General features: G+C 69.3%; 64 protein-coding genes (2 of these 64 only partly in view). 53 read left to right on the top strand and 11 right to left on the bottom strand.

The window, feature by feature from the left end:
• Window positions 1-2,826, top strand: the 3' portion of a protein-coding gene (locus tag ABZZ17_RS02350; protein ID WP_356871032.1) for a DNA-directed RNA polymerase subunit beta'. The gene continues 1,074 nt to the left of window position 1, outside the view; 2,826 of the gene's 3,900 nt are visible here — the last part of the coding sequence; its start codon lies off the left edge, out of view; its stop codon occupies window positions 2,824-2,826.
• A 58-nt stretch (window positions 2,827-2,884) separates the two neighbouring features.
• On the opposite strand, the gene ABZZ17_RS02345 is transcribed toward ABZZ17_RS02350, so the two are convergent.
• The 7 genes from ABZZ17_RS02345 to ABZZ17_RS02315 form a co-directional block, all read right to left on the bottom strand.
• Entirely contained in the window at window positions 2,885-3,853 is a 969-nt protein-coding gene (locus ABZZ17_RS02345) for a M48 family metalloprotease (protein WP_356871030.1), read from the bottom strand.
• A gap of 23 nt (window positions 3,854-3,876) precedes the next feature.
• Window positions 3,877-4,389, bottom strand: a complete 513-nt coding sequence (locus ABZZ17_RS02340; RefSeq protein ID WP_356871028.1) for a Pycsar system effector family protein — start codon at window positions 4,387-4,389, stop codon at window positions 3,877-3,879.
• On the bottom strand, window positions 4,386-5,504 hold the full coding sequence (locus ABZZ17_RS02335) for a hypothetical protein (protein ID WP_356871026.1): 1,119 nt from the start codon (window positions 5,502-5,504) through the stop codon (window positions 4,386-4,388). The genes ABZZ17_RS02340 and ABZZ17_RS02335 overlap by 4 nt, the downstream gene beginning before the upstream one ends.
• Before the next feature lie 14 nt (window positions 5,505-5,518).
• On the bottom strand, window positions 5,519-7,477 hold the full coding sequence (locus ABZZ17_RS02330) for a hypothetical protein (RefSeq protein WP_356871024.1): 1,959 nt from the start codon (window positions 7,475-7,477) through the stop codon (window positions 5,519-5,521).
• A 140-nt stretch (window positions 7,478-7,617) separates the two neighbouring features.
• Window positions 7,618-8,361, bottom strand: a complete 744-nt coding sequence (locus ABZZ17_RS02325) for a hypothetical protein (RefSeq protein WP_356871022.1) — start codon at window positions 8,359-8,361, stop codon at window positions 7,618-7,620.
• 90 nt (window positions 8,362-8,451) lie between these two features.
• Window positions 8,452-9,168, bottom strand: coding sequence for a Crp/Fnr family transcriptional regulator (locus tag ABZZ17_RS02320; RefSeq protein ID WP_356871020.1), 717 nt, complete (start codon window positions 9,166-9,168; stop codon window positions 8,452-8,454).
• 77 nt (window positions 9,169-9,245) lie between these two features.
• On the bottom strand, window positions 9,246-11,741 hold the full coding sequence (locus ABZZ17_RS02315) for a YfhO family protein (protein ID WP_356871018.1): 2,496 nt from the start codon (window positions 11,739-11,741) through the stop codon (window positions 9,246-9,248).
• Window positions 11,742-12,153: 412 nt separating this feature from the next.
• On the opposite strand from ABZZ17_RS02315, the gene rpsL reads away from it, so the two are divergent.
• The 4 genes from rpsL (at window position 12,154) to tuf (ending at window position 16,514) form a co-directional block, all read left to right on the top strand.
• Entirely contained in the window at window positions 12,154-12,525 is a 372-nt protein-coding gene (gene rpsL / locus ABZZ17_RS02310; RefSeq protein ID WP_007265893.1) for a 30S ribosomal protein S12, read from the top strand.
• Window positions 12,526-12,527: 2 nt separating this feature from the next.
• The gene (rpsG, locus tag ABZZ17_RS02305; protein WP_007265894.1) at window positions 12,528-12,998 is read left to right on the top strand and encodes a 30S ribosomal protein S7; all 471 of its coding nucleotides are present in this window, start codon (window positions 12,528-12,530) and stop codon (window positions 12,996-12,998) included.
• Between the two features lie 39 nt (window positions 12,999-13,037).
• Window positions 13,038-15,170: an elongation factor G gene (fusA, locus tag ABZZ17_RS02300; protein WP_356871016.1), complete on the top strand. Its 2,133-nt coding sequence runs from the start codon at window positions 13,038-13,040 to the stop codon at window positions 15,168-15,170.
• A 150-nt stretch (window positions 15,171-15,320) separates the two neighbouring features.
• Window positions 15,321-16,514: an elongation factor Tu gene (gene tuf, locus ABZZ17_RS02295; protein ID WP_356871014.1), complete on the top strand. Its 1,194-nt coding sequence runs from the start codon at window positions 15,321-15,323 to the stop codon at window positions 16,512-16,514.
• 120 nt (window positions 16,515-16,634) lie between these two features.
• Here the strand turns inward: tuf and ABZZ17_RS02290 are convergent, their stop codons facing one another.
• The gene (locus ABZZ17_RS02290; RefSeq protein WP_356871012.1) at window positions 16,635-17,081 is read right to left on the bottom strand and encodes a hypothetical protein; all 447 of its coding nucleotides are present in this window, start codon (window positions 17,079-17,081) and stop codon (window positions 16,635-16,637) included.
• Window positions 17,082-17,200: 119 nt separating this feature from the next.
• Between ABZZ17_RS02290 and ABZZ17_RS02285 the strand changes: the two genes are divergently transcribed.
• The 37 genes from ABZZ17_RS02285 to glmM all read left to right on the top strand — a co-directional run bounded on the left by ABZZ17_RS02285 (window position 17,201) and on the right by glmM (window position 41,670).
• Window positions 17,201-18,391 (top strand): hypothetical protein, encoded by a 1,191-nt coding sequence (locus ABZZ17_RS02285; protein ID WP_356871010.1) that lies wholly within the window; start codon window positions 17,201-17,203, stop codon window positions 18,389-18,391.
• A 468-nt stretch (window positions 18,392-18,859) separates the two neighbouring features.
• Window positions 18,860-19,168 (top strand): 30S ribosomal protein S10, encoded by a 309-nt coding sequence (rpsJ, locus tag ABZZ17_RS02280; protein WP_003948644.1) that lies wholly within the window; start codon window positions 18,860-18,862, stop codon window positions 19,166-19,168.
• A gap of 14 nt (window positions 19,169-19,182) precedes the next feature.
• The gene (rplC, locus tag ABZZ17_RS02275) at window positions 19,183-19,827 is read left to right on the top strand and encodes a 50S ribosomal protein L3 (protein ID WP_007265899.1); all 645 of its coding nucleotides are present in this window, start codon (window positions 19,183-19,185) and stop codon (window positions 19,825-19,827) included.
• A gap of 4 nt (window positions 19,828-19,831) precedes the next feature.
• Entirely contained in the window at window positions 19,832-20,482 is a 651-nt protein-coding gene (gene rplD, locus ABZZ17_RS02270) for a 50S ribosomal protein L4 (RefSeq protein WP_327254486.1), read from the top strand.
• Entirely contained in the window at window positions 20,482-20,805 is a 324-nt protein-coding gene (gene rplW, locus ABZZ17_RS02265) for a 50S ribosomal protein L23 (protein WP_007265901.1), read from the top strand. Before rplD ends, rplW begins: the two co-directional genes overlap by 1 nt.
• Window positions 20,806-20,844: 39 nt before the next feature.
• Window positions 20,845-21,681 (top strand): 50S ribosomal protein L2, encoded by an 837-nt coding sequence (rplB, locus tag ABZZ17_RS02260; RefSeq protein ID WP_008739715.1) that lies wholly within the window; start codon window positions 20,845-20,847, stop codon window positions 21,679-21,681.
• Window positions 21,682-21,693: 12 nt separating this feature from the next.
• Window positions 21,694-21,975 carry a 30S ribosomal protein S19 gene (rpsS, locus tag ABZZ17_RS02255; RefSeq protein ID WP_008739713.1) on the top strand — a complete coding sequence of 94 codons (282 nt, stop codon included), beginning with the start codon at window positions 21,694-21,696 and terminating at the stop codon, window positions 21,973-21,975.
• 43 nt (window positions 21,976-22,018) lie between these two features.
• Entirely contained in the window at window positions 22,019-22,366 is a 348-nt protein-coding gene (gene rplV / locus ABZZ17_RS02250) for a 50S ribosomal protein L22 (protein ID WP_007265904.1), read from the top strand.
• A complete protein-coding gene (gene rpsC, locus ABZZ17_RS02245) occupies window positions 22,366-23,208 on the top strand; it encodes a 30S ribosomal protein S3 (protein ID WP_008739710.1) in 843 nt (280 codons plus the stop codon). The genes rplV and rpsC overlap by 1 nt, the downstream gene beginning before the upstream one ends.
• Window positions 23,209-23,213: 5 nt before the next feature.
• The gene (rplP, locus tag ABZZ17_RS02240; protein ID WP_030026326.1) at window positions 23,214-23,633 is read left to right on the top strand and encodes a 50S ribosomal protein L16; all 420 of its coding nucleotides are present in this window, start codon (window positions 23,214-23,216) and stop codon (window positions 23,631-23,633) included.
• Complete coding sequence (gene rpmC / locus ABZZ17_RS02235; RefSeq protein WP_008739703.1) at window positions 23,633-23,857, top strand: 50S ribosomal protein L29; 225 nt, start codon at window positions 23,633-23,635, stop codon at window positions 23,855-23,857. Before rplP ends, rpmC begins: the two co-directional genes overlap by 1 nt.
• Window positions 23,857-24,138: a 30S ribosomal protein S17 gene (gene rpsQ, locus ABZZ17_RS02230; protein WP_030008467.1), complete on the top strand. Its 282-nt coding sequence runs from the start codon at window positions 23,857-23,859 to the stop codon at window positions 24,136-24,138. The genes rpmC and rpsQ overlap by 1 nt, the downstream gene beginning before the upstream one ends.
• Window positions 24,139-24,247: 109 nt before the next feature.
• Window positions 24,248-24,616 (top strand): 50S ribosomal protein L14, encoded by a 369-nt coding sequence (gene rplN, locus ABZZ17_RS02225; protein WP_008739701.1) that lies wholly within the window; start codon window positions 24,248-24,250, stop codon window positions 24,614-24,616.
• Between the two features lie 2 nt (window positions 24,617-24,618).
• Complete coding sequence (gene rplX, locus ABZZ17_RS02220; protein WP_150258782.1) at window positions 24,619-24,930, top strand: 50S ribosomal protein L24; 312 nt, start codon at window positions 24,619-24,621, stop codon at window positions 24,928-24,930.
• Window positions 24,930-25,481 carry a 50S ribosomal protein L5 gene (gene rplE / locus ABZZ17_RS02215; protein WP_030388859.1) on the top strand — a complete coding sequence of 184 codons (552 nt, stop codon included), beginning with the start codon at window positions 24,930-24,932 and terminating at the stop codon, window positions 25,479-25,481. The genes rplX and rplE overlap by 1 nt, the downstream gene beginning before the upstream one ends.
• 5 nt (window positions 25,482-25,486) lie before the next feature.
• On the top strand, window positions 25,487-25,672 hold the full coding sequence (locus ABZZ17_RS02210; protein ID WP_003956452.1) for a type Z 30S ribosomal protein S14: 186 nt from the start codon (window positions 25,487-25,489) through the stop codon (window positions 25,670-25,672).
• Window positions 25,673-25,895: 223 nt separating this feature from the next.
• Complete coding sequence (rpsH, locus tag ABZZ17_RS02205; RefSeq protein ID WP_007265911.1) at window positions 25,896-26,294, top strand: 30S ribosomal protein S8; 399 nt, start codon at window positions 25,896-25,898, stop codon at window positions 26,292-26,294.
• Between the two features lie 20 nt (window positions 26,295-26,314).
• Window positions 26,315-26,854, top strand: a complete 540-nt coding sequence (gene rplF / locus ABZZ17_RS02200) for a 50S ribosomal protein L6 (protein WP_356871007.1) — start codon at window positions 26,315-26,317, stop codon at window positions 26,852-26,854.
• Between the two features lie 2 nt (window positions 26,855-26,856).
• Window positions 26,857-27,240 carry a 50S ribosomal protein L18 gene (rplR, locus tag ABZZ17_RS02195; protein WP_030026334.1) on the top strand — a complete coding sequence of 128 codons (384 nt, stop codon included), beginning with the start codon at window positions 26,857-26,859 and terminating at the stop codon, window positions 27,238-27,240.
• A gap of 45 nt (window positions 27,241-27,285) precedes the next feature.
• Window positions 27,286-27,888: a 30S ribosomal protein S5 gene (rpsE, locus tag ABZZ17_RS02190; protein WP_267033226.1), complete on the top strand. Its 603-nt coding sequence runs from the start codon at window positions 27,286-27,288 to the stop codon at window positions 27,886-27,888.
• Complete coding sequence (gene rpmD, locus ABZZ17_RS02185) at window positions 27,888-28,070, top strand: 50S ribosomal protein L30 (RefSeq protein WP_053682614.1); 183 nt, start codon at window positions 27,888-27,890, stop codon at window positions 28,068-28,070. The genes rpsE and rpmD overlap by 1 nt, the downstream gene beginning before the upstream one ends.
• Window position 28,071: 1 nt before the next feature.
• On the top strand, window positions 28,072-28,527 hold the full coding sequence (gene rplO, locus ABZZ17_RS02180) for a 50S ribosomal protein L15 (RefSeq protein ID WP_356871005.1): 456 nt from the start codon (window positions 28,072-28,074) through the stop codon (window positions 28,525-28,527).
• A 187-nt stretch (window positions 28,528-28,714) separates the two neighbouring features.
• Complete coding sequence (gene secY / locus ABZZ17_RS02175) at window positions 28,715-30,031, top strand: preprotein translocase subunit SecY (RefSeq protein ID WP_356871003.1); 1,317 nt, start codon at window positions 28,715-28,717, stop codon at window positions 30,029-30,031.
• On the top strand, window positions 30,031-30,678 hold the full coding sequence (locus ABZZ17_RS02170; RefSeq protein WP_356871001.1) for an adenylate kinase: 648 nt from the start codon (window positions 30,031-30,033) through the stop codon (window positions 30,676-30,678). The genes secY and ABZZ17_RS02170 overlap by 1 nt, the downstream gene beginning before the upstream one ends.
• A 98-nt stretch (window positions 30,679-30,776) precedes the next feature.
• A complete protein-coding gene (gene map, locus ABZZ17_RS02165) occupies window positions 30,777-31,628 on the top strand; it encodes a type I methionyl aminopeptidase (protein WP_356870999.1) in 852 nt (283 codons plus the stop codon).
• Between the two features lie 138 nt (window positions 31,629-31,766).
• On the top strand, window positions 31,767-31,988 hold the full coding sequence (infA, locus tag ABZZ17_RS02160) for a translation initiation factor IF-1 (protein ID WP_003956442.1): 222 nt from the start codon (window positions 31,767-31,769) through the stop codon (window positions 31,986-31,988).
• A gap of 74 nt (window positions 31,989-32,062) precedes the next feature.
• Window positions 32,063-32,176: a 50S ribosomal protein L36 gene (rpmJ, locus tag ABZZ17_RS02155; RefSeq protein WP_003956441.1), complete on the top strand. Its 114-nt coding sequence runs from the start codon at window positions 32,063-32,065 to the stop codon at window positions 32,174-32,176.
• Between the two features lie 200 nt (window positions 32,177-32,376).
• Window positions 32,377-32,757, top strand: coding sequence for a 30S ribosomal protein S13 (gene rpsM, locus ABZZ17_RS02150; protein ID WP_008739674.1), 381 nt, complete (start codon window positions 32,377-32,379; stop codon window positions 32,755-32,757).
• A 54-nt stretch (window positions 32,758-32,811) separates the two neighbouring features.
• Window positions 32,812-33,216 carry a 30S ribosomal protein S11 gene (gene rpsK, locus ABZZ17_RS02145; RefSeq protein ID WP_006376016.1) on the top strand — a complete coding sequence of 135 codons (405 nt, stop codon included), beginning with the start codon at window positions 32,812-32,814 and terminating at the stop codon, window positions 33,214-33,216.
• A 149-nt stretch (window positions 33,217-33,365) separates the two neighbouring features.
• Window positions 33,366-34,388 carry a DNA-directed RNA polymerase subunit alpha gene (locus ABZZ17_RS02140; protein WP_008739666.1) on the top strand — a complete coding sequence of 341 codons (1,023 nt, stop codon included), beginning with the start codon at window positions 33,366-33,368 and terminating at the stop codon, window positions 34,386-34,388.
• Window positions 34,389-34,485: 97 nt separating this feature from the next.
• Entirely contained in the window at window positions 34,486-34,950 is a 465-nt protein-coding gene (gene rplQ / locus ABZZ17_RS02135; RefSeq protein ID WP_250751467.1) for a 50S ribosomal protein L17, read from the top strand.
• Between the two features lie 154 nt (window positions 34,951-35,104).
• Entirely contained in the window at window positions 35,105-35,956 is an 852-nt protein-coding gene (gene truA, locus ABZZ17_RS02130; RefSeq protein WP_356870996.1) for a tRNA pseudouridine(38-40) synthase TruA, read from the top strand.
• Window positions 35,957-36,000: 44 nt separating this feature from the next.
• The gene (locus ABZZ17_RS02125) at window positions 36,001-37,629 is read left to right on the top strand and encodes an ATP-binding cassette domain-containing protein (RefSeq protein WP_356870994.1); all 1,629 of its coding nucleotides are present in this window, start codon (window positions 36,001-36,003) and stop codon (window positions 37,627-37,629) included.
• A 65-nt stretch (window positions 37,630-37,694) separates the two neighbouring features.
• Window positions 37,695-38,945, top strand: a complete 1,251-nt coding sequence (locus ABZZ17_RS02120) for a glycosyltransferase family 87 protein (RefSeq protein WP_356870992.1) — start codon at window positions 37,695-37,697, stop codon at window positions 38,943-38,945.
• A 229-nt stretch (window positions 38,946-39,174) separates the two neighbouring features.
• A complete protein-coding gene (gene rplM / locus ABZZ17_RS02115) occupies window positions 39,175-39,618 on the top strand; it encodes a 50S ribosomal protein L13 (RefSeq protein WP_073912858.1) in 444 nt (147 codons plus the stop codon).
• Window positions 39,619-39,660: 42 nt separating this feature from the next.
• Window positions 39,661-40,176 carry a 30S ribosomal protein S9 gene (rpsI, locus tag ABZZ17_RS02110; RefSeq protein ID WP_356870990.1) on the top strand — a complete coding sequence of 172 codons (516 nt, stop codon included), beginning with the start codon at window positions 39,661-39,663 and terminating at the stop codon, window positions 40,174-40,176.
• Window positions 40,177-40,311: 135 nt separating this feature from the next.
• Window positions 40,312-41,670 carry a phosphoglucosamine mutase gene (gene glmM / locus ABZZ17_RS02105; protein WP_356870988.1) on the top strand — a complete coding sequence of 453 codons (1,359 nt, stop codon included), beginning with the start codon at window positions 40,312-40,314 and terminating at the stop codon, window positions 41,668-41,670.
• Between the two features lie 13 nt (window positions 41,671-41,683).
• Here the strand turns inward: glmM and ABZZ17_RS02100 are convergent, their stop codons facing one another.
• Together ABZZ17_RS02100 and coaA are read right to left on the bottom strand one after the other, a co-directional pair.
• Window positions 41,684-42,646, bottom strand: a complete 963-nt coding sequence (locus tag ABZZ17_RS02100; protein WP_356870986.1) for a DUF389 domain-containing protein — start codon at window positions 42,644-42,646, stop codon at window positions 41,684-41,686.
• 22 nt (window positions 42,647-42,668) lie between these two features.
• Complete coding sequence (gene coaA / locus ABZZ17_RS02095; protein WP_356870984.1) at window positions 42,669-43,688, bottom strand: type I pantothenate kinase; 1,020 nt, start codon at window positions 43,686-43,688, stop codon at window positions 42,669-42,671.
• A 310-nt stretch (window positions 43,689-43,998) separates the two neighbouring features.
• Between coaA and ABZZ17_RS02090 the strand changes: the two genes are divergently transcribed.
• The 8 genes from ABZZ17_RS02090 (at window position 43,999) to ABZZ17_RS02055 (ending at window position 51,877) form a co-directional block, all read left to right on the top strand.
• Complete coding sequence (locus tag ABZZ17_RS02090; RefSeq protein WP_356870982.1) at window positions 43,999-44,775, top strand: hypothetical protein; 777 nt, start codon at window positions 43,999-44,001, stop codon at window positions 44,773-44,775.
• A gap of 130 nt (window positions 44,776-44,905) precedes the next feature.
• Window positions 44,906-46,753 (top strand): glutamine--fructose-6-phosphate transaminase (isomerizing), encoded by a 1,848-nt coding sequence (gene glmS, locus ABZZ17_RS02085; protein ID WP_356870980.1) that lies wholly within the window; start codon window positions 44,906-44,908, stop codon window positions 46,751-46,753.
• A gap of 26 nt (window positions 46,754-46,779) precedes the next feature.
• Window positions 46,780-47,148 carry a holo-ACP synthase gene (locus ABZZ17_RS02080; RefSeq protein WP_356870978.1) on the top strand — a complete coding sequence of 123 codons (369 nt, stop codon included), beginning with the start codon at window positions 46,780-46,782 and terminating at the stop codon, window positions 47,146-47,148.
• A gap of 17 nt (window positions 47,149-47,165) precedes the next feature.
• Window positions 47,166-48,578, top strand: a complete 1,413-nt coding sequence (locus tag ABZZ17_RS02075; protein ID WP_356870976.1) for an NAD(P)H-hydrate dehydratase — start codon at window positions 47,166-47,168, stop codon at window positions 48,576-48,578.
• A 113-nt stretch (window positions 48,579-48,691) separates the two neighbouring features.
• Window positions 48,692-49,840 (top strand): alanine racemase, encoded by a 1,149-nt coding sequence (gene alr, locus ABZZ17_RS02070; RefSeq protein ID WP_356870974.1) that lies wholly within the window; start codon window positions 48,692-48,694, stop codon window positions 49,838-49,840.
• Window positions 49,841-49,857: 17 nt separating this feature from the next.
• Entirely contained in the window at window positions 49,858-51,033 is a 1,176-nt protein-coding gene (locus ABZZ17_RS02065) for an alpha/beta hydrolase (protein ID WP_356870972.1), read from the top strand.
• Window positions 50,990-51,538, top strand: coding sequence for a tRNA (adenosine(37)-N6)-threonylcarbamoyltransferase complex ATPase subunit type 1 TsaE (gene tsaE, locus ABZZ17_RS02060; RefSeq protein ID WP_356871158.1), 549 nt, complete (start codon window positions 50,990-50,992; stop codon window positions 51,536-51,538). The genes ABZZ17_RS02065 and tsaE overlap by 44 nt, the downstream gene beginning before the upstream one ends.
• A 162-nt stretch (window positions 51,539-51,700) precedes the next feature.
• Window positions 51,701-51,877 carry a hypothetical protein gene (locus ABZZ17_RS02055; RefSeq protein WP_356870970.1) on the top strand — a complete coding sequence of 59 codons (177 nt, stop codon included), beginning with the start codon at window positions 51,701-51,703 and terminating at the stop codon, window positions 51,875-51,877.
• Between the two features lie 53 nt (window positions 51,878-51,930).
• On the opposite strand, the gene ABZZ17_RS02050 is transcribed toward ABZZ17_RS02055, so the two are convergent.
• Entirely contained in the window at window positions 51,931-52,491 is a 561-nt protein-coding gene (locus tag ABZZ17_RS02050; protein WP_356870968.1) for a hypothetical protein, read from the bottom strand.
• 135 nt (window positions 52,492-52,626) lie between these two features.
• Between ABZZ17_RS02050 and tsaB the strand changes: the two genes are divergently transcribed.
• The 3 genes in view from tsaB to tsaD are tightly spaced (at most 26 nt apart) and all read left to right on the top strand, a layout consistent with a single transcriptional unit that may run on beyond the window.
• A complete protein-coding gene (tsaB, locus tag ABZZ17_RS02045; RefSeq protein WP_356870966.1) occupies window positions 52,627-53,289 on the top strand; it encodes a tRNA (adenosine(37)-N6)-threonylcarbamoyltransferase complex dimerization subunit type 1 TsaB in 663 nt (220 codons plus the stop codon).
• Between the two features lie 26 nt (window positions 53,290-53,315).
• On the top strand, window positions 53,316-53,798 hold the full coding sequence (gene rimI / locus ABZZ17_RS02040; RefSeq protein WP_356871156.1) for a ribosomal protein S18-alanine N-acetyltransferase: 483 nt from the start codon (window positions 53,316-53,318) through the stop codon (window positions 53,796-53,798).
• Window positions 53,791-54,184 carry the beginning of a tRNA (adenosine(37)-N6)-threonylcarbamoyltransferase complex transferase subunit TsaD gene (gene tsaD, locus ABZZ17_RS02035; protein ID WP_356870964.1) on the top strand. Its footprint extends 734 nt past the window's final position, so 394 of the gene's 1,128 nt are visible here — the first part of the coding sequence; it begins with the start codon at window positions 53,791-53,793; its stop codon lies off the right edge, out of view. The genes rimI and tsaD overlap by 8 nt, the downstream gene beginning before the upstream one ends.

Below are 54,184 nucleotides of genomic sequence, written 5' to 3'. Positions count from 1 at the left end.
GACCTCGGTGCCCCCGAGATCATCGTGAACAACGAGAAGCGCATGCTCCAGGAGGCCGTCGACGCCCTCTTCGACAACGGTCGTCGTGGTCGTCCGGTGACCGGTCCCGGTAACCGTCCGCTGAAGTCCCTGAGCGACATGCTCAAGGGCAAGCAGGGTCGATTCCGTCAGAACCTCCTCGGCAAGCGCGTGGACTACTCCGCGCGTTCCGTGATCGTCGTCGGTCCGCAGCTGAAGCTGCACCAGTGTGGTCTGCCCAAGGCCATGGCGCTGGAGCTCTTCAAGCCGTTCGTGATGAAGCGCCTGGTCGACCTGAACCACGCGCAGAACATCAAGTCGGCGAAGCGCATGGTCGAGCGCGGCCGCACGGTCGTCTACGACGTCCTCGAAGAGGTCATCGCCGAGCACCCGGTCCTCCTGAACCGTGCGCCCACGCTGCACCGCCTCGGCATCCAGGCCTTCGAGCCCCAGCTGGTCGAAGGCAAGGCCATCCAGATCCACCCGCTCGTCTGCACCGCGTTCAACGCGGACTTCGACGGTGACCAGATGGCCGTGCACCTGCCGCTCTCCGCGGAGGCGCAGGCCGAGGCCCGCATCCTGATGCTGTCCTCGAACAACATCCTCAAGCCGGCCGACGGCCGTCCGGTCACGATGCCGACCCAGGACATGGTCCTCGGTCTGTTCTTCCTGACCACCGACGGTGAGCTCCGTGACGTCAAGGGCGAGGGCCGCGCGTTCGGCTCCACCGCCGAGGCGATCATGGCGTTCGACGCCGGCGAGCTCGCGCTCCAGTCGTCCGTCGACATCCGCTTCCCGGTGGGCACCATCCCGCCGCGCGGCTGGGTCGCGCCGGTCGCCGAAGAGGGCGAGCAGGAGTTCCAGCCGGGCGACAGCTTCCGTCTGAAGACCACCCTGGGCCGCGCGCTCTTCAACGAGCTGCTGCCCGAGGACTACCCGTTCGTCGACTACTCGGTGGGCAAGAAGCAGCTCTCCGAGATCGTCAACGACCTGGCGGAGCGCTACCCCAAGGTCATCGTGGCGGCGACGCTCGACAACCTGAAGGCGGCCGGCTTCCACTGGGCGACCCGTTCGGGCGTCACCGTGGCCATCTCCGACGTCGTCGTGCCCGAGGCCAAGAAGGCCATCGTCGCGGGCTACGAGGCGATGGACGAGAAGGTCCAGAAGCAGTACGAGCGCGGTCTGATCACCAAGGACGAGCGCACGCAGGAGCTCATCGCGATCTGGACCAAGGCGACCAACGAGGTTGCCGAGGCGATGAACGCGAACTTCCCCAAGACGAACCCCATCTTCATGATGGTTGACTCGGGTGCCCGAGGAAACATGATGCAGATGCGACAGATCGCCGGTATGCGTGGTCTGGTGTCGAACGCGAAGAACGAGACCATCCCGCGTCCGATCAAGGCGTCCTTCCGTGAGGGCCTCACCGTTCTGGAGTACTTCATCTCCACGCACGGTGCCCGTAAGGGTCTGGCGGACACCGCCCTGCGTACCGCCGACTCGGGTTACCTCACCCGTCGTCTGGTGGACGTCTCGCAGGACGTCATCATCCGCGAGGAGGACTGCGGCACCGAGCGCGGCCTCAAGCTCAAGATCGGTGTCAAGGACGAGGCGGGTGTCCTCCGCAAGGCGGACGACGTCGAGACCTCCGTGTACGCCCGCATGCTGGCCGAGGACGTCGTCATCGACGGCAAGGTCATCGCGCCGGCGAACGTGGACCTCGGTGACGTGCTCATCGACGCCCTCATCGCGAACGGCGTCGAGGAGGTCAAGACCCGCTCGGTCCTGACCTGCGAGTCCGCGGTCGGCACCTGTGCCTTCTGCTACGGCCGCTCCCTGGCCACCGGCAAGCTGGTCGACATCGGTGAGGCGGTCGGCATCATCGCCGCCCAGTCCATCGGTGAGCCCGGTACGCAGCTGACGATGCGTACCTTCCACACCGGTGGTGTGGCCGGTGACGACATCACGCAGGGTCTGCCGCGTGTCGTCGAGCTCTTCGAGGCCCGTACCCCGAAGGGTGTCGCCCCGATCTCCGAGGCCGCCGGCCGCGTGCGGATCGAGGAGACCGAGAAGACGAAGAAGATCGTCATCACGCCCGACGACGGCAGCGAGGAGACGGCGTTCCCGATCTCCAAGCGCGCCAAGGTCATCGTGCACGAGGGCGACCACGTCGAGGTGGGCCAGAAGCTCACCATGGGTGCCACCAACCCGCACGACGTGCTGCGCATCCTCGGCCAGCGTGCCGTCCAGGTCCACCTGGTCGGCGAAGTCCAGAAGGTCTACAACTCGCAGGGCGTGTCGATCCACGACAAGCACATCGAGATCATCATCCGGCAGATGCTGCGCCGCGTGACGATCATCGAGTCCGGCGACGCGGAGCTCCTGCCGGGCGAGCTCGTCGAGCGCTCGAAGTTCGAGACCGAGAACCGTCGTGTGGTCACCGAGGGCGGTCACCCCGCCTCCGGCCGTCCGCAGCTGATGGGTATCACCAAGGCCTCGCTGGCGACGGAATCCTGGCTGTCGGCCGCCTCCTTCCAGGAGACGACCCGAGTCCTGACGGATGCGGCGATCAACGCCAAGTCCGACAGCCTCATCGGCCTCAAGGAGAACGTCATCATCGGTAAGCTCATCCCGGCCGGTACGGGTCTGTCCCGCTACCGCAACATCCGGGTCGAGCCCACCGAGGAAGCCAAGGCCGCGATGTACTCGGCCGTCGGTTACGACGACATCGACTACTCGCCCTTCGGCACCGGCTCCGGCCAGGCAGTCCCGCTGGAGGACTACGACTACGGCCCGTACAACGGCTGAGTCGGAACCAAGCAGTAACCGCAGGGCGGTCACCCGAGAGGGTGGCCGCCCTGCGGCGTTAGCGGTCGCGTCCGGTCAGGTACGGCTGTAGGTGGTGCAGGCGGGTCCGGTGGTGGGGATGGCTGGACAGGAGGCGGGACAGCGGCCCGAGCCGATCCGCAGACGTGGGTGCCGCTGATTGCTCGGCAAGCAGGTCGTGCAGCGTACGGGCGAGAACGGGAGCGAAACCGAGGTGGGCGGCGTGCGCATCGGCCCGCAGTTCGGATCGGCGGCCCACAGCCGCCGTCAGATAGGGCAGCGAGAGCAGGAGCAGGGGCAGGCCGTAGGTCGCCGTCAAGGTGGTGAAGACCAGCCAGGCTGCGAGGGCGACCAGGATGCCGCAGACCGGGTAGGAAAATCCCCGCGCCGTGCGGATCAGCCGGGGCGTTGCCCGAACCAGTCCCCTCCAGGCGAGCCGCCCGGGAGCGGCGTACCACCAGCCGAGCAGCCCGGACCAGGCGTGGCCGCCCACGTGGTGGCCCAGCTCGTGGGCTAGCACGGCGGCCAGCTGGGCAGTGGGCAATTGCTCCAGCGCCCGCCTGGTGACGGCCACGATGTGGCCGGCCGCAGCAAGGGCGTTCAACTCGTCGCTCTCCTCTATCCACAGCTCGTATCGGCTGCCGTCCACCCCGGCCCGGGCCGTCACCTCACGCCACACCGGGGCCAATACGGACAGTTCGGCGGCGAGCGGATGGTGCAGGCGCAGCAGGTGACGGGCGAGGAAGCGCTCGCTTGGGCGGTGGAAGGCGAGCCCGCCCGAAGCGGTCCACAGCCCGGTCGGAAGCCAGGCCGGCACGCCCAGCCATGCTTCGAGCAGCAGGGACACCACGAGGACGAGGGCGAGGCTGAGCAGGAAGGGTGGCAGGAGAAGTGCGAGCCGGAGCCAGGTCGTGCGGTCGGTAGCCCGTTGGCGGGCCCGGTACGTGATCCTGTTGCCGGGTGTGTTGCGGTAGTCGAGGTCGTCGGGCGGGGCGGCCTTTTCATCCATGCGGAGCCTCCACGAGCAAGTGGTCAGCCGACTAGCAGGGCAGCGGGGAGCAGCACCACACCGGAGCCGTAAGCCAGCAGGCCGGCCCGAATCCACTGGTGTTTGCGGACCGCGATCTGGCTGTTCGCGGCCAAGGCCGCGCGAAGTGCCGCGCCCGGGTCGCGGCCGGTGTGGGAGAGGGCCTCGGACAGACGGCCCTGCTGTACGGCGGAGTGGATGTTGCCGAAGTAGGAGAGAGGGGTGTCCCCCCGCCAGGCGGAGCGCAGGGAGCGGGGCACGACGGAGAGCAGCAAGGCGGCCAGGGCCAGGGCGAAGGCCACGGCACTTGACCACCAAAGGATCTGCGCGGAGGCGGAAAGCGAGGCAGGCTCCCAACGGTGGGCGGCGAGCTGGGCGCACAGCCCCCCGGCGGTCATGCCTAGGGCTCCGACGAGCAGGGAAGCCTTGGTGTCGGCGCGTGCGATCTCTACACGGACCTCGGTGAGAAGGTGGGTGGCGACCTGATTGGCCGGGCCGTCGTCCTCGGTGTCGTTCATCGGGCTGAGTCCGGCGTGGGGACCGATACGGGCGGTACGGGCGGCGGCTCCCAGGTGGGGAGGGTTGCAGCCGGAGTGGGCGTCGTGGAGGGGACGGTCGCGGGTGCGGCCGGATCCACCCCGGTGTCCGGATCTGTCGGTACAGGATCCGCCGGGACGTGCTGCCCGAAGACGGCGCTGAAGGCCTCCATCGCGAGTCGCCTCGGACCCTCCAACTCGAAGGGCTCCGTGCCTGCCTTGGTCAGCATCTCTTTGATCAGGGCCATCTGGGCCTGAAGCCGTTCCCGCTGCTCTTGGCGCAGGTGGCTCAGGGCCTTTGCGGAGTCCTCCGGGTGCTGTGCCAGGTGCATGGCCCACGCGTCGATGCCGCCCCGCATCAGGTACTCGCGGTAAAAGGCGATCCGACGGGCCTCGTACTCCTGGAGCTCCAGCCGCTGCTCGTGCTGGGCGTGGACTCGTGCTGCCTTCTCCTGGTCGGAGCGGGCACTCCAGCGCTCGGTCCGGATCTCCTCGGTGGCCGCGTGATCGATGGCCTGGAGACGCCGGGCGTGGGCGACGTTGTCCTCGTCGCGGCGCAGCCGTACCGTCCACAGGACGCGCAGTCCGGCTTCTTCGCCCAGGGGCTTGCAATGCCGCACGACGGCCAGCACCTCGGCCTCGGCTTCTGCGCTGTCGGCGATGTGGAAGCGCCGGGTGACGGGCCGCGCCAGCTGTTCCAGTTCGCCGAGCAGCAGACGGGGCACATCGCGGTGACCGCTGCGGACGAACTGGGCCGGATCGGAGACCTGCCAGTCGAACTCCACACCCACCTCGAACTCGTGGGCGTCGTTGGCGCTGGGCAAGGCCATGGTGGTCCGTACAGGGTGAATACCCATGTCCACCTCGTACACCGCGGTGTAGCGCCGCCTGAGTCGGCGGGGCCGGTTGGGCGGAAGGAAGACCTCGAACCCGCCGCGCTGAGTGGTGTAGACGAGGGAGTGATCGATCCGGGTGGGAGTTCTGCCGGGCAGGCCGAGACCGCCTATCTGGCGAACGGTGACGACCGGGTCGGCCAGCCGGGTGTGGCGGTCCGCCTGCTGGTCCCAGTCGGCGGAGCGGGACAGCGGGTTGTCCATGATCAGGCCTCCTGTCAGACGTGCGCGAGCGAGTCGCGGAGCTGGGCTGCGACTGCTGGTTTGGGCTGTCCGTCGATACCGGACACGGTGTCGAGGAGGTGGTCCAGCCGCGCGGCGTCGCGAGGTCCAGCGGCTAGTGAGGGAAGCAGCTGCATGAGGGCGCGTGCGGTACCGGCGTCCTTGTCGGCGGTCCGGACCCAGCCGCGCAGCACGTTCTCGGCACGCTCGTTGGTCGTGCGGTCATTGACCGCGGCGCGCAGCAGTCGGGCGACACCGTCGGCGGCCGAAGGGGATCGAGTGGCCCAGTCGAGCAGGGGCGGGCACGCAGCGTGTTCGAACCTTTGGCAGGCGGTGAGGAAGCCCTCCAGGGCAAGGGCGCGGGATGAGGGGTGGCCGTCGAGGGCGGGTAGCAGCTCGGTGAGCACCGTTCCGCCCGCCGGCGAGAGCAGCAGCAGGGCGACAGACTGCGGGAGTTCGGCTGTGACCTGCTGGTCGCCCGCCCCCGTGCGGGACTGCGTCAGCTTCTTCTCGTACTGGTGACGGGCCTGCGCACGCAGAGCGGTGAGGGATTCCAACGGGCGCTCGGGGCCGATCAGGCCTAAAGCGCGGACGGCGACCCAACAACGCTTGGGGTCTTGGTCGTCGGTGCTCCAGCCGTCGATGATCTGTGGGATGTTCGGAGCACCGATCCTGTGGGCGAGGGTGAGGGCGCTCACCGCCGTCAGCTGGCGCCGGGACTCCTTCGCGCCCGCCCAGCGTTCGACGATCAACGCCATGGTCGAGGGAAGGTCGGTGAAGGCAAGGACGGCCACGGTGGCGGCAGCCCGGGTACGTACGAACGGGCGGCCGTCGGTGGCGAGGGTGTCGAGCCACTTGATCAGTGCGGGCCGGGCCGCCGGGTGCCCGGTCCAGACTTCACGGAGCAGTACCGGGGCGACACGGTCATCCTTGAAGGCCGCTTTGGTTTGCGTGACCGGCCCCCACTCCGTCTGCTCGTCGGCGGTGTAACGCCGAGCCCGCGCGCTTTGGAGGCGTTTCGCGATGTGCGTGCCGAAGACCGGGATCGGCTCTTGGTACGTCTCGTCGCCGGTGCTCCGGAGTGCGCTGTACAGGGTGTCGCTCAGCTCGGCGATCAGCGCGTACGGTCCGTTGTCGAAGGCGGCCAGCGCGATCAGGAACGCCTTCTCCCGTAGCCGGACCGGGGTCTCGGCTTCTTCGAACCATTCCTGGACCTGTCGCTCGAGAGCGATCAAGGGATACTCCTTGATCTGTTCCTCATCCGCCTGTACGAGGACGGCGGCGTACTGGACCACCTCGCGGATCTGGTTCTCGCGGGACAGGAACGCGGTGACGTCCGGCAGGGCAAGCAGCTTGGCGGTACTCGCCGCGTCAGTTCGTTTGAGCAGGAGGGCCGAGAGCACCGCTTCCGGTGTGGGAGCCCTCCAGGCAGCCAGGTCGATGGTGTTCTCGACGTACGGGCTGTGACCTGTGGTGATCACGAGGTAGGCGTTCTGTTCCCGCAGAAGGCTCCGCAGCGCAAGCAGGTGTGCTTCCCGCAGGGGCTGCTCACGCGAGATCTCGAGATCGCACAGCAGGTGCCCCCGGGCCTCACTCTGTGAACTGAACTGGCGGCTCAGGTCGCCGGGCCTTATATCCCGGTCCATTGCGCGCACCGGGGTGGCGCCGAGGTGGTGCAGAAGCATCAGGGCTGCGGTGCGGCGGCCGGTGAAGGGATCACCAGTCAGGACGAGGACGTGTTCGTTTCGCAGCCTCTCCAGCAGAACGGCGAAGCCAGTGCCTTCCTGGACGAATTCTTCGGCCAGCCGCTCCAAGGTCTCGGCGGGGATCTCGCCGGCTACCTGGCTGCCGCTGAAGCCCCCGAAGTTGTAGTGGATCTCGGTCTTTCCGCCGGCGATGACGTCGCCTATGACCTGTTGGGCGGTGACTCCGTGGTTGATGCCGCGGAAGGCCATCGACGGAGGGGTGTGGGCAACCAGGTCCCGGCGGGCGGCCCAGGGCTCCTGGGCCGGCTGCTCGGGTTCTGCCGTCGGCTGCGACTCCGGTGGTCCGGCTGACGCGGCCGGCTGGCCTTCCGGTCCCGGTGTCTGTTCGCTCACCGTCGCTCACCAGGGCCGCCGAAGGTGATTCCGCCGGTGATTTGGTTGGCTACCGCGCCGTGGTTGGTACCACGGAACTCGATCCCGCCCGGAGGAGCGGGCTGGGGCGCAGGTGCGGGATCAGCAGGCCGTTGTTGCACGGGCTCGGGAGCCGGGCTGTGCTTCGGGAGCGGACCGTGGAGCCAGGCAGTCAGGGGTCCGTTCTTGCTGGGCACCGTCATCCGGTTGAACTCCTCCGCCGGGATGCCGGTGTGCTGGTGGCGCACGATCCCCGCGTGGACCGACTCGGATACGCAGAGGGCATAGTCGTCGCCACGTTCGCGCAGCGCCGCCCGCAGCAGCTCGGCGTCGAGCAGCCGGCAGGCCTGGTTGAGGTCCGTGCCAACCCAGCCGTCGTATTCGTCCACCGCGACGTACCCGGTGGCCAGGACGGTCCGCAACCGGATCTGGGCCGAGCTGGACGCCAACCGGTTCACGGAACGCAGCTCGGCGGGGACGTCGATGAGTAACGAGCGGAGCAGCGTGGTGAGGGGGACGGAGGGGTCGATCAGCTCCATCACGGCGTCGCCACGATCGGCGCGCAGCCGCAGCGTGTGGTCCACGCCGTCGGCGAGCAGGACGCGGTCGACCATGCCGAAGAGCATTCGGCGCAGGTAGGCCTGCTGCACGTCGTCGCGGTCGCTGAATCGCTCGGTGTCGATGAGCAGCATGGTCCGGGGCAAGGGGGGTGTCTGGGGCATGGACACGAGCGTGCACCGGCGCGGGCGGGCGCCGTGAGGGAGGATGACGCACTCGGAGTGTGACCGGGTGCACTGAAGACAGGTCCTGGCTCAGTAGGCCGGTGGCTGTGAACGGGCGATACGGCGCAGCACGTCCGGGCGGGCGACCACCAGTGCGCGGCGACCCGTGCGGACGACGCCGCGGTCGCGGAGGTCCTTCAGCTGCCGCTGAACCATCTCGCGGGATGCGCCCACGGCCCCAGCCAGTTCCTGCTTGGTCAGGGGCACGGAGAGTTCGACCCCCTCCGCAGTGCGGCGGCCGTGCAGCTGGGCCAGCTCCAACAGCAGGACGGCGAGTCGTTCGCGTACGTTCAGCGCCGCGAACTCAAGGCGGCGCCGGTCCCCGGTGCGCTGGCGGTCTGCGGTGAGAGCGAGAAGTTGAAGGGCGGCCGCGGGGCAGGCGGCGAGAAAGCCACGGAATGCCTCGTACTCGATGACCACTGCACGAACCCGTTCCAGGGCAGTCACGGATGCGGAACGGGGCCGGCGGGTCAGCGCTGCGGATTCTCCGATGATGTCGCCGGGACCGCGAAGGGCCAGCAGGGCCTGGTAGCCGTTGGGATAGACGGCCGTGACCTTGGTCCAGCCCGTGAGGATCAGCAGGACGTGGGCCGTGGGCTCGTCTTGGTGGAGCAGCGGGGTGCGAGGCGGATAGATCAGCTCACGGCCCAGGGCCCGTAACTCAGTGCCGTCCGCATCCTCCAGCCGGGCGAGGAAAGGCACGCGGTCGTCGAATCCCCCGCCGCCTGCCAGATGCCCCAAGATCATCTTCAGTCGCCCCCGCCCCGGTGATCAAGGCGGCAAATGTACTGAACACCGGGGCCGGAAGGCGTCGAAACGGGGAATTAGCCGACTTGCCGTGTACGGCGGCGGAGGTGGGTGGTGGTGGTGACCGAGAGGAGGGTCAGGAGGGCCAGGGCGGCGGCCGCCAGGCCCGGGGTGAGGCCCTTCGGGGTGAAGGTGCAGGAGACCTCGTCCGTGCCCGGGGCCAGGTCCACGGCGACCAGGCCGTGGAACTCGCGCAGCGGGGCGGAGCACTGCCAGCCCGGGACGGCCGTCATGGCGAAGACGGCGGTGCCGGTGGCGCCGGGCGGCAGGGTGGCCTCGATGCCGTGGCCGCTCGCGTCGACGGAGGTGGCGCCGGTGGCCGTCAGCTGCCGGACGGCGGTGTCGAGCCGGCCGCGGTCGAGGCAGCCGACGGGGTGGGCGCCGGCCGTGGCGCCCTCGGTGCGGGTGTCCACGGCCACCTCGACCCGGCCCGACGCCGGGACCGTGCCCAGGGGGAGGACGCCGCTCGTGCGGTCCTCCAGGGGGCGGTGCAGGTCGCCGCTGCGCAGGGTCCCGTAGAGCTCGGGGGAGTACCAGTAGGCCTCGGAGCCGGGGGTGCAGAGGGCGGTGTACGTCTGCGCGGTGGCGGTGCCGCCGGAGGTGACCTCGGGGACCTGGTAGACGGCCGAGCCCAGGACGTTCTCCTGGCGGGCGTAGACGCTGTCCGTGGGGTTGGGGGAGGTGAACGGCGGGCCGGGGCGGACGGTGACCAGCGGGGGAGCGGGGAACTTCGCACCGGTCCACGAGCCGGGGGAGCCGCCCGGGCGGACGCGGGCGCCGATCGAGAAGATCGCGTCGAGCACCGGGTTGTCGGCGCCGAAGAAGGTCCGGCCGTCGTTCTTGTAGCCGTACCCGAGGGGTTCCAGGGCCCGGTACGTGGCCTCCGGGAGGTAGCTGCTGTAGTACTGCGGACCCTGCCCCCGGAGGGCGAGGGCGTCGTTGTACGAGGTCTGCGGTGCGCCCGAATCGGTCCGGTAGGCGGGCCACCCGTCGACCCCGCGGACGGCCTCGAAGTGGCGGGTGATCGACTCGCCGGAGGTCGTGGCCGGCTTCGCCCAGCGCTCGCGGGCCCGCCGGGCGTCGGCGTTGGCCGCGGCGACGGCGGACTCGGCGAAGACGACGGCGACCATCAGGGCGGCGGCCACCGGGACCAGGAACCGGCGCTTCTCGGCGCGCCCCAGCCCGAGGAGGACCAGGGCCAGCAGCGAGACGGCGCCGCCGCCGAGCACGGCCGGCCAGGTCCAGCCGCCGAAGTCGTCGGTCTTGCGGAGTACGAAGGCGGCCACGACCAGCAGCGCGGCGGCCGCCGCCAGGTGGAGCGGCCGCGGCCGGTGGGCCAGGGCCAGCCAGGCCAGGACCACGACCATGCCGCTGAAGACGAAGGCCTCGCGGTACGGATTGCCGTTCGGGACGGCGAGCCCGTGCCACACGTACTGGGTCGGCGGGAACTGGAAGGAGACGAGCACGAGCAGGGTCGCGGCCGCCCACACCAGCCGGGTCCGCTTCGCGATGGCCGTGTTGAAGAGGAAGGTCGCGGCCAGGATCAGGCCGAGGGAGGCGACGTAGAGCCGGGGCCGGCCGCCCCACAGGTGCGTCGCCGGGAGCATGCCGGCGAGGAAGACCTCGATGCGCACGGGGTCGAACGCGCCCGCCTTGGTGGGCTGCGCCGCCCCGCTGGACAGGAACGACGGCAGGAGCAGGGGCAGGGTCAGCAGGATGCCCGTCGCGGCCGCCGTGGCCGCCCGGGCCAGTGCCCGCAGCCGCTGCGCGCCGGTCAGCTCCAGGGTGGCCAGGCGGATGGCCAGGAGCACGCAGGCGGCCATGGTGGCCATCATCGCGGTGTAGAAGTTGCCGAACCAGGCGAGGGCGACCAGCAGGGCCACCCCGGGCCAGCGGCGCCCCTCCAGGCACCACTCGACGGCGATGCCGAGCAGCGGGAGGGCGACCAGGCCCCACAGCCACATCGGGACGTACGAGGCGTCGCTCAGCGCCCAGCCGCACAGCCCGTACGTCGCCCCGAGCACCCCCCGCTGCCACCACGGGCCGGGGTGGAGCTTGCCGAGGTACACGGTCATCAGGGCGGCGGCGGTGCCCATCGTGACCGGGGTGACCGCGAAGACGGCCAGGTCCACGTGCTCGCGCGGGACGAGCACGGCCAGCCAGGAGAACGGGTTGCCGAGGTACGTGTAGTAGTCGGACAGGAACTGCTGGCCGAAGCCCCCGCGCCAGGTGAACAGGAGGTCGCCGGCGGCCTGGCCGTGGACCAGGTCCCAGAGGGCGCGGTGGAAGGGCACGTACTGGTTGGCCTGGTCGTTGATGGCCCGGCCGGTGGTGCCGAAGGGGTACGTGCCGCGGGCGACCCAGGCCGCGCAGAAGGCGCCCGAGGTGACGAGGAACGCCAGCAGGGGGCCGTAGAGGCGGGCCAGGCGGCCGCGCCGGGGGGGCGAGGGACTCCGTACGTCGTCGCGAGGCGGACTTCCGGCCGTCTTCGGCTCCGAGGTGGCGGTCCCCAATGTCCTGCTCCTGGCGCTCGTACGGTGTTGGGCTGCGTTTGGACTGACTCGCTGGGATTCGCTGGCAGTGTAGTTGGCCCGCCCTACCACGCCGGTGCCCGGTCCGCACGTCCGCCCCGCCCCGGAGGGCGAATGCCCGTGCGGCGCCTGACCTGTGGAGGTGTGCGGGCTGTGGCGGCGGGGCTTATGTTTTGACCGGAGTGGATGCGGTAGGTACGCTCAGACCTTGTGCCTGGGGTGTGCCTGGGCTCCTGTGCGTGTCCATCAACCGCACGCGAGCCCGCATCGGCCACCGCGATCCATGCGTTTCCGTGCTTGCGCGGAGGTCCGCCGGATCCGACACACCCGACCGCGTGGGTCGGCAAAGTTCCAGGTTAGCTTCACTACACGGCACACAGAAACCGGAGAAGTAGTGCCTACGATCCAGCAGCTGGTCCGTAAGGGCCGGCAGGACAAGGTCGAGAAGACAAAGACCCCCGCGCTTGAGGCTTCGCCCCAGCGTCGTGGCGTCTGCACGCGTGTGTTCACGACCACCCCGAAGAAGCCGAACTCGGCGCTGCGTAAGGTCGCGCGTGTGCGTCTGACCTCCGGCATCGAGGTCACCGCTTACATTCCGGGTGAGGGACACAACCTGCAGGAGCACTCGATCGTGCTCGTGCGTGGTGGCCGTGTGAAGGACCTGCCGGGTGTTCGTTACAAGATCATCCGCGGTGCGCTTGACACCCAGGCTGTCAAGAACCGCAAGCAGGCCCGCAGCCGCTACGGCGCCAAGAAGGAGAAGTAAGAATGCCTCGTAAGGGCCCCGCCCCGAAGCGCCCGGTCATCATCGACCCGGTCTACGCATCTCCTCTGGTGACGTCGCTCATCAACAAGATCCTCCTGAACGGCAAGCGCTCCACCGCCGAGCGCATCGTCTACGGCGCCATGGAAGGCCTCCGCGAGAAGACCGGCAACGACCCGGTCATCACGCTGAAGCGCGCGCTGGAGAACGTCAAGCCGTCCCTCGAGGTCAAGTCCCGCCGTGTCGGTGGCGCGACCTACCAGGTCCCCGTCGAGGTCAAGCCGGGTCGCCAGTCGACCCTGGCGCTCCGCTGGCTCGTGGGTTACTCCCGCGCCCGTCGTGAGAAGACCATGACCGAGCGCCTCATGAACGAGCTGCTCGACGCCTCCAACGGTCTTGGCGCTGCCGTCAAGAAGCGCGAGGACACGCACAAGATGGCCGAGTCCAACAAGGCCTTCGCGCACTACCGCTGGTAGTCCCACCCCACATCGAGACCGAGAGAAGACCGAAGCCTTATGGCTACCACTTCGCTTGACCTGGCCAAGGTCCGCAACATCGGGATCATGGCCCACATCGACGCGGGCAAGACGACCACCACCGAGCGCATCCTGTTCTACACCGGTGTGTCGTACAAGATCGGTGAGGTCCACGACGGCGCCGCCACGATGGACTGGATGGAGCAGGAGCAGGAGCGTGGTATCACCATCACGTCTGCCGCCACCACCTGCCACTGGCCGCTCGAAGATGTTGACCACACCATCAACATCATCGACACCCCGGGTCACGTCGACTTCACCGTCGAGGTGGAGCGTTCGCTCCGCGTCCTCGACGGCGCCGTCACCGTGTTCGACGGTGTGGCCGGCGTCGAGCCGCAGTCCGAGACCGTTTGGCGTCAGGCGGACCGCTACGGCGTTCCGCGCATCTGCTTCGTCAACAAGCTCGACCGCACGGGTGCCGAGTTCCACCGCTGCGTCGAGATGATCAAGGACCGCCTCGGTGCGGTTCCGATCGTCATGCAGCTCCCCATCGGTGCCGAGGCCGACTTCCAGGGTGTCGTCGACCTCGTCCGCATGAAGGCGCTCGTCTGGTCCGCCGAGGCGACCAAGGGCGAGATGTACGACGTCGTCGACATCCCCGCCTCCCACACCGAGGCCGCCGAGGAATGGCGCGCCACGCTCGTGGAGCAGGTCGCGGAGAACGACGAAGAGATGATGGAGCTCTTCCTCGAGGGCATCGAGCCCACCGAGGAGCAGCTGCACGCCGCCGTGCGTCGCATCATCCTCGGCTCCGGCAAGGGCAAGGGCGAAGCCACGATCACCGCGGTGTTCTGCGGTACGGCGTTCAAGAACAAGGGCGTCCAGCCCCTGCTCGACGCCGTCGTGCGCTACCTGCCCTCCCCCCTGGACATCGAGGCCATCGAAGGCCACGACGTCAAGGACGCCGAGGTCGTCGTGAAGCGCAAGCCTTCGGACGAGGAGCCCCTCGCGGCGCTCGCGTTCAAGATCATGAGCGACCCGCACCTCGGTAAGCTCACCTTCGTCCGGGTTTACTCGGGCCGCCTGGAGACCGGCACCGCGGTGCTGAACTCCGTGAAGGGCAAGAAGGAGCGCATCGGCAAGATCTACCGCATGCACGCCAACAAGCGTGAAGAGATCGATGCGGTGGGCGCCGGCGACATCGTCGCCGTCATGGGCCTGAAGCAGACCACCACCGGTGAGACGCTGTGTGACGACAAGGCACCCGTGATCCTGGAGTCCATGGACTTCCCGGCTCCGGTCATCCAGGTCGCCATCGAGCCCAAGTCCAAGGGTGACCAGGAGAAGCTGGGTGTCGCCATCCAGCGTCTCGCGGAGGAGGACCCCTCCTTCCACGTTCACTCGGACGAGGAGACGGGCCAGACCATCCTCGGCGGTATGGGCGAGCTGCACCTCGAGGTGCTGGTCGACCGTATGAAGCGCGAGTTCAAGGTCGAGGCCAACGTCGGCAAGCCGCAGGTCGCGTACCGCGAGACCATCCGCAAGTCGGTCGAGCGTCACGACTACACCCACAAGAAGCAGACCGGTGGTACCGGTCAGTTCGCCAAGGTGCAGATCGCGATCGAGCCCATCACCGAGGCCGACGGTCCGGCGTACGAGTTCGTGAACAAGGTCACCGGTGGCCGCATCCCGAGGGAGTACATTCCTTCGGTCGACGCCGGTGCGCAGGAAGCCATGCAGTTCGGCATCCTGGCCGGCTACGAGATGACCGGCGTTCGCGTCATTCTTCTCGACGGTGGCTACCACGAGGTCGACTCCTCCGAGCTCGCCTTCAAGATCGCCGGTTCGCAGGCCTTCAAGGAGGCCGCGCGCAAGGCTTCTCCCGTGCTCCTCGAGCCGATGATGGCCGTCGAGGTCACCACGCCGGAGGAGTCCATGGGCGACGTCATCGGTGACATCAACTCCCGCCGTGGCCAGATCCAGGCCATGGAGGACCGTCACGGAGCCAAGATCGTCAAGGGCCTCGTGCCGCTTTCGGAGATGTTCGGCTACGTCGGAGACCTCCGCAGCAAGACCTCGGGTCGCGCCAGCTACTCGATGCAGTTCGACTCCTACGCCGAGGTTCCCCGGAACGTCGCTGAGGAGATCATCGCGAAGGCCAAGGGCGAGTAACTCTTCCGAGTACACGCTTTAGGCTTGCCACCGGAGCCTCTGGGGTAACAGGAGCAACCCTCCCGTTGCCCCGGGGGAACCGGCTATCCAGCAAAGATCACCTGGCGCCGATGATTCAAGGCGTACAGAACCACTCTCAGGAGGACCCCCGTGGCGAAGGCGAAGTTCGAGCGGACTAAGCCGCACGTCAACATCGGCACCATCGGTCACATTGACCACGGTAAGACGACCCTCACGGCCGCCATTACCAAGGTGCTGCACGACAAGTACCCGGACCTGAACGCGGCTTCGGCCTTCGATCAGATCGACAAGGCTCCTGAGGAGCGCCAGCGCGGTATCACCATCTCGATCGCGCACGTCGAGTACCAGACCGAGGCGCGTCACTACGCCCACGTCGACTGCCCGGGTCACGCGGACTACATCAAGAACATGATCACCGGTGCCGCGCAGATGGACGGTGCCATCCTCGTGGTCGCCGCCACCGACGGCCCGATGCCGCAGACCAAGGAGCACGTGCTCCTGGCCCGCCAGGTCGGCGTTCCGTACATCGTCGTCGCCCTGAACAAGGCCGACATGGTGGACGACGAGGAGATCCTGGAGCTCGTCGAGCTCGAGGTGCGTGAGCTCCTCTCCGAGTACGACTTCCCGGGCGACGACCTGCCGGTCGTCCAGGTCTCGGCGCTCAAGGCGCTCGAGGGCGACAAGGAGTGGGGCGACAAGCTCCTCGGCCTGATGGACGCCGTCGACGAGGCGATCCCGACCCCGCCGCGTGACACCGACAAGCCGTTCCTGATGCCCGTCGAGGACGTCTTCACGATCACCGGTCGTGGCACCGTCGTCACCGGTCGTATCGAGCGTGGTGTCCTCAAGGTCAACGAGACCGTCGACATCATCGGCATCAAGACCGAGAAGACCACCACCACGGTCACCGGCATCGAGATGTTCCGCAAGCTGCTCGACGAGGGCCAGGCCGGCGAGAACGTCGGTCTGCTCCTCCGTGGCATCAAGCGCGAGGACGTCGAGCGCGGCCAGGTCATCATCAAGCCCGGTTCGGTCACGCCGCACACCGAGTTCGAGGCCGCCGCGTACATCCTGTCGAAGGACGAGGGTGGTCGTCACACCCCGTTCTTCAACAACTACCGCCCGCAGTTCTACTTCCGTACCACGGACGTGACCGGCGTCGTGACCCTCCCCGAGGGCACCGAGATGGTCATGCCGGGCGACAACACCGACATGACGGTCTCGCTGATTCAGCCGGTCGCCATGGAGGAGGGCCTGAAGTTCGCCATCCGTGAGGGTGGTCGTACCGTCGGCGCCGGCCAGGTCACCAAGATCACGAAGTAATTTCGTGCTCTGACCTGGTAGCTCGCGCGAGCGGGCACCATGTTTGACGGAAGGGCCCCTTCCCACCGCTCCGGCGGCGGGGAGGGGCCCTTCTGCGTGCCCGGGGAGCTCCGTGGGGGCTCACTCGGGCGGGAGCGGTGGCAGGGGGGCGTCGGCGAAGGGCGTGACCCCGTCCGGCCAGGTGAAGGCGAAGCGGCGCGAGGGCCCGTCGTACGACACCGAGGCGCCGCACGCGGGGAGTCCGAAGCGGCGGTGGATCCAGCCGTCGAGGGCGAGGGCGGCGGCCTCCGAGCGGAAGTGGGCGTGCGGGTACGTGAGCGCGTCCACGTCGAGGACCAGGACTCCGTCCGCGGCGAGCCGCTCGGCGTGCAGCGACGCCCCGAAGGCGAGCCAGGCCGCGTCCTTCCAGTGGAGGGCGCGGTCCGCGGGCAGCCGCAGGCGCAGCCCGCGGTGGATCTGGAGGCCGGGGGAGCGCGGGACGGTGTCGGTCCCGTACGCGCCGGCGCTCAGGTCGGCGGCCAGGCCCGCGCCGGCGTGGAGGAAGCGGTAGCGGAAGACCTCGTGCATGGCGGTCATCCTCCGTGAGGGCGGTGGGAGGGCCCGTGGGGGGTGTCGGTGGCGTGTGAGAGGCTCCGCAGCGTAAGGGCGCCGTAAGGGGCGCGGGGACGGCTCGGGGTGGGACAGGCATGGGGCAGCGGGACGACGGCGGGGCGGGCATATCCGACGAGGAGTGGGCCCGGTTCGCCGACCAGGCCGCGGGGGAGCGCGGGGACGCCCCCCAGGAGCCGTCCGCGAGGGCGCGGATGGTGACGGAGCGGCTGCGGCGCGAGGACGCGGAGCGGGAGAGGTCGGCGCGCGGGAGGTTCGGGCGCAGGCGGACCCCGGCCCCGGCGCAGCCGCCGGGCTGGCGGACCGGTCCCGCGTGGCAGGAGATGGAGGGCCGGGGGAGGGGCAAGCGGCGGCTCAAGGCCGCGGGGGCCGTGGTGCTGATCGCGGGGCTGGCCCTGGTCGCGCTGCGGCCGGAGCTGGTCATCGACCGGGTCACGGGGAAGGCGCAGTCCCGTGAGGAGGCCAGGAACGCCGCTCCGCTGCCCGCGGAGTCCGTACGGCCCACCGGGGCCCCCGAGGACCGGTACCCGGACCGGCCGACGCTGAGGGAGCCGTTCCGGGGCTCGCCGGCCGCCCAGTGGGCCGACGGGGCCGCGGGGATCGAGGTACCGCAGGCGCAGTCGGTCGGCGGGGTGTCGAAGGAGGAGGTCGCGGACGCGCTGGCGAAGGCCAAGGAGTTCCTGACCGCGGCCAACCTGGACCCGGCCGTCCTGCGGGGACAGTGGCCGGCCGGGGCGATGTCCCTGCTGGATCCCCGGGACGACCGGACGTCCAAGGACATGACCGAGGCCTACGCGCGGCCCAGCGCCGAGCGCGATCCGCTGAACCTGTTCACCCGGTACGACCCGGCGGAGCTCAAGCCCGTCGGCGACGTGGTCAAGGTCCGGGGCCGGATGTGGGTGGAGGCGGGGAAGGAGCCCGGCCAGGCGTCGGTGAAGTTCGACTACTCCTTCGTCTACCCCTTCGTGAAGCTCAAGGGCAATCCGGAGGACGTCGCGCGGACGATCGTGCGGCGGGAGGGCTCGTTCAGCGCGGTCGACCGGCGCAAGTGGGAGGGGACGCCCGGCAAGCTGTGGATCGACGAGTACAACGTCGACCTCGCCAACAGCTCCTGTGACCGGTACGACGGCTACCTGCACCCGTCGTTCTTCTCCGACCCGGACGCCGGCGGACCCGAGCCGTCCGGAACGCCGGTGGACCCGTACGACCGGTCCAAGCCCGTCAACGACGGATCCGACGGCGGCTGCCGGACCCTCACCCGAAGCTGATCAGCGGCCCCGCCAGGGAGAACCGCCGCGCGCCGCAGTTTGACGTGTCCGCGCGGCGGGGTATTCTCTTCCGCCCGATTGGCCAGGTACGTGTCTCGTATGGCAGACTACTCAAGTTGCTCGGTTGAGTGCCGATGCTGCGCGCCTCCCGCCGGGAGGACCGGAAGCGAGTCCCACAGTACTCGTCGTCCTTAATCTGCCTTTCGGGGCAGCAATGGGGACGGACGTACGGGAATCTTCTGGGAAGTGTCAGCACGGTGCACACCAGGCACTCGGCGGGTGTTTCTCCCCCGACGCGCGGTCTTGGGACCGCACCCCCTTGGAGAGGGAATTTCCGTATGGGAATTTTCTGTAGAGGGAGTGCGACACGCCCGACCGCGTGGGTCGGAGGAAAGACTGCGGGACCCGATCTCGCAGCCGGCCGGGAGCCAGAGCGTTTCCACATACAGACAGGACTACGGAGTAGCCATGGCGGGACAGAAGATCCGCATCCGGCTCAAGGCCTACGACCACGAGGTCATCGATTCCTCGGCGAAGAAGATCGTCGAGACGGTGACGCGCACTGGTGCGTCGGTCGCGGGCCCGGTGCCGCTGCCCACTGAGAAGAACGTGTACTGCGTCATCAAGTCGCCGCACAAGTACAAGGACTCGCGCGAGCACTTCGAGATGCGCACGCACAAGCGCCTGATCGACATCCTCGACCCGACCCCCAAGACCGTTGACTCGCTGATGCGCCTGGACCTTCCGGCCGGCGTTGACATCGAGATCAAGCTCTGAGAGGCGTCGAGAAGATGGCAAAGCAGATCAAGGGCGTCCTGGGCGAGAAGCTCGGCATGACCCAGGTCTGGGACGAGAACAACCGTGTCGTCCCGGTGACCGTGGTCAAGGCCGGACCCTGCGTCGTTACCCAGGTCCGTACGAACGACATCGACGGCTACGAGTCGGTCCAGATCGCCTTCGGCGAGATCGACCCGCGCAAGGTGAACAAGCCCCTCAAGGGCCACTTCGCCAAGGCCGACGTGACCCCCCGCCGCCACCTGGTGGAGCTCCGCACCTCCGACGCCAGCGAGTACACGCTCGGCCAGGAGATCACTGCTGAGGTGTTCGAGTCCGGCGTCAAGGTTGACGTCACGGGCAACAGCAAGGGCAAGGGCTTCGCCGGTGTCATGAAGCGGCACAACTTCCGGGGCCTCGGCGCCGGTCACGGTGTGCAGCGCAAGCACCGCTCCCCCGGTTCGATCGGTGGCTGCGCCACCCCTGGGCGTGTCTTCAAGGGCATGCGCATGGCCGGTCGTATGGGTAACGAGCGCGTCACCACCCAGAACCTGACCATCCACGCGGTTGACGCGGAGAAGGGTCTGCTGCTCATCAAGGGCGCGGTCCCCGGTCCGAACGGCGGCCTCGTCCTGGTCCGTACCGCGGCCAAGGGGGCTTGAGGTAATGAGCACCATTGACATCCTTTCGCCGGCAGGCGACAAGGCCGGTACCGTCGAGCTCCCCGCGGAGATCTTCGACGCGAAGACCAGCGTTCCGCTGATCCACCAGGTCGTTGTCGCCCAGCTGGCTGCTGCCCGTCAGGGCACGCACAAGACCAAGCGTCGTGGCGAAGTCCGTGGTGGTGGCCGCAAGCCGTACCGCCAGAAGGGCACCGGCCGCGCGCGTCAGGGTTCCACCCGTGCGCCGCAGTTCGTCGGCGGTGGCGTCGTCCACGGCCCGCAGCCGCGTGACTACTCCCAGCGGACCCCGAAGAAGATGAAGGCCGCCGCCCTCCGCGGTGCCCTCTCGGACCGTGCGCGTCACTCCCGCATCCACGTCGTCACCGGCGTGGTCGAGGGTGCCGCCTCCACGAAGGCCGCCAAGACGCTGTTCGGCAAGATCTCGGAGCGCAAGAACGTGCTCCTGGTCGTCGAGCGCGCCGACGAGGCCGCGTGGCTGTCCGCCCGCAACCTGCCCCAGGTTCACATCCTGGAGCCGGGCCAGCTGAACACGTACGACGTGATCGTCTCTGACGACGTGGTCTTCACTCAGGCCGCTTTCGAGTCCTTCGTGTCTGGCCCCAAGGCCGATGAGACCGAAGGGAGCGACGCCTGATGTCTGAGGCGACCGTTACCAGCAAGACCTTCACCGACCCGCGCGACCTGCTGATCAAGCCGGTTGTCTCGGAGAAGAGCTACGCGCTGCTGGACGAGAACAAGTACACGTTCATCGTCGCGCCCGGCGCCAACAAGACCCAGATCAAGCAGGCCGTGGAAGCGGTCTTCTCGGTCAAGGTCACCGGGGTCAACACGATCAACCGTCAGGGTAAGCGCAAGCGGACCAAGACCGGTTTCGGCAAGCGTGCGAACACCAAGCGCGCCATCGTGACCCTTGCCGAGGGCAACCGTATCGACATCTTCGGCGGCCAGGCCTCCTAACGGAGGTCTAGTCGTCCGGAATCGGACGAGGACTGAGAAATGGGTATCCGCAAGTACAAGCCGACGACCCCGGGCCGTCGTGGCTCCAGCGTCGCCGACTTTGTCGAGATCACGCGGTCCACGCCGGAGAAGTCGCTGGTTCGCCCCCTGCACAGCAAGGGCGGCCGTAACAACACCGGTCGGATCACCGTTCGCCACCAGGGTGGTGGACACAAGCGCGCCTACCGCGTGATCGACTTCCGTCGTCACGACAAGGACGGCGTGCCGGCCAAGGTCGCGCACATCGAGTACGACCCCAACCGCACCGCGCGCATCGCGCTGCTGCACTACGCCGACGGCGAGAAGCGCTACATCATCGCGCCGAAGGCCCTGAAGCAGGGTGACCGGATTGAGAACGGCCCGACGGCCGACATCAAGCCCGGCAACAACCTGGCGCTCCGCAACATCCCGGTCGGTACCACGATCCACGCGATCGAGCTCCGTCCCGGTGGTGGCGCGAAGTTCGCCCGCTCCGCTGGTGCCTCCGTGCAGCTGCTGGCGAAGGAGGGCACCATGGCCCACCTCCGCATGCCGTCGGGCGAGATCCGTCTCGTCGACGCGCGCTGCCGCGCCACGGTCGGCGAGGTCGGCAACGCCGAGCAGTCGAACATCAACTGGGGCAAGGCCGGCCGTATGCGCTGGAAGGGCGTTCGCCCGTCCGTCCGCGGTGTCGCGATGAACCCGGTTGACCACCCGCACGGTGGTGGTGAGGGCAAGACCAGTGGTGGTCGCCACCCGGTCTCCCCGTGGGGTCAGAAGGAGGGTCGTACTCGCTCGCCGAAGAAGGCTTCGAGCAAGTACATCGTCCGCCGCCGCAAGACGAACAAGAAGCGCTAGGAGCGGGTTTAGATGCCGCGCAGTCTCAAGAAGGGGCCCTTCGTCGACGACCACCTCGTAAAGAAGGTGGACGTCCAGAACGAAGCCGGCACCAAGAACGTCATCAAGACCTGGTCCCGTCGCTCGATGATCATCCCCAGCATGCTGGGTCACACCATCGCGGTGCACAACGGCAAGACCCACGTCCCGGTGTTCGTCACCGAGTCGATGGTCGGCCACAAGCTCGGCGAGTTCTCGCCGACTCGCACCTTCCGCGGCCACGTCAAGGACGACCGGAAGTCGAAGCGCCGCTAAAGGCGGGGTGGTAACGACTATGACTTACACCGAAGGGACAACCATGGAAGCCAGGGCCCAGGCGCGGTACATCCGCGTCACGCCCATGAAGGCCCGCCGAGTGGTGGACCTTATCCGTGGCATGGATGCCACGGAGGCTCAGGCGGTCCTGCGTTTCGCCCCGCAGGCCGCGAGCGTGCCGGTTGGCAAGGTGCTGGACAGCGCCATTGCCAACGCCGCACACAACTACAACCACCCGGACGCCTCCACGCTGGTCATCAGCGAGGCGTACGTGGACGAGGGCCCGACCCTGAAGCGGTTCCGTCCGCGTGCCCAGGGCCGTGCCTACCGGATCCGCAAGCGGACCAGCCACATCACCGTGGTCGTCAGCAGCAAGGAAGGTTCCCGGTAATGGGCCAGAAGGTAAACCCGCACGGGTTCCGGCTCGGCATCACCACCGACTTCAAGTCGCGTTGGTACGCCGACAAGCTGTACAAGGACTACGTCAAGGAAGACGTCGCCATCCGTCGGATGATGACGTCCGGCATGGAGCGCGCCGGCATCTCGAAGGTTGAGATCGAGCGCACCCGTGACCGCGTGCGTGTGGACATCCACACCGCTCGTCCGGGCATCGTCATCGGCCGCCGTGGCGCCGAGGCCGACCGCATCCGCGGTGACCTCGAGAAGCTCACGGGCAAGCAGGTCCAGCTGAACATCCTCGAGGTCAAGAACCCCGAGCTTGACGCTCAGCTGGTTGCCCAGGCCGTTGCCGAGCAGCTCTCCTCCCGCGTCTCCTTCCGTCGTGCCATGCGCAAGAGCATGCAGGGCACGATGAAGGCCGGCGCCAAGGGCATCAAGATCCAGTGTGGCGGCCGTCTCGGCGGCGCCGAGATGTCCCGCTCCGAGTTCTACCGCGAGGGTCGTGTGCCGCTGCACACGCTGCGCGCGAACGTGGACTACGGCTTCTTCGAGGCCAAGACCACCTTCGGCCGTATCGGTGTGAAGGTCTGGATCTACAAGGGCGACGTCAAGAACATCGCCGAGGTTCGCGCCGAGAACGCTGCGGCCCGTGCGGGTAACCGCCCGGCCCGTGGTGCTCAGGGCGCTGGCGACCGTCCCGCCGGCCGTGGTGGCCGTGGTGGCGAGCGCGGCGGCCGTGGTGGCCGCAAGCCGCAGCAGGCTGCTGGTGCCGAGGCCCCCAAGGCCGACGCTCCCGCCGCCGCTCCGGCCGAGAGCACCGGAACGGAGGCCTGACCGACATGCTGATCCCTCGTAGGGTCAAGCACCGCAAGCAGCACCACCCGAAGCGCCGCGGTATGGCCAAGGGCGGTACTGAGGTCTCGTTCGGCGAGTACGGCATCCAGGCGCTGACCCCGGCGTACGTGACGAACCGCCAGATCGAGGCGGCTCGTATTGCGATGACCCGTCACATCAAGCGTGGCGGCAAGGTCTGGATCAACATCTACCCGGACCGTCCGCTCACCAAGAAGCCTGCCGAGACCCGCATGGGTTCCGGTAAGGGTTCTCCCGAGTGGTGGATCGCGAACGTGCACCCGGGCCGGGTCATGTTCGAGCTGTCCTACCCGAACGAGAAGATTGCTCGTGAGGCGCTCACCCGCGCTGCTCACAAGCTTCCGATGAAGTGCCGGATTGTTCGGCGCGAGGCAGGTGAGTCGTGATGGCGACGGGAACCAAGGCGTCCGAGCTGCGTGAGCTCGGCAACGAGGAGCTCGTTGGCAAGCTGCGCGAGGCCAAGGAGGAGCTGTTCAAGCTCCGCTTCCAGGCGGCCACGGGTCAGCTGGAGAACAACGGCCGGCTCAAGTCCGTCCGTAAGGACATCGCTCGCATCTACACCCTGATGCACGAGCGTGAGCTCGGTATCGAGACGGTGGAGAGCGCCTGATGAGCGAGAACAACGTGACTGAGAAGACCGAGCGCGGTTTCCGCAAGACCCGTGAGGGTCTGGTCGTCAGCGACAAGATGGACAAGACCGTCGTCGTCGCCGTCGAGGACCGCGTGAAGCACGCCCTGTACGGCAAGGTCATCCGCCGTACGAACAAGCTCAAGGCGCACGACGAGCAGAACGCTGCCGGCGTCGGCGACCGCGTCCTCATCATGGAGACGCGTCCGCTGTCGGCGAGCAAGCGCTGGCGCATCGTCGAGATCCTCGAGAAGGCCAAGTAATTCGTCCGGGGGGTTTCCCCCGGATTCGTTCCGCCAGGCTCGGTGGGGGCCGCCGCTCTTCGGAGTGTGAGGCCCCCGCCGGGAACCGGCAGACAAACAGGAGATACACGTGATCCAGCAGGAGTCGCGACTGCGTATCGCCGACAACACTGGTGCCAAGGAAATCCTTTGCATCCGTGTTCTCGGTGGTTCCGGTCGCCGCTACGCGGGCATCGGTGACGTCATCGTCGCCACCGTCAAGGACGCGATCCCCGGTGGCAACGTGAAGAAGGGTGACGTCGTCAAGGCGGTCATCGTTCGCACCGTCAAGGAGCGTCGCCGCCAGGACGGCTCGTACATCCGCTTTGACGAGAACGCCGCCGTCATTCTGAAGAACGACGGCGACCCTCGCGGCACCCGTATCTTCGGCCCGGTGGGCCGTGAGCTGCGCGAGAAGAAGTTCATGAAGATCATCTCGCTCGCGCCGGAGGTGCTGTAAGCATGAAGATCAAGAAGGGCGACCTGGTTCAGGTCATCACCGGTAAGGACAAGGGCAAGCAGGGCAAGGTCATCGTTGCCTTCCCCGCTGAGAACCGCGTCCTCGTCGAGGGTGTCAACCGGGTCAAGAAGCACACCAAGGCTGCGCAGAACCAGGCCGGCGGCATCGTGATCACCGAGGCCCCGGTCCACGTGAGCAACGTTCAGCTGGTTGTGGAGAAGGACGGCAAGAAGGTCGTCACCCGCGTCGGCTACCGCTTCGACGACGAGGGCAACAAGATCCGCGTTGCCAAGCGGACGGGTGAGGACATCTGATGGCTACCACTCCGCGTCTCAAGACGAAGTACCGCGAGGACATCGCGGGCAAGCTGCGTGAGGAGTTCTCCTACGAGAACGTCATGCAGATTCCCGGCCTCGTGAAGATCGTGGTCAACATGGGTGTGGGCGACGCCGCCCGCGACTCCAAGCTGATCGACGGCGCCATCAAGGACCTGACGACGATCACCGGTCAGAAGCCGGCCGTCACGAAGGCCCGCAAGTCCATCGCGCAGTTCAAGCTGCGCGAGGGTCAGCCGATCGGCTGCCACGTCACCCTCCGTGGTGACCGCATGTGGGAGTTCCTGGACCGTACGCTGTCGCTCGCGCTGCCGCGTATCCGTGACTTCCGTGGTCTGTCGCCGAAGCAGTTCGACGGCCGTGGCAACTACACCTTCGGTCTCACGGAGCAGGTCATGTTCCACGAGATCGACCAGGACAAGATCGACCGTACCCGGGGTATGGACATCACCGTGGTCACCACGGCGACCAACGACGACGAGGGCCGCGCCCTCCTTCGTCACCTCGGCTTCCCCTTCAAGGAGGCGTAAGCGAGATGGCGAAGAAGGCTCTCATCGCGAAGGCTGCCCGTAAGCCCAAGTTCGGTGTGCGTGCGTACACCCGCTGCCAGCGCTGCGGTCGCCCCCACTCCGTGTACCGCAAGTTCGGCCTGTGCCGCGTGTGCCTTCGTGAGATGGCTCACCGTGGCGAGCTGCCGGGCGTGACCAAGAGCTCCTGGTAATTCCCTCTCGTCCGTAAGGACTTGAGGAGTACCAGGCACTCTCGGTAAGCATCTGGTCGGCGGATGCCCGGCCGCGCATGCCTTAGGCTTGTGTGGTTGGGCGTCCGCCGCCCATAACGACTTACTACGCCGTAGGTCCCCGCACCGCACCCGTCCCGCCTCTGAGTGGGGAGAGGGATGGCGCATACAGGAAACCCCGGCGAGAGAGGCCGAAGGCCACTTCATGACCATGACTGACCCGATCGCAGACATGCTCACGCGTCTGCGTAACGCTAACTCGGCGTACCACGACACCGTCGTGATGCCGCACAGCAAGATCAAGTCGCACATCGCAGAGATCCTCAAGCAGGAGGGTTTCATCACCGGCTGGAAGGTCGAGGACGCCGAGGTCGGCAAGAACCTCGTCCTCGAGCTGAAGTTCGGGCCGAACCGTGAGCGCTCCATCGCGGGCATCAAGCGGATCTCGAAGCCCGGTCTGCGCGTGTACGCGAAGTCCACCAACCTGCCGAAGGTCCTCGGCGGCCTGGGCGTGGCGATCATCTCCACGTCCCACGGTCTCCTGACCGGCCAGCAGGCAGGCAAGAAGGGCGTAGGTGGGGAAGTCCTCGCCTACGTCTGGTAGTCGGGAACGGAGGAAAAGCAATGTCGCGAATCGGCAAGCTCCCCATCCAGGTTCCCGCCGGTGTGGACGTCACCATCGACGGCCAGACGGTCGCAGTGAAGGGCCCCAAGGGCTCCCTCACGCACACCGTCAAGGCGCCGATCGAGATCGTCAAGGGTGAGGAAGGCGTTCTGAACGTCACCCGCCCGAACGACGAGCGTCAGAACAAGGCCCTGCACGGCCTGTCCCGCACGCTGGTGGCGAACATGATCACCGGTGTGACCACGGGGTACGTCAAGGCTCTCGAGATCAGCGGTGTCGGTTACCGCGTCGCCGCGAAGGGCTCCGACCTGGAGTTCCAGCTTGGCTACAGCCACCCGATCCTGATCGAGGCGCCCGAGGGCATCTCGTTCAAGGTCGAGTCGCCCACCAAGTTCTCGGTCGAGGGCATCGACAAGCAGAAGGTCGGCGAGGTCGCCGCCAACATCCGCAAGCTGCGGAAGCCCGACCCGTACAAGGCCAAGGGTGTCAAGTACGCCGGCGAAGTCATCCGCCGCAAGGTCGGAAAGGCTGGTAAGTAGCCATGGCATACGGTGTGAAGATCGCCAAGGGCGACGCGTACAAGCGCGCTGCCAAGGCTCGCCGCCACATCCGCATCCGCAAGAACGTCTCGGGTACGGCGGAGCGTCCGCGCCTCGTCGTGACGCGTTCCAACCGCAACATCGTTGCTCAGGTCATCGACGACCTCCAGGGTCACACCCTGGCGTCGGCGTCGACCCTGGACGCTTCGATCCGCGGTGGCGAAGGCGACAAGAGCGCCCAGGCCCAGGCTGTCGGCGCGCTCGTCGCCGAGCGTGCCAAGGCCGCGGGTGTCGAGACCGTCGTGTTCGACCGCGGTGGCAACCGATACGCCGGGCGCATTGCCGCTCTGGCTGACGCCGCCCGCGAAGCCGGGCTGAAGTTCTAAGCCCCGGTTCCGGGACTCACGGACGTAACAGAGAGAGGTAATCCAATGGCTGGACCCCAGCGCCGCGGAAGCGGTGCCGGTGGCGGCGAGCGGCGGGACCGGAAGGGTCGCGACGGTGGCCCTGCCGCCGAGAAGACCGCTTACGTTGAGCGCGTTGTCGCGATCAACCGCGTCGCCAAGGTTGTCAAGGGTGGTCGCCGCTTCAGCTTCACCGCGCTGGTCGTGGTGGGCGACGGTGACGGCACCGTAGGTGTCGGTTACGGCAAGGCCAAGGAAGTTCCCGCGGCCATCGCCAAGGGTGTCGAGGAAGCCAAGAAGAACTTCTTCAAGGTTCCGCGCATCCAGGGCACCATCCCTCACCCGATCACGGGCGAGCGTGCCGCGGGCGTCGTGCTCCTGAAGCCGGCTTCCCCCGGTACCGGTGTTATCGCCGGTGGTCCGGTGCGCGCCGTTCTGGAGTGCGCCGGCGTTCACGACATCCTGTCGAAGTCGCTCGGCTCTTCGAACGCGATCAACATCGTGCACGCGACCGTGGCGGCCCTCAAGGGCCTGCAGCGTCCCGAGGAGATCGCGGCTCGCCGTGGTCTGCCCCTCGAGGACGTCGCCCCCGCGGCTCTCCTTCGTGCACGTGCCGGGGCGGGTGTCTGATGGCCCGCCTCAAGATCACGCAGACGAAGTCGTACATCGGCAGCAAGCAGAACCACCGCGACACGCTGCGTTCGCTCGGGCTCAAGCGCCTGAACGACGTCGTCGTCAAGGAGGACCGCCCCGAGTTCCGCGGCATGGTGCAGACCGTCCGCCACCTCGTGACGGTTGAGGAGGTTGACTAACATGGCTGAGAGCAGCCCGCTGAAGGCCCACAACCTCCGTCCCGCCCCCGGTGCCAAGACCGCGAAGACCCGTGTCGGTCGTGGTGAGGCGTCGAAGGGTAAGACGGCCGGTCGTGGTACGAAGGGCCAGAAGGCCCGTTACCAGATCCCGCAGCGCTTCGAGGGTGGGCAGATGCCCCTCCACATGCGCCTGCCGAAGCTCAAGGGCTTCAAGAACCCGTTCCGCACCGAGTTCCAGGTCGTGAACCTGGACAAGCTCGGCGCTCTCTACCCCGAGGGTGGAGAAGTCACGGTGGCCGACCTGGTCGCCAAGGGCGCGGTTCGCAAGAACAGCCTCGTCAAGGTCCTGGGCCAGGGCGAGCTCTCCGTGGCGCTGCAGGTTTCGGTTGACGCCGTTTCCGCCTCCGCCAAGGAGAAGATTGCCGCTGCCGGCGGCACCGTCACCGAGCTCGTCTAAGACGAAACTCAGTGACAAATAGCTAGAAACCCGACCGGGGATGCCTCACATATGGGGCATCCCCGGTTGGTCGTTCCACGGGGGGCGCAGTCGCCGGTAAGGTGGCCTGCACCTTTGCTTGTACGTATTCGTCGATCCCTCAGACCGTCACCTCTGACGCAGTAGCGCGGGGGTCGCAGGAGGCACCGTGCTCACCGCGTTCGCCCGGGCGTTCAAGACGCCCGACCTGCGCAAGAAGCTGCTCTTCACGCTCGGCATCATCGTGCTGTATCGGCTCGGGTCCCACATCCCGGTACCCGGCGTGAGCTACAAGAACGTTCAGATCTGTCTCGACCAGATGGGGAATGGCAGCAACAGCCTCTTCGGTCTGGTCAACATGTTCAGCGGCGGTGCGCTGCTGCAGATCACGATCTTCGCGCTCGGCATCATGCCCTACATCACGGCGAGCATCATCCTGCAGCTGCTGACCGTGGTCATCCCGAAGCTGGAGAACCTCAAAAAAGAGGGTCAGTCCGGCACGGCGAAGATCACTCAGTACACGCGCTATTTGACGGTCGCACTCGCGATCCTGCAGGGCACCGGTCTCGTCGCCACCGCCCGCACGGGTGCCCTCTTCGGGGCCTGCCCGGTCGCTCGTGAGATCGTCCCGGACCGGTCGATCTTCACCACAGTCGTCATGGTGCTGACCATGACCGCCGGTACTTGTGTCGTCATGTGGCTCGGTGAGCTCATCACCGACCGCGGCATCGGCAACGGCATGTCGATCCTGATGTTCATCTCGATCGCCGCCGGCTTCGTCGGTTCCCTGTGGACCATCAAGCTCCAGGGCAAGATCGCTGGAGGCTGGGTCGAGTTCGGCGTGGTCATCCTCGTCGGTCTCGCCATGGTGGCCCTGGTGGTCTTCGTCGAGCAGGCGCAGCGCCGCATCCCGGTGCAGTACGCGAAGCGCATGATCGGCCGCCGTGCCTACGGCGGTACCTCTACCTACATCCCGCTCAAGGTGAACCAGGCCGGTGTCATCCCGGTCATCTTCGCCTCGTCGCTGCTGTACATCCCGGCCCTGATCGTGCAGTTCAGCGGCTCGACCGCGGGCTGGGCGACCTGGATCCAGAAGCACTTCGTCAAGGGCGACCACCCGTACTACATCGCCGTCTACTTCCTCCTGATCGTCTTCTTCGCGTTCTTCTACGTGGCGATCTCGTTCAACCCCGAGGAAGTTGCCGACAACATGAAGAAGTATGGTGGCTTCATCCCGGGCATCCGCGCCGGCCGGCCTACCGCCGAGTACCTGAGCTACGTACTCAACCGGATCACCTGGCCCGGCTCGCTGTACCTGGGTCTGATCGCTCTCGTGCCGACAATGGCGTTGGCGGGCTTCGGGGCGAACCAGAACTTCCCGTTCGGCGGGACGAGCATCCTCATCATCGTGGGTGTGGGTCTGGAAACCGTGAAGCAGATCGAGAGCCAGCTCCAGCAGCGCAATTACGAAGGGTTCCTCCGCTGATGCGAATCGTCCTCGTCGGACCGCCCGGTGCGGGCAAGGGCACGCAGGCCGCGTTCCTTGCCAAGAACCTGTCCATCCCGCACATCTCCACGGGCGACCTGTTCCGGGCCAACATCAGCCAGGGCACCGACCTCGGCCGGCGTGCGAAGGCGTTCATGGACGCCGGTGACCTCGTCCCCGACGAGATCACCATCGGCATGGCCAAGGACCGCATGGAGCAGCCGGACGCCGCGAACGGCTTCCTGCTCGACGGCTTCCCGCGCAACGTCTCCCAGGCGCAGGCGCTCGACGCCATGCTGACGTCCGCGGGCATGAAGCTGGACGCCGTCCTCGACCTGGAGGTCGAGGAGGACGAGGTCGTCAAGCGCATCGCCGGCCGCCGGACCTGCCGCAACGACTCGGCGCACGTCTTCCACGTGCTGTACGCCCCGCCGAAGACCGAGGGTGTCTGCGACACCTGCGGCGGCGAGCTGTACCAGCGCGGGGACGACTCCGAGGCCACGGTGCGCAACCGGCTGGAGGTCTACCACACGCAGACCGAGCCGATCATCGACTACTACAAGGCCCAGGGCCTGCTGGTGACGATCTCGGCCCTCGGTGAGGTCGCCGACGTCACGAAGCGCGCGATGGAAGCCCTCAAGAAGTAGTCCCCTGCTGTTCGTAGTGCGGGTACGGCCGCGGTGTCCCCTGGGCATCGCGGCCGTACTGTTGAGAAGACCCGGTTTCGAAGGTGGAAGGCCCGTTCATGGTTCAGATCAAGACCCCCGAGCAGATCGCGAAGATGCGCGAGGCAGGGCTGGTCGTCGCCGCGATCCACGCGGCGACCCGTGAGGCCGCGGTGCCGGGCTCCACCACGCGGGATCTGGACATGGTGGCGCGCAAGGTCATCGCGGACGCCGGAGCCAAGTCGAACTTCCTCGGCTACGGCGGTTTCCCCGCGACGATCTGCACCTCCGTGAACGAGGTCGTCGTCCACGGCATCCCGGACGACAAGACGGTCCTCAAGGACGGCGACATCATCTCCATCGACGCCGGTGCCATCGTGGACGGCTGGCACGGTGACGCGGCCTACACGGCCTTCGTGGGCACCGGGCACGCACCGGAGCTGGTCGAGCTCTCCCGGGTCACTGAGGAGTCGATGTGGGCCGGTATCGCGGCGATGAAGCTCGGCAACCGCCTGGTCGACATCTCGAAGGCGATCGAGACGTACATCAAGCGCCAGCCGCGTCCCACGACGGGTGAGCACAGCCTCGGCAAGTTCGGGATCATCGAGGACTACGGCGGCCACGGCATCGGTTCCGAGATGCACATGGACCCGCACCTGCTGAACTACGTCTCGCGCAAGCGGGGCAAGGGCATCAAGCTCGTCCCGGGCCTGTGCCTGGCGATCGAGCCCATGGTCTCCCTGGGCACCGCCCAGACGGAGGTCCTGGCCGACGACTGGACGGTCATCACGACGGACGGCACCTGGTCCTCGCACTGGGAGCACTCCATCGCGCTGACCGAGGCCGGCCCCATCGTCCTGACCAGCCCGGACTGCGGCAAGGCGAAGCTGGCGGAGTACGGGGTCACCACGGCTCCGGACCCCCTGGCGTAATGATCTACACTCTGGGGCAAACTTTCCGGATTCGTCTTTCTGGGTGCCCTGACGTAGACTGACTCGTCGGCTCTCGTGCACTTCCATGCCTGCATGGGGCGCGAGGCCGATCAAGGTAGCCGATTCGAAAGGCGAAGCGTGGCCAAGAAGCAAGGTGCCATCGAAATCGAGGGCACCGTGATCGAGTCCCTCCCGAACGCGATGTTCAAGGTGGAACTCCAGAACGGTCACAAGGTCCTCGCGCACATCAGCGGCAAGATGCGCATGCACTACATCCGCATCCTCCCTGATGACCGGGTCGTCGTGGAGCTGTCTCCGTACGACCTCACGCGTGGCCGGATCGTCTACCGATACAAGTAGATCTTGTCTTCACTCCCGTCTGGGCGTCTTGTCCCGGCGCGGGTGGTGGCACTGACCCGGAGAACCTCACCAACATGAAGGTCAAGCCGAGCGTCAAGAAGATCTGCGACAAGTGCAAGGTGATCCGCCGTCACGGTCGGGTCATGGTCATCTGCGACAACCTGCGCCACAAGCAGCGCCAGGGCTGACGCACGCCGACCGACCTGCCTTCCGCAGTTCTTCGCGCGACGTAAGAAAACGTACATACGCAGAACCCGCCCAGCCCTGCGAGGGGCCGGCGGTACCTCCGGCGGGGGCCGGGGACCCGGACGTACCACTCACCCACTCAGGGTGGTCGGCGGTCGGGGTCGGTTCTGCTGAAGACCCCCGAACACACAGGAGCCATTGAATGGCACGCGTTTCCGGTGTTGACATCCCGCGCGAAAAGCGCGTGGAGATCGCACTCACCTACGTCTTCGGTGTCGGTCGCACCCGGTCCAAGGAGATCCTTGCGGCCACGGGCGTGAACCCCGACACCCGCGTTCGTGACCTGGCCGAAGAGGACCTGGTCAAGATCCGCGAGTACGTGGACGCCAACCTCCGCACCGAGGGTGACCTCCGCCGCGAGATCCAGGCCGACATCCGCCGCAAGGTCGAGATCCAGTGCTACCAGGGTATCCGCCACCGTCGCGGCCTCCCGGTGCACGGTCAGCGCACCAGCACGAACGCCCGTACCCGCAAGGGTCCGCGTCGCGCGATCGCCGGTAAGAAGAAGCCGGGCAAGAAGTAGTCCTGTTCAGCGGTCTTGCGCTGTAGGACCGACCACCTCCCGTAGGAGAAATAGATGCCCCCCAAGGGTCGTCAGGGCGCTGCCAAGAAGGTGCGCCGCAAGGAAAAGAAGAACGTCGCTCACGGGCACGCCCACATCAAGAGCACGTTCAACAACACGATCGTCTCGATCACGGACCCCGCGGGCAACGTGATCTCCTGGGCCTCCGCCGGCCACGTCGGCTTCAAGGGCTCGCGCAAGTCCACCCCCTTCGCCGCGCAGATGGCCGCCGAGTCGGCCGCCCGTCGCGCGCAGGAGCACGGCATGCGCAAGGTCGACGTCTTCGTCAAGGGTCCCGGCTCCGGCCGTGAGACCGCGATCCGCTCCCTCCAGGCCACCGGCCTCGAGGTCGGCTCGATCCAGGACGTCACCCCCACCCCGCACAACGGCTGCCGTCCGCCGAAGCGCCGCCGCGTCTGACGCAGCGGACGCACCTGTGCGTCTTTGAGTGTCCGGGCGGTACGAACCCCTCGCGGGGGACGTGCCGCCCGTACCCTTGTAGTCCGCAGCACCACGCTGCACCCGTCGGGCGTCAAATAGTGGGCGTCCACGAATGAAGGAACACAGACATGCTTATCGCTCAGCGTCCTTCGCTGACCGAAGAGGTCGTCGACGAGTACCGCTCGCGGTTCGTGATCGAGCCGCTGGAGCCGGGCTTCGGCTACACCCTCGGCAACTCCCTGCGCCGCACCCTGCTCTCCTCGATCCCGGGTGCCGCCGTCACCAGCATCCGCGTGGACGGCGTGCTGCACGAGTTCACCACCGTGCCGGGTGTCAAGGAAGACGTCACCGACATCATCCTCAACATCAAGCAGCTGGTCGTCTCCTCGGAGCACGACGAGCCGGTCGTGATGTACCTGCGCAAGCAGGGTCCCGGCCTGGTCACCGCCGCCGACATCGCGCCCCCGGCCGGTGTCGAGGTGCACAACCCGGACCTGGTCCTCGCCACGCTCAACGGCAAGGGCAAGCTGGAGATGGAGCTGACCGTCGAGCGCGGCCGCGGCTACGTCTCCGCCGTCCAGAACAAGCAGCTGGGCCAGGAGATCGGCCGCATCCCGATCGACTCGATCTACAGCCCGGTCCTCAAGGTCACCTACAAGGTCGAGGCGACCCGAGTCGAGCAGCGCACCGACTTCGACAAGCTGATCGTCGACGTCGAGACCAAGCAGGCCATGCGCCCGCGCGACGCCATGGCGTCCGCCGGCAAGACCCTGGTCGAGCTGTTCGGTCTGGCCCGTGAGCTCAACATCGACGCCGAGGGCATCGACATGGGCCCCTCGCCGACGGACGCGGCCCTGGCCGCCGACCTGGCGCTGCCGATCGAGGAGCTGGAGCTCACGGTCCGCTCCTACAACTGCCTCAAGCGCGAGGGCATCCACTCCGTGGGTGAGCTCGTGGCGCGTTCCGAGGCCGACCTGCTCGACATCCGCAACTTCGGTGCGAAGTCGATCGACGAGGTCAAGGCGAAGCTGGCCGGCATGGGCCTGGCGCTCAAGGACAGCCCGCCCGGATTCGACCCGACCGCCGCCGCCGACGCCTTCGGCGCCGACGACGACGCGGACGCCGGTTTCGTCGAGACCGAGCAGTACTGAGCCTCGGCTCGCAGCACAGACTTTCCCGCGGCGTCCGCCTCGGGGGAACTGACACCGGTACCTGACACGGCCGGTGCAGATATGAAGGAGTAACACCATGCCGCGTCCCGCAAAGGGTGCCCGTCTGGGCGGCAGCGCCGCGCACGAGAAGCACCTCCTCGCGAACCTCGCGAAGTCGCTCTTCGAGCACGGCCGCATCACCACCACCGAGGCCAAGGCCCGTCGCCTGCGTCCCTACGCCGAGCGTCTGGTCACCAAGGCCAAGAAGGGCGACATCCACAACCGTCGCCTGGTGCTGCAGACGATCACGGACAAGAGCATCGTGCACACGCTGTTCACCGAGATCGCCCCGCGCTACGAGAACCGCCCCGGCGGTTACACGCGCATCACCAAGATCGGCAACCGTCGTGGCGACAACGCCCCGATGGCGGTCATCGAGCTGGTCGAGGCCCTGACGGTCGCCCAGCAGGCCACTGGTGAGGCCGAGGCCGCCACCAAGCGCGCCGTGAAGGAGGCGGAGGCCGCCGAGGCTCCCGCCGCCGAGGAGACCAAGGAGGCCTGATCCCCTCCGGGATCACGCCGAACGGCTCTGAACGGGCCCGCCCCCTTCCCGGGGCGGGCCCGTTCCCGCTTTCTCCCGGGACCACAGCCCGGGACCACAGCCCGGGAACACAGCGCGGGAACGCAGCCCTGGAACCCCTGAGAGGATCGGTCACGTGAGTGACGAGGTGGAGCCCGGGCACGTCCGGGTGCGGCTGGACCTGTCGTACGACGGCAAGGACTTCTCCGGCTGGGCGAAGCAGCGCGTGCTGCGGACCGTGCAGGGCGAGCTGGAGTCCGCCCTGCAGACCGTGATGCGGCTCCCGGACCCGGTCGAGCTGACCGTCGCCGGACGCACGGACGCCGGGGTGCACGCCCGCGGGCAGGTCGCGCAGTTCGACCTCGCCGAGGAGGTGTGGGCCGAGCACCACGACAAGCTGCTGCGCCGCCTCGCCGGACGCCTCCCGCACGACGTACGGGTCTGGCGGGCCGCCGAGGCCCCCGAGGGCTTCAACGCGCGCTTCTCGGCGATCTGGCGCCGCTACGCCTACCGCGTCGGGGACCACCAGGCCGGCGTGGACCCGCTGCGCCGCGGGCACGTCCTGTGGCACCAGTGGCCGCTCGACGTGGACGCCATGAACGAGGCCGCCGCCGCGCTGCTCGGCGAGCACGACTTCGCCGCGTACTGCAAGAAGCGCGAGGGCGCCACGACCATCCGTACGCTCCAGCAGCTCAGCTGGGAGCGGGCCGAGGACGGCATCGTCACCGCGACCGTCCGCGCCGACGCCTTCTGCCACAACATGGTGCGCTCCCTCGTGGGCGCCCTGCTGCACGTCGGCGACGGGCACCGGCCCGTCGAGTGGCCCGGCCGGATCCTGGCCGCCGGCGTACGGGACTCCTCGGTGCACGTGGTGAAGCCGCACGGGCTCACCCTGGAGGAGGTCGGCTACCCCGCCGACGAGCTGCTGGCCGCCCGCAGCAAGGAAGCGCGCAACGTACGCACCCTGCCGGGAGCCGGCTGCTGCTGAGGGGCCGCTTATCCGTTTGGGCGGATCGCCGGGGGACCGGGACAATGCCCGGCATGGGACATCTCGAAGCCAGCCACCTGGAGTACTACCTTCCCGACGGGCGGGTCCTGCTCCCCGACGTCTCCTTCCGCGTGGGGGAGGGCTCGGTGGTCGCCCTGGTGGGGGCGAACGGGGCCGGCAAGACCACCCTGCTCAAGCTGATCTCCGGCGAGCTCCAGCCGCACGGCGGCGGCGTCGCCATCAGCGGCGGCCTCGGCGTGATGTCGCAGTTCGTGGGCTCGGTCCGGGACGAGACGACCGTACGGGACCTGCTGGTGTCGGTGTCCCAGCCGCGGATCCGGGAGGCCGCCAAGGCCGTCGACCGGGCCGAGCACCTCATCCTCACCGTCGACGACGAGGCCGCGCAGATGGCGTACGCGCAGGCGCTGAGCGACTGGGCCGACGTCCAGGGGTACGAGGCGGAGACCCTGTGGGACGTCTGCACCATGGCCGCGCTGGCCATCCCGTACGACAGCGCCCAGTACCGCGAGGTGCGCACGCTGTCGGGCGGTGAGCAGAAGCGGCTCGTCCTGGAGGCGCTGCTGCGCGGGCCGGACGAGGTGCTGCTGCTCGACGAGCCGGACAACTACCTGGACGTCCCCGGCAAGCGGTGGCTGGAGGAGCAGCTGGCGGCGACCCGCAAGACCGTGCTCTTCGTGTCGCACGACCGGGAGCTGCTCACCCAGGCCGCCGAGAAGATCATCAGCCTGGAGGCGAGCCCGACGGGCAGCGACGTGTGGGTGCACGGTGCCGGTTTCGCCACCTACCACGAGGCCCGCAAGGAGCGCTTCGCGCGCTTCGAGGAGCTCAAGCGGCGCTGGGACGAGGAGCACGCCCGGCTGAAGGCCCTGGTGCTGCGGCTGCGCAACCAGGCCGCGAGCAGCCCCGACATGGCCTCGCGGTACCGGGCGATGCAGACCCGCTTCCAGAAGTTCGAGGAGGCCGGGCCGCCGCCGGAGCCGCCGCGTGAGCAGGACATCCGGATGCGGCTCAAGGGCGGGCGTACGGGCGTGCGCGCGCTGACCGTGGAGAACCTGGAGCTGACCGGCCTGATGAAGCCGTTCTCGCTGGAGGTCTTCTACGGGGAGCGGGTCGCGGTGCTCGGTTCGAACGGTTCCGGCAAGTCGCACTTCCTGCGGCTGCTGGCGGGCGAGGACGTCAAGCACACGGGCGAGTGGAAGCTGGGCGCTCGGGTGCTGCCCGGGCACTTCGCGCAGACCCACGCCCACCCGGAGCTGTTCGGCCGCACGCTCGTCGACATCCTGTGGACGGAGGCGGCGAAGCCGCTCGGCGCGGCGATGGGCGCGCTGCGCCGCTACGAGCTGGAGCGGCAGGGCGACCAGCCCTTCGAGAAGCTCTCGGGCGGTCAGCAGGCACGTTTCCAGATCCTGCTGCTGGAGCTGGCCGGAACCACGGCGCTGCTGCTGGACGAGCCGACGGACAACCTCGACCTGGAATCGGCGGAGGCCTTGCAGGACGGGCTGGAGTCCTACGACGGCACCGTGCTCTGCGTCACCCACGACCGCTGGTTCGCGCGCACATTTGACCGTTACCTGGTCTTCGGTTCGGACGGTGTTGTGCGGGAGACTCAGGAACCCGTCTGGGACGAACGTAGGGTCGAGCGCAAGCGCTAGGGGGCGACCACCTCCTTCGCGGCCGAGGGGGAGGCGTTGTGGGGCTGCGGCCTAGCATCTGGCTCATGAGGTGGGACCGTCCGTCGGCGGGGGAGCGGCGGACCGCCTGGCTGCTGAAGCCGGCGCCCCGGTCGCTCTGGGCGGTCTCCCTCGCGGTCGTCCTGACCGTGTCGGTGTCGACGAGCCTGCGGTCGAACTGGGGCTCCGACAACGCCTTCGTCGTCAAGGCGGCCGAGGCTCTGCTGGACGGCGTCTCCCCGTACGAGGACAAGCGCTTCCTGTACCTGCCGAGCGCCGTGATCATGGCGGTGCCGGAGGCGCTGGTGCCGCGGGAGGTGCTGCGCTGGCTGCTGCCGGCGGGGATCTCGGGGCTGGTCGCGGTCGGGTGGGCGGCCGCGTTGCGGCTGTTCGCGGTGCCGCTGCGGTCCCGGCTGGCGGTGGGCGGCTTCGGGCTGTTCGCGCTGCTCTACAAGCCGTACCTGAACGTCGTGCTGATCGGGAACTGGACGGCGATCTCCGCGGCCGCCCTGCCCGTGGCGCTGCTGCTGGCGCACCGGCGCTCCTGGGGGGCGGCCGGGCTGGTGGTGGGGCTGGCGATCGCCTGCAAGCCGATGCTGGTGCCGGTCGGGCTGCTCTTCGTCCTGGCCCGGCAGTGGCGGGGACTGGCGGTGGCGGTGCTGGTGCCGGTGGGGATGTCGCTGGCGGGGGCGCTGCTGATGCCGAGCCCGACGCTGTTCTTCACCAAGACGCTGCCCTTCCTCTTCCAGGGGCAGGACTCCTACGCGCTGCCGTGGGACGCCTCCCCGATCGCGGTGCTGCCGCGGCTGGGGGTGCCGACGCAGGTGGCGGTGCTGCTGGCCTTCGCGGGGGCGGCGGGCGGGCTGTGGGCGGCGTGGACGCGGTGGCGGCGGCCCGACGAGGACGCGGGGGAGCTGCGGCTGGTGGAGACGTCCTGCATGGTGATGCTCGCCGCATTCCTGGTCTCCCGTCCGTCCTTCGACCACTACCTGCTGGTGGTGCTCCCGCTGCTGCTCGCGTCGGGGGTGCGGCCGGGGTCGATGCCCCGCTCTCCCTGGTTCTGGCTGGCCCTGGTGCCCCAGTCGGGGCTGGTCCCGTGGCCCTCGGAGCTGGCCCGGAAGCGGCGCGCCTTCAGGGACTGCGCCACCCTGTGCGGGCTCGCGGTTCTGCTGGCGCGTCGTGCGTTGCGCTCCGGTGGGGTTACTCTGGACCCCGTAACAACTGCGGGGTCCCCACCCAGGACCGAACCGGAGTGCGCCGCGACGCCAGCAGAATCGGCATCGCGGACCGCGTTTTGACCCGTACGGGTCTGCTGGGTATCCTGCTGGTTTGTTATGCGTATTGGCTTTCTCATTCTCACGTGAAAGGCCTTGCGCCGGTCCACCGGACCGATGACCAGCAGTTCGCGCGGGTTGCGTCCCCGCTGTGAACGAGGGCTGTCGTGATCGTCCGTGGTGACCCTGTCAGGACCTTCCCGTGGGGCTTGCGCCCTTGGGATACCACCACTGAAGAAGCGAAGGCATACGCGTGCGTACGTTCAGCCCCAAGCCCGGCGACATCTCGCGCCAGTGGCTCGTCATCGACGCCCAGGACGTTGTCCTCGGCCGTCTGGCGACCCAGGCCGCTGCCCTCCTGCGGGGTAAGCACAAGCCGACCTACGCCCCCCACATGGACATGGGCGACTTCGTCATCATCGTCAACGCCGACAAGGTTCACCTGTCCGGCAACAAGGCGACCCAGAAGATGGCGTACCGCCACTCGGGTTACCCGGGCGGTCTCCGTTCGGTGCGCTACGACGACCTCCTGGCGAACAACCCGGAGAAGGCCGTCGAGAAGGCCATCAAGGGCATGCTCCCCAAGAACACCCTGGGCCGTCAGATGCTCTCGAAGCTGAAGGTCTACTCGGGCGACCAGCACCCCCACGCTGCCCAGCAGCCGGTGCCGTTCGAGATCACCCAGGTCGCGCAGTAGTTCCGGCCACCCCCTAAGACGTAGAAAATTCTGAGGAGCATCGTGGCCGAGACCACCGCCGAGACCCCCGTCGAAGAGTTCGAGGGCGTCGAGGAGTACACCACCGAGTCCGAGGTTGCGCCCGAGGGCGACTACACCTCCGAGTCGCTTGCCGGTCGCTTCGGTGACCCCCAGCCGGCCGCCGGCCTGGGCCGTCGCAAGAACGCCATCGCCCGCGTCCGGATCGTTCCGGGCACCGGCAAGTGGAAGATCAACGGTCGCACCCTTGAGGACTACTTCCCCAACAAGGTGCACCAGCAGGAAGTCAACGAGCCCTTCAAGCTCCTGGAGCTTGACGGCCGCTACGACGTCATCGCCCGCATCTCGGGTGGCGGCGTCTCCGGCCAGGCCGGTGCCCTGCGCCTCGGTGTCGCCCGTGCGCTGAACGAGGCGGACGTCGACAACAACCGCCCGGCGCTGAAGAAGGCCGGCTTCCTTTCCCGCGACGACCGTGCGGTCGAGCGCAAGAAGGCCGGTCTCAAGAAGGCCCGTAAGGCTCCGCAGTACAGCAAGCGTTAATCTGCGCCTGCTGTTCTGCAACGAAACCGCCCCGGCAGCACTCTCTGTGCTGCCGGGGCGGTTCGTTTACCGCCATAAGCGGCAAATAGATGTCACTAGCGGTCACAAGCGAAGCGTGAACTCGGGAGGACAACAGTGGGACGACTCTTCGGGACGGACGGTGTACGAGGCGTCGCCAACGCGGATCTGACGGCTGAGCTCGCGCTCGGTCTCTCCGTGGCGGCCGCACACGTACTGGCCGAGGCGGGCACCTTCGCGGGCCACCGGGCCACCGCGGTCGTCGGCCGCGATCCGCGTGCGTCGGGCGAGTTCCTGGAGGCCGCGGTCGTCGCGGGCCTCGCGAGTGCCGGCGTGGACGTCCTGCGCGTCGGTGTGCTGCCCACCCCGGCGGTGGCGTATCTCACCGGTGCGCTGGGCGCCGACCTCGGCGTGATGCTCTCCGCCAGCCACAACGCGATGCCGGACAACGGCATCAAGTTCTTCGCGCGCGGCGGGCACAAGCTCGCCGACGACCTGGAGGACCGGATCGAGTCCGTCTACGAGGAGCACCGCACGGGCGCTCCCTGGGACCGGCCCACCGGTTCCGGCGTCGGCCGGGTCTCCGACTACACCGAGGGCTTCGACAAGTACGTCGCCCACCTCATCGGCGTCCTGCCCAACCGTCTCGAAGGCCTCAAGGTCGTCCTCGACGAGGCGCACGGCGCGGCGGCGTTCGTCTCCCCCGAGGCCTTCACCCGGGCGGGTGCGGAGATCGTCACGATCGGCGCCGAGCCCGACGGGCTGAACATCAACGACGGCTGCGGCTCCACCCACCTCGGCCTGCTGAAGCAGGCCGTCGTCGAGCACGGGGCCGACTTCGGCATCGCCCACGACGGTGACGCCGACCGCTGCCTGGCGGTGGACGCCACCGGCGCCGAGGTCGACGGAGACCAGATCCTCGCGGTGCTGGCCCTGGCCATGCGCGAGGCGGGCCAGCTGCGCGAGAACACCGTGGTCGGCACCGTCATGTCGAACCTGGGCTTCAAGCTGGCGATGGAGGCCGAGGGCATCCAGGTCGTGCAGACCGGGGTCGGCGACCGCTACGTGCTGGAGTCGATGAAGGAGAACGGCTACGCGCTGGGCGGCGAGCAGTCCGGCCACGTGATCATCCTCGACCACGCGACGACCGGCGACGGCACCCTGACCGGTCTGCTGCTCGCGGCGCGGGTCGCGGCCACCGGCCGGTCCCTGGGCGAGCTCGCCGGGGTGATGCAGCGGCTGCCGCAGATCCTGATCAACGTGCCCGACGTGGACAAGTCCCGCGTCGCGACCTCGGGCGAGCTGGCCGCGGCCGTCGCCGACGCCGAGCGCGAGCTGGGTGTCACCGGCCGGGTGCTGCTGCGTCCGTCCGGTACGGAGCCGCTCGTACGGGTGATGGTGGAGGCCGCCGACATCGAGCAGGCCCGCGCGGTCGCCGGGCGGCTCGCGGACGTCGTGAAATCGGCGCTCGGCTAGCCTGCCGCGTGGTTCAGCGGCCGGGGGCTCCGCTCCCGGCCCGGCGGATCCAGCGCCCCCGCTGGGTCCGCCACAGCGCTTTCTGCCCGTACAGGGTCACGATGCCGGCCAGCATGATCCCGCCCAGGTTCAGCAGGAGCTGCTCCGCCGAGCCCCACATCTGGGCGAATTCCCCGTAGCCGAGTGCCACGGCGGCGTTCGCGGCGGCCGGGACGGTGGTCACGGAGATCGCCACGCCGACCAGCGCCCCGGACTTCGCGGAGGTCAGGGAGAGCACCCCGGCCACGCCCGCCAGCAGCGAGACCACGAACGAGAACGAGTCCGGCTGCCAGATGAAGCCGGTGTTCGGACGCGGTCTGTCGAGCGCGCCCGGCTCGAACTGCCCGATCGCGTCCATGAAGAGGCTGAAGACGGTCGTCGCCGCCATCGCCGCGGCGAAACCGATCAGCAGGGCCCCGAGGGAACGCAGTGCGAGCCGCGGCTCCCGCTGCACGACCCCGACGCAGACCCCGGCGAGCGGCCCGAACTCCGGTCCGACCGCCATCGCGCCCACGATCAGGATCGCGTTGTCGAGCACCACGCCACAGGCCGCGATCATGGTCGCGAGGATCATGAACGCGCAGTAGGTGATGGTGAGCGTGGACTCCTCGTGGGTGGCCTCGGTCAGCTGCTTCCACAGCACCGCGTCGGCCCCCTCGCCGGGAGCCTCCTCCTCGGCGGAATCGGCCCGCCGCGACAGCGACAGGTCGATGTTCTCGACGGCGATCGAGCCGTCCTCGTCGATCCCCAGCGCCTGCAGCTCCCGGATCAGCTCGTCCCCGGCCTCGCGCGCGACGTCACACAGCACGAGGTCGCCCGGGGGGACGCGGGCCGCGCCCTTGAGCACGGCCAGATGCGTGGTGCCGACCGTCTTCTCGACGACCGCCACCACCTCCTCCGTCCGGTCGGGCGGGGTGATCATCCGCAGGTGCAGCATGCCCGCACCCTAGCGCGCCGCCCTACAGCTTGCGCAGGCTCAGCTTCTGCACCTTGTGGTCCGGTCCCTTGCGCACGACGAGGGTGGCGCGGCCGCGGGTGGGGGCCACGTTCTCCAGCAGGTTGGGCTTGTTGACGGTCCGCCACATCGTCTGCGCGTACTCCAGCGCCTCCTCCTCGGAGACCTGCGTGTACTTGCGGAAGTACGAGAACGGGTTCTGGAAGGCGGTCGCGCGCAGCTTGCGGAAGCGGCCCAGGTACCAGCGCTCGATGTCCTCGGGGCGGGCGTCCACGTACACGCTGAAGTCGAAGTAGTCGGCGAGACCGACGCGGGTCCGGCCGTCCTTGCCGGGCAGGGCCGGCTGGAGGACGTTGAGCCCTTCGACGATGAGGATGTCGGGGCGGCGCACGACGAGCTGCTCGCCCGGGACGATGTCGTAGATCAGGTGGGAGTAGACGGGGGCCGTGACCTCGTCCTTGCCCGCCTTGATGTCGGCGACGAAGCGGGTGAGCGCACGGCGGTCGTAGGACTCCGGGAAGCCCTTGCGGGAGGTCAGGCCGCGCCGCTGGAGCTCCTTCATCGGGTACAGGAACCCGTCCGTGGTGACCAGCTCCACCCGCGGGTGCTCCGGCCAGCGGGCCAGCAGGGCCTGGAGCAGACGGGCCACGGTGGACTTGCCGACGGCGACCGACCCGGCCACGCCTATGACGAACGGGGTGCCCTGCTGGGCGCCGTGACCGTTGCCCGCGTCGCCGAGGAAGGTGTTCAGGGTGCCGCGGAGGTTGCTGGTGGCGCCGACGTACAGGTTCAGCAGCCGGGAGAGCGGCAGGTAGACGTCGCGGACCTCGTCGAGGTCGATGACGTCGCCCAGGCCGCGCAGCTTCTCCACCTCCTCCGCGGTGAGGGGCAGCGGCGTGCGCTCGCGCAGGGCACTCCACTCGGCCCGGGTGAGGTCGACGTAGGGGGAGGCGTCGGGGACCCGGCGGGGGCCGGTGCGCTCCGTCGCGCGGTCCGGCGTGCAACGCGTCGGCGATGTGATCACACGGCCATTGTCGGGGCTCGGGGGCGGTCGTGGGTGGTGGGGTCGGTCACGTGGTGCGTGGCGGGACGGATCAGGGCAGGTCAGACAGTGTTTCGCCGGGTTGTGGAGGGGTTGTGCGCGAGCGGGTATCGATCGGGGTCCTGTGAAGTCTCGTGAGGATCACGATTTCCCGGGCACCCCCGAATCTCGATCGCTTGATCGATTCGCGCCCGTAGATTGATCGGCACCGCAGCACTGATGCGCGTCCCGCCGGGCGGGGCGCCGCTCGTGCTGCCCTGCCGCTCGTCGTGCCTCATGGGGGAGATCCATCGTGCGTACCGCACTCGTCCGTCGTGCCGTCCTGACCGCTTCCGCGGTGTCCCTGAGCCTGCTGGCCACCGCCTGCGGTTCGGGCGACGCCGACAAGAAGGCGGACGACGCGAAGCCGTCCGCCGGCGCCGCCGCCCCGGCGGCTTCGGAGGCTCCCGCCGCGAAGGGCAAGACGGACGCCGAGGTGACGGCCCTGGTCGTCACCCAGGCGGACCTCCCGGACCAGCTGGTCAAGCCCGAGGGCGCCGCCAAGGCCGCCCTGGTCGCGGCCGAGTCCGACAACGCCGCCTGCAAGCCGCTGGTGCAGGTCCAGTCGACCGCGAAGATCGGTACGGCCACGGGCATCGGCCGCACCGGCACCAAGGCCAAGCCCAAGGAGCTCCCCGCGAGCGCCTCCGCCGAGGAGAAGATCGAGGCCGGTCTGATGGCCATGGGCGGGGCCCAGACCCTGGTGACCGTCGCCTCGTACGACGGCAAGGGCGCCGCGGAGGCCTTCGCCGCCGTCAAGGCCGCGGGCACCGCCTGCGCGGCCGGCTACACGGTCACGTCCGAGGGCGAGAAGGTCAAGTTCAACAACGTCACCCCGGGCGCGGCCGTGACCGGCGGCGACGAGGCCGTGTCCTACACCGCGGACATGGACATGGACGGCGGCGAGAAGTCCACCACCCACTTCGTGATCGTGCGCAAGGGCAATTCGCTGGCCACCTTCTACACCTACGGCCTGAAGACCGAACTGCCGAAGAGCGTCGTCGACGCGCAGGTCAAGAAGCTGGGCTGAGGCCCGCCGCCCGGTCGGGCGCACGTGTTCGAACGGGTCGTCAACCCCGCTCCGGTGGATTCGCCGGGGCGGGGTTTTCGTCCTGTTCGGGTACGGGGCACGGCGCCGACATCGGCGTACGCTGCCGCCTATGTGCGGAATTGTGGGTTACGTAGGAGCGCAATCGGCGCTCGATGTGGTCATCGCCGGACTGAAGCGGCTGGAGTACCGCGGCTACGACTCGGCGGGTGTCGCCGTGCTCGCCGACGGGGAACTCGCCAACGTCAAGAAGGCCGGCAAACTGGTCAACCTGGAGAAGGAACTGGTCGGCAGGCCCCTGCCGGCCGGCTCCACGGGCCTCGGGCACACCCGGTGGGCCACCCACGGAGGGCCCACCGACGTCAACGCCCATCCCCATCTGGACAACTCCGGCCGGGTGGCCGTCGTCCACAACGGCATCATCGAGAACTTCGCCGACCTGCGCGCCGAACTCGCCGAGCGCGGGCACCGGCTGGAGTCCGAGACGGACACCGAGGTCGTCGCGCACCTGCTCGCCGAGAACTTCGCCGCCTGCGCGGACCTCGCCGAGTCGATGCGGCGCGTCTGCCGGCGGCTCCAGGGTGCCTTCACCCTGGTCGCGGTGCACGCCGACCAGCCGGACGTCGTCGTCGGCGCCCGCCGCAACTCCCCCCTGGTCGTGGGCGTCGGCGAGGGCGAGAACTTCCTCGCCTCGGACGTGGCCGCCTTCATCGCCCACACCCGCTCCGCGATCGAGCTGGGCCAGGACCAGGTCGTCGAACTGCGCCGCGAGGGGGTCACGGTGACCGACTTCGCCGGCGCGCCCGCGGACGTGCGGGCGTACCACGTGGACTGGGACGCCTCCGCGGCCGAGAAGGGCGGCTACGACTACTTCATGCTCAAGGAGATCGCCGAGCAGCCGAAGGCCGTCGCCGACACCCTCCTCGGCCGGATCGACGCGAGCGGTCTGCTGACCCTCGACGAGGTCCGCATCCCCGCCTCGGTGCTGCGGGAGGTCGACAAGGTCGTGATCGTGGCCTGCGGCACGGCGTACCACGCGGGCATGATCGCGAAGCTGGCCATCGAGCACTGGACCCGCATCCCCTGCGAGACGGAACTCGCCAGCGAGTTCCGCTACCGCGACCCGATCCTGGACCAGCGCACGCTCGTCATCGCGATCTCGCAGTCCGGCGAGACCATGGACACCCTGATGGCGCTGCGGCACGCCCGCGAGCAGGGCGCCAGGGTGCTGGCCGTCTGCAACACGAACGGCTCCACGATCCCGCGCGAATCGGACGCCGTGCTGTACACGCACGCCGGCCCGGAGGTGGCCGTCGCCTCCACCAAGGCGTTCCTGACGCAGCTGGTGGCCTGCTACCTCGTCGCCCTCTACCTCGGGCAGATCCGCGGCACCAAGTGGGGCGACGAGATCGACGCGGTGATCCGCGAGCTGTCGGACATCGCCGCGGCGGTGGACACCGTCCTGGAGACCATGGAGCCCGTACGGGCCCTCGCCCGGTCCCTGGCCGACAAGAACACCGTGCTCTTCCTCGGCCGGCACGTCGGCTACCCGGTGGCGCTGGAGGGCGCGCTCAAGCTCAAGGAACTGGCGTACATGCACGCCGAGGGCTTCGCGGCGGGCGAGCTCAAGCACGGGCCGATCGCGCTGATCGAACAGGACCTGCCGGTGGTCGTCGTCGTGCCGTCGCCGCGCGGACGCTCGGTCCTGCACGACAAGATCGTGTCGAACATCCAGGAGATCCGGGCCCGCGGGGCCCGGACCATCGTGATCGCGGAGGAGGGCGACGAAGCCGTGGTCCCCTACGCCGACCACCTGATCCGCATCCCCGCCACGCCCACGCTCCTCCAGCCGCTCGTGGCGACGGTGCCGCTCCAGGTCTTCGCCTGCGAGCTGGCGACGGCGCGCGGCAACGAGGTCGACCAGCCGCGTAACCTCGCCAAGTCGGTGACCGTGGAGTGAGCGATCAGTAGGGCTGGTTCGTTGTCGTGATTGTCGGTGTGGGGATTGACGTGGCCGAGATCGAGCGGTTCGGCGCCGCGCTGGAGCGCACGCCGAACATGGCGCAGCGCCTCTTCCTCGACTCCGAGCTGACGCTGCCGAGCGGCGAGCGACGCGGAACCGCCTCGCTCGCCGCCCGGTTCGCGGCCAAGGAGGCCCTCGCCAAGGCCCTCGGCGCGCCCGGCGGGCTGCTGTGGACCGACGCGGAGGTGTACGTGGAGGACACCGGGCAGCCCCGGCTGCGGGTCTCGGGGACGGTCGCCGCCCGCGCCGAGGCCCTCGGGGTGAAGTCCTGGCACATTTCCCTGAGCCACGACGCCGGCGTCGCGTCCGCCGTGGTGATCGCCGAGGGGTGACGGGGCAGGCTGGTGCCATGCGTACTGCTTACAGCGTGGAGACCGTACGGGCCGCCGAACGCGAGCTGATGGCCCGGCTGCCCGAAGGCACCCTGATGGCCCGGGCGGCGGCCGGGCTCGCCGCCGTCTGCGCGGGCCTGCTCACCCGGCGCCGCGGCCGCGTGTACGGGGCCCGGGTCGTCCTGCTGGTCGGGCCCGGCGACAACGGCGGCGACGCCCTGTACGCCGGGGCGCGCCTGGCCCGGCGCGGAGCCGGGGTGACGGCGGTGCCGATGGACCCGGAGCGGGTGCACCCGGGCGGGCTGGCCGCGCTGACGGCCGCCGGGGGGCGGCTCGCGGAGTCCGTACCGGCGCGGGCGGACCTCGTCGTGGACGGGCTGCTGGGGATCGGCGGGCGGGGCGGGCTGCGGCCGGCGGCCGCCGCGCTGGCCGAACGGGTCCCCGAGGGGGCGGTCGTGGTCGCCGCGGACCTGCCCAGCGGGGTCGACGCGGACACCGGGGAGACGGCCGGGCCGGCCGTCACGGCCGGGGTGACGGTGACGTTCGGGGCGTACAAGCCGGGGCTGCTGATCGATCCGGGCGCGTCGAAGGCGGGCGCCGTACGGTTCGTGGACATCGGGCTGGAGCTGCCCGCCCCCGACCTGGAGGCCCTCCAGCACGCCGACGTGGCGCGGCTGCTGCCGGCCCCGACCGCGTCGAGCGACAAGTACCGCAGGGGCGTGGTCGGGATCGTCGCCGGCTCCGACCGCTACCCGGGCGCGGCGGTGCTGGCCGTCGCGGGGGCGCTGCGCGGCGGGGCGGGCGCGGTGCGGTACGTGGGACCCCGGGCGGTCGCGGAGGCCGTACTGGCGCGGTACCCGGAGACGCTGATCGGGCGCGGCCGGGTACAGGCGTGGGTGGTCGGGCCGGGGATCGGCGACGGCCGCGCCGACGAGGTCGCCGAGGCGCTGGCCGACGGGGACGTGCCGGTGCTGGTGGACGCGGACGGGCTGCGCGGGCTGGACGGCGCGGTGGTGCGCGGACGCCGGGCGGCGACCCTGCTGACCCCGCACGCGGGGGAGGCGGCGGCCCTGCTCGGGGTGGACCGGCCGTCGGTGGAGGCGGGCCGGCTGGCCGCCGTACGGGACCTGGCCGGGCGGTACGGGGCGGCGGTGCTGTTGAAGGGGTCGACGACGCTGGTGGCCGCCGCGGGCGCGCCGGTACGGGTCAACCCCACCGGAACCCCGTGGCTGGCCACCGCCGGGAGCGGTGACGTGCTGTCGGGGCTCGCCGGGTCGCTGCTGGCGGCCGGGCTGGGCGGGGTGGACGCCGGGTCGGCGGCCGCGTACCTGCACGGCCTGGCCGGGCGGCGGGCGGCGGCCGGGGCGCCCGTGACGGCCCACGAGGTGGCGGGCGCCCTCCCGGACGCGTGGCGGGACGTCCTGCGCTGAGCCCGGGCCGGGCGGACGGATCGCCCCGGAGTGCCGGATCGGCCCGGATCGGCCCGGCCCGGCGCGCGGGTGCGGGGCGGGAGCGCCGGGGCGGTTCTGAGAGACTGGGGCCGATGAACGAGACACCGACGCGCGTGTACGCCGAGATCGATCTTGACGCAGTACGGGAGAACGTACGCGCACTGCGCGCGCGGGCGCCCCGGTCCCGGCTGATGGCCGTCGTCAAGGCGAACGCCTACGGGCACGGTGCCGTCCCCTGCGCCCGGGCGGCCCAGGAGGCCGGCGCCGACTGGCTCGGTACCGCGACCCCCGAGGAGGCGCTCGAACTGCGCGCCGCCGGCATCGGGGGGCCCGTCCTGTGCTGGCTGTGGACCCCGGGCGGTCCCTGGCGGGAGGCCATCGAGGCCGGTATCGACGTGTCCGTCAGCGCGATGTGGGCCCTGGACGAGGTCCGCGCCGCGGCCCGCGCCGCGGGCCGCCCCGCGCGCGTCCAGCTCAAGGCCGACACCGGCCTCGGCCGCAACGGCTGCCAGCCCGCCGACTGGGCCGAACTGGTCGGCGCCGCCGTCGCCGCCCAGGCCGAGGGCACCGTCCAGGTCACCGGCGTCTGGTCGCACTTCGCCTGCGCCGACGAGCCCGGCCACCCCTCCATCCAGCTCCAGCTCGCCGCCTTCCGCGACATGCTCGCGTACGCGGAGAAGGAGGGCGTGGAGCCCGAGGTCCGGCACATCGCCAACTCCCCGGCGACGCTCACCCTCCCCGAGAGTCACTTCGACCTGGTCCGGCCCGGCCTCGCCGTCTACGGCGTCTCGCCCGCGCCCGAAATCGGCACCCCCGCCCAGCTCGGCCTGCGTCCCGCCATGACCCTCAAGGCCTCCGTCGCCCTGGTCAAGACGGTTCCCGCCGGGCACGGCGTGAGCTACGGCCACCACCACGTCACCGAGTCGCGGACGACCCTCGCGCTGATCCCCGCCGGATACGCCGACGGCCTGCCGCGCAACGCCTCCGGAGCCGGCCCCGTGCTGGTCGGCGGCCGGATCCGGCACGCGGCCGGGCGGATCGCCATGGACCAGTTCGTCGTCGACCTCGGACCCGGCGCCGCGGACGGCGCGGTCAGCGCCGGCGACGAGGCCGTCCTCCTCGGCGACGCCGAACGCGGCGAACCCACCGCCGAGGACTGGGCTCAAGCGGCGCATACGATCGCGTATGAGATCGTCACCCGTATCGGAGGCCGGGTGCCCCGGGTGTACCTGGGCGGCTGAGTGAGGACGGCGACGTCATGAGCGAGAACTGGCGCAAGGCAGGCTGGGCGGGCGCGGCGATCGGCGTGATGGCGGCCGGCGCCGCGGCCGGTGTCGCGGTCGAACGGATCACTGTCGGACGCGGCATCCGCATGAAGGCGCGCCTCGCGCTCGACGCCGCCGGGGACTACGGCTCCCTGCGCGGCACCGAGGGCAGCTGCCGCGCCGAGGACGGCACCGAGCTGTACTACGAGACCGACGAGCTGCCCGCCGACGGCACGAAGCGGCGCCCGCGCCGCAAGGCCGCCCCCGCCGCCACCGTCGTCTTCTGCCACGGCTACTGCCTCGGCCAGGACTCCTGGCACTTCCAGCGCGCCGCCCTGCGCGGCGTCGTCCGCAGCGTCTACTGGGACCAGCGCAGCCACGGCCGCAGCGCGCGCGGCCCCCTCCCGGCCGACGGCGAGCCGGTGACCATCGACCAGCTCGGCCGCGACCTGAAGGCCGTCATCGACGCCGCCGCCCCCGAGGGCCCCCTCGTGCTCGTCGGTCACTCGATGGGCGGCATGACCGTCATGGCCCTCGCCGAGCAGTTCCCCGACCTCGTGCGCGAACGCGTCGTCGGCGTGGCGTTCGTCGGCACCTCCAGCGGCGGCCTCGGCGAGGTGACGTACGGGCTGCCCTCCGTCGGCCTCGGCGCCGTCCGCCGCCTGCTCCCCGGCGTGCTCAAGGTGCTCGGTTCGCAGGCCGAGCTGGTGGAGAAGGGCCGGCGGGCCACCGCCGACCTCTTCGCGGGCATGATCAAGATGTACTCGTTCGGCTCCCGGGACGTGGACCCGGGCGTCGCCCGCTTCGCCGAGCGGCTGATCGAGGCGACCCCGATCGACGTCGTCGCCGCGTTCTACCCGGCCTTCCAGACCCACGACAAGACCGCCGCGCTCCAGCGGTTCGCGGGCGTCCCCGTGACCGTCATCGCCGGGGACCGGGACATGATCACCCCGCCCGGGCACAGCGTCGCCATCAAGGAGGCCCTGCCGGCCGCCGAGCTGGTGGTGCTGGAGAACGCCGGGCACCTGATGATGCTGGAGCACCCGGACACCGTGACCGGCCTGCTGACCGGCCTCCTGGCGCGCGCGGGGGCGCTCCCCGCAGCGGCTAACGTTGGGACGCATGATGGAAGAAGTACCGCGGGAAGCGCCGCGCAGCCCGGCCGCTGAGGTCCTCGCCGGGACCGCCGCCGAAACCCTGATCACCGTCGACTCGCCCGCCTCCATGCAGGAGCTGGGCCGCAGGATCGCCGGCCTGCTGCGCCCCGGCGACCTCGTCCTGCTGACCGGCGAGCTCGGCGCGGGCAAGACCACCCTGACGCGCGGCCTCGGCGAGGGGCTCGGCGTCCGCGGGGCGGTGACCTCCCCGACCTTCGTGATCGCCCGCGTGCACCCGTCCCTGGGCGACGGGCCGGCGCTGGTGCACGTGGACGCGTACCGGCTCGGCGGCGGACTCGACGAGATGGAGGACCTGGACCTCGACGTCTCGCTGCCCGAGTCCGTGGTCGTCGTCGAATGGGGCGACGGCAAGGTGGAGGAGCTCTCCGACGACCGGCTGCACGTGGTCATCGGCCGGGCGGTCGGCCACGAGGAGGTCCTGGACGACGTCCGCGAGGTCGCGGTGCGCGGCGTCGGGGCGCGCTGGGCCGGGGCGGGGCTGACGGGGCTGGCGTAGCCCTCCGGGAGCCGCGGGCAGCCGTGCCGGGGGCCGTCGCGCGAAAACATCCCGACAAGTCGTCGGGAAAACGTTGCGCCGGCGGCGGGCGGCGTGGTCACATGGTACCGAGCACTGGTTAGGTTTACCTAAGTACGGTGTCCCGGGGTCCAGGAGGCAGCCATGTCGGCAGCAGGAGCAGAGCGAGCGCCCGTCGTGTCCATGCGGGCCCTGCTCGCGGCGGGCGCGGCCGCCACCGCGGTGTCCACCCCGCCCGCGCGGCCCGCCCGGCAGCCGGAGGCGCGGGCCGCCGTCCCGGCGCACACGGAACAGGCCGCCCCCGAGTCGGAAGCGGCCTGATACCCCCATCGGGTGAAAACGCGGGGCGGGTGAACGCGGGGCGGCGCGTCAGGTCAGGGAACGACGACGACCTTCGCGCCGATCGTCGCGAACGCCCACATCGCGTCGCCGTCGGCGCGCGTCATGCGGATGCCGCCCGTCTTCTTCGACGCGTCCGGGGCCGGCGTCGCGCCGTCCACCCGGGCACTGAAGCCGACGGAGATGCCCTGCTCGCTGGTGAACCGCACGACGTGCTCGATCGGCACCCCGTCGGTGCCGGTGACCGAACCCGAGCGCGAGCCGACCGCGTAACTGCCGACCGCCGGGTTGACCGTACTGGGCATCACCGTGAAGGTCCTGGGCTCCTGCCCGCCCTCCGCCACCAGCCACACGCGCTTCTGGGACAGCGAGTACACCACCCGCGGCCCGTTGCCCGAATCCGCGGGCAGGGCGGCCGGCTTCGCCGGGTCCTGCTTCGCCTGGGCCTGGCCCGGGGACGGCGTCGGCGGGGTCTGCGGGGCCGACTTCGGGGGGAGCGCGGGCGCGGTCGCCGAAGCCTGGTAGCCGAGGAAGCCCACGGCGGCGATCGCCGCGAAGGTGAGCCCGGCCACGATTCCCGAGCTTCTGCTTGCCACCTTGCTCCACCTCTCCGCGCCTGCGTGTGGACCTGCGTCCGGAACTGGGTGCGAACCCTGCGTCGAAAGGTAGCAGCCGGACCGCCCGACGCCCGGCCGCGAGGCCCCGGGGCCCGGGAGTCGTAGGCTGTTCGCGTGCTCTTGCTCGCTGTAGATACCGCCACGCCCGCCGTCACCGTCGCCCTGCACGACGGGGAGTCCGTCCTCGCCGAGTCGAACCAGGTCGACGCCCGCCGCCACGGGGAGCTCCTGCTGCCCTCCGTGGACAAGGTCCTCGCCGAGGCCGGAGTCACGCTCGAAGCCGTCACCGGCATCGTCGTCGGCGTCGGCCCCGGCCCCTACACCGGGCTCCGCGTCGGTCTCGTCACCGCCTCCACCTTCGCCTCCGTCCTCGGCGTCCCGGTCCACGGCCTGTGCACCCTCGACGGCCTCGCGTACGCCGCCGGCGCCGCCGGGATCGAGGGCCCCTTCACCGTCGCCACCGACGCGCGGCGCAAGGAGGTCTACTGGGCACGCTACGAGGACCCCCGCACCCGGACCGGCGAGCCCGCCGTCGACCGCCCGGCCGACATCGCCGAGCGCGTCGCGGGCCTGCCCGCCGTGGGCCAGGGCGCCCACCTCTACCCCGAGGTGTTCCCGGACGCCCGCGCCCCCGAGCACCAGTCGGCCGCCGCCCTCGCGGCGCTCGCCGCCGAACGGCTCGCCGCGGGCGCGGACTTCCTCCCGCCCACCCCGCTCTACCTGCGCCGGCCCGACGCCCAGGTGCCCAAGAACTACAAGGTGGTCACCCCCAAGTGACCCCCGAGACCCCCGCGCTGCGCGAGATGCGCTGGTGGGACATCGAACCGGTGCTGGAACTGGAGCACGAGCTCTTCCCCGACGACGCCTGGTCCGCCGGCATGTTCTGGTCCGAACTCGCCCACGCGCGCGGCCCGCACGCCACCCGCCGCTACGTCGTCGCCGAGGACCCGGACACCGGCCGCCTGGCCGGTTACGCCGGGCTCGCCTCCGCCGGCGACCTGGCCGACGTACAGACCATCGCGGTCGCCCGCGAGCAGTGGGGGACCGGGCTCGGCGCCCGGCTCCTGTCCGAGCTGCTGCGCGCCGCGACCGCCTTCGAATGCGCCGAGGTGCTGCTGGAGGTACGGGTCGACAACACCCGCGCCCAGAAGCTCTACGAGCGCTTCGGCTTCGAGCCCATCGGCTTCCGGCGCGGCTACTACCAGCCCGGGAACGTCGACGCGCTCGTCATGCGACTGACCGACCCCGCACAAGCAAGAACTGAGAGCAGTGAGAGCAATGGCTGACGAACCTCTCGTCCTCGGCATCGAGACCTCCTGCGACGAGACCGGCGTCGGCGTCGTCCGCGGCACGACCCTGCTCGCGGACGCCATCGCGTCGAGCGTCGACGAGCACGCCCGCTTCGGCGGGGTCGTCCCCGAGGTCGCCTCCCGGGCCCACCTGGAGGCCATGGTCCCCACCATCGAACGCGCCCTGAAGGAGGCCGGGGTCAGCGCCCGCGACCTCGACGGCATCGCCGTCACGGCCGGACCGGGCCTGGCCGGCGCCCTCCTGGTGGGCGTCTCGGCGGCGAAGGCGTACGCGTACGCCCTCGGCAAACCGCTCTACGGGGTCAACCACCTCGCCTCGCACATCTGCGTCGACCAGCTGGAGCACGGGCCGCTGCCCGAAC

The organism is Streptomyces sp. NPDC006512 (assembly GCF_040611935.1).
In the GTDB taxonomy this organism is placed as follows: domain Bacteria; phylum Actinomycetota; class Actinomycetes; order Streptomycetales; family Streptomycetaceae; genus Streptomyces.
Note: the sequence above shows the minus strand (reverse complement) of the source record. Positions and strands in the feature narration are given on the sequence as shown.

Excerpts from the sequence above, each read along its gene's own strand:
- alr (WP_356870974.1), top strand. The coding sequence starts at position 48,692 with ATGAACGAGACACCGACGCGCGTGTACGCCGAGATCGATCTTGACGCA.
- rpsQ (WP_030008467.1), top strand. The coding sequence starts at position 23,857 with ATGAGCGAGAACAACGTGACTGAGAAGACCGAGCGCGGTTTCCGCAAG.
- rplX (WP_150258782.1), top strand. The coding sequence starts at position 24,619 with ATGAAGATCAAGAAGGGCGACCTGGTTCAGGTCATCACCGGTAAGGAC.
- rplC (WP_007265899.1), top strand. The coding sequence starts at position 19,183 with ATGGCAAAGCAGATCAAGGGCGTCCTGGGCGAGAAGCTCGGCATGACC.
- rplW (WP_007265901.1), top strand. The coding sequence starts at position 20,482 with ATGTCTGAGGCGACCGTTACCAGCAAGACCTTCACCGACCCGCGCGAC.
- rplB (WP_008739715.1), top strand. The coding sequence starts at position 20,845 with ATGGGTATCCGCAAGTACAAGCCGACGACCCCGGGCCGTCGTGGCTCC.
- ABZZ17_RS02340 (WP_356871028.1), bottom strand. The coding sequence starts at position 4,389 with ATGAACGACACCGAGGACGACGGCCCGGCCAATCAGGTCGCCACCCAC.
- rimI (WP_356871156.1), top strand. The coding sequence starts at position 53,316 with ATGCGCTGGTGGGACATCGAACCGGTGCTGGAACTGGAGCACGAGCTC.
- rplF (WP_356871007.1), top strand. The coding sequence starts at position 26,315 with ATGTCGCGAATCGGCAAGCTCCCCATCCAGGTTCCCGCCGGTGTGGAC.
- ABZZ17_RS02100 (WP_356870986.1), bottom strand. The coding sequence starts at position 42,646 with ATGCTGCACCTGCGGATGATCACCCCGCCCGACCGGACGGAGGAGGTG.
- rpsK (WP_006376016.1), top strand. The coding sequence starts at position 32,812 with ATGCCCCCCAAGGGTCGTCAGGGCGCTGCCAAGAAGGTGCGCCGCAAG.
- map (WP_356870999.1), top strand. The coding sequence starts at position 30,777 with ATGGTTCAGATCAAGACCCCCGAGCAGATCGCGAAGATGCGCGAGGCA.
- ABZZ17_RS02330 (WP_356871024.1), bottom strand. The coding sequence starts at position 7,477 with ATGGCCTTCCGCGGCATCAACCACGGAGTCACCGCCCAACAGGTCATA.
- rpsH (WP_007265911.1), top strand. The coding sequence starts at position 25,896 with ATGACCATGACTGACCCGATCGCAGACATGCTCACGCGTCTGCGTAAC.
- rpsM (WP_008739674.1), top strand. The coding sequence starts at position 32,377 with ATGGCACGCGTTTCCGGTGTTGACATCCCGCGCGAAAAGCGCGTGGAG.
- ABZZ17_RS02120 (WP_356870992.1), top strand. The coding sequence starts at position 37,695 with ATGAGGTGGGACCGTCCGTCGGCGGGGGAGCGGCGGACCGCCTGGCTG.
- rplE (WP_030388859.1), top strand. The coding sequence starts at position 24,930 with ATGGCTACCACTCCGCGTCTCAAGACGAAGTACCGCGAGGACATCGCG.
- ABZZ17_RS02285 (WP_356871010.1), top strand. The coding sequence starts at position 17,201 with ATGGGGCAGCGGGACGACGGCGGGGCGGGCATATCCGACGAGGAGTGG.
- tsaE (WP_356871158.1), top strand. The coding sequence starts at position 50,990 with ATGGAAGAAGTACCGCGGGAAGCGCCGCGCAGCCCGGCCGCTGAGGTC.
- ABZZ17_RS02125 (WP_356870994.1), top strand. The coding sequence starts at position 36,001 with ATGCCCGGCATGGGACATCTCGAAGCCAGCCACCTGGAGTACTACCTT.
- rpmD (WP_053682614.1), top strand. The coding sequence starts at position 27,888 with ATGGCCCGCCTCAAGATCACGCAGACGAAGTCGTACATCGGCAGCAAG.
- rplP (WP_030026326.1), top strand. The coding sequence starts at position 23,214 with ATGCTGATCCCTCGTAGGGTCAAGCACCGCAAGCAGCACCACCCGAAG.
- ABZZ17_RS02140 (WP_008739666.1), top strand. The coding sequence starts at position 33,366 with ATGCTTATCGCTCAGCGTCCTTCGCTGACCGAAGAGGTCGTCGACGAG.
- ABZZ17_RS02055 (WP_356870970.1), top strand. The coding sequence starts at position 51,701 with ATGTCGGCAGCAGGAGCAGAGCGAGCGCCCGTCGTGTCCATGCGGGCC.
- rplD (WP_327254486.1), top strand. The coding sequence starts at position 19,832 with ATGAGCACCATTGACATCCTTTCGCCGGCAGGCGACAAGGCCGGTACC.
- rpsE (WP_267033226.1), top strand. The coding sequence starts at position 27,286 with ATGGCTGGACCCCAGCGCCGCGGAAGCGGTGCCGGTGGCGGCGAGCGG.
- rpsC (WP_008739710.1), top strand. The coding sequence starts at position 22,366 with ATGGGCCAGAAGGTAAACCCGCACGGGTTCCGGCTCGGCATCACCACC.
- ABZZ17_RS02325 (WP_356871022.1), bottom strand. The coding sequence starts at position 8,361 with ATGCCCCAGACACCCCCCTTGCCCCGGACCATGCTGCTCATCGACACC.
- rpsS (WP_008739713.1), top strand. The coding sequence starts at position 21,694 with ATGCCGCGCAGTCTCAAGAAGGGGCCCTTCGTCGACGACCACCTCGTA.
- ABZZ17_RS02065 (WP_356870972.1), top strand. The coding sequence starts at position 49,858 with ATGAGCGAGAACTGGCGCAAGGCAGGCTGGGCGGGCGCGGCGATCGGC.
- fusA (WP_356871016.1), top strand. The coding sequence starts at position 13,038 with ATGGCTACCACTTCGCTTGACCTGGCCAAGGTCCGCAACATCGGGATC.
- ABZZ17_RS02345 (WP_356871030.1), bottom strand. The coding sequence starts at position 3,853 with ATGGATGAAAAGGCCGCCCCGCCCGACGACCTCGACTACCGCAACACA.
- ABZZ17_RS02170 (WP_356871001.1), top strand. The coding sequence starts at position 30,031 with ATGCGAATCGTCCTCGTCGGACCGCCCGGTGCGGGCAAGGGCACGCAG.
- rplO (WP_356871005.1), top strand. The coding sequence starts at position 28,072 with ATGGCTGAGAGCAGCCCGCTGAAGGCCCACAACCTCCGTCCCGCCCCC.
- ABZZ17_RS02075 (WP_356870976.1), top strand. The coding sequence starts at position 47,166 with ATGCGTACTGCTTACAGCGTGGAGACCGTACGGGCCGCCGAACGCGAG.
- rpmJ (WP_003956441.1), top strand. The coding sequence starts at position 32,063 with ATGAAGGTCAAGCCGAGCGTCAAGAAGATCTGCGACAAGTGCAAGGTG.
- ABZZ17_RS02290 (WP_356871012.1), bottom strand. The coding sequence starts at position 17,081 with ATGCACGAGGTCTTCCGCTACCGCTTCCTCCACGCCGGCGCGGGCCTG.
- rplV (WP_007265904.1), top strand. The coding sequence starts at position 22,019 with ATGGAAGCCAGGGCCCAGGCGCGGTACATCCGCGTCACGCCCATGAAG.
- ABZZ17_RS02335 (WP_356871026.1), bottom strand. The coding sequence starts at position 5,504 with ATGGACAACCCGCTGTCCCGCTCCGCCGACTGGGACCAGCAGGCGGAC.
- rpsJ (WP_003948644.1), top strand. The coding sequence starts at position 18,860 with ATGGCGGGACAGAAGATCCGCATCCGGCTCAAGGCCTACGACCACGAG.
- ABZZ17_RS02210 (WP_003956452.1), top strand. The coding sequence starts at position 25,487 with ATGGCGAAGAAGGCTCTCATCGCGAAGGCTGCCCGTAAGCCCAAGTTC.
- rpmC (WP_008739703.1), top strand. The coding sequence starts at position 23,633 with ATGGCGACGGGAACCAAGGCGTCCGAGCTGCGTGAGCTCGGCAACGAG.
- rpsG (WP_007265894.1), top strand. The coding sequence starts at position 12,528 with ATGCCTCGTAAGGGCCCCGCCCCGAAGCGCCCGGTCATCATCGACCCG.
- rplQ (WP_250751467.1), top strand. The coding sequence starts at position 34,486 with ATGCCGCGTCCCGCAAAGGGTGCCCGTCTGGGCGGCAGCGCCGCGCAC.
- ABZZ17_RS02320 (WP_356871020.1), bottom strand. The coding sequence starts at position 9,168 with ATGATCTTGGGGCATCTGGCAGGCGGCGGGGGATTCGACGACCGCGTG.
- glmS (WP_356870980.1), top strand. The coding sequence starts at position 44,906 with ATGTGCGGAATTGTGGGTTACGTAGGAGCGCAATCGGCGCTCGATGTG.
- rplR (WP_030026334.1), top strand. The coding sequence starts at position 26,857 with ATGGCATACGGTGTGAAGATCGCCAAGGGCGACGCGTACAAGCGCGCT.